This window comes from Halodesulfovibrio spirochaetisodalis (assembly GCF_001672295.1).
Lineage (GTDB): Bacteria > Desulfobacterota > Desulfovibrionia > Desulfovibrionales > Desulfovibrionaceae > Halodesulfovibrio > Halodesulfovibrio spirochaetisodalis.
The window spans coordinates 57672-115342 of record NZ_JXMS01000003.1 but is presented as its reverse complement, the minus strand read 5'-3'; the positions used below and the strand labels follow the sequence as shown (position 1 = coordinate 115342).

Annotated in this window: 55 protein-coding genes (2 of these 55 cut by a window edge); 19 read left to right on the top strand and 36 right to left on the bottom strand. The window is 46.6% G+C overall.

Features of this window, described 5'->3' with window-relative positions:
• On the top strand, positions 1-862 hold the 3' portion of the coding sequence (locus tag SP90_RS02795; RefSeq protein WP_066852336.1) for a hypothetical protein. The gene continues 368 nt to the left of window position 1, outside the view; the window shows 862 of its 1230 coding nt (coding positions 369-1230); the start codon falls outside the window, past its left edge; the stop codon is at positions 860-862.
• A gap of 8 nt (positions 863-870) precedes the next feature.
• Here SP90_RS02795 and SP90_RS02790 read toward each other — a convergent pair whose 3' ends face one another.
• The 4 genes from SP90_RS02790 to SP90_RS02775 all read right to left on the bottom strand — a co-directional run bounded on the left by SP90_RS02790 (position 871) and on the right by SP90_RS02775 (position 5365).
• Complete coding sequence (locus tag SP90_RS02790; RefSeq protein WP_066852334.1) at positions 871-1944, bottom strand: DUF6765 family protein; 1074 nt, start codon at positions 1942-1944, stop codon at positions 871-873.
• 282 nt (positions 1945-2226) lie between these two features.
• Positions 2227-3414 (bottom strand): pyridoxal phosphate-dependent aminotransferase, encoded by a 1188-nt coding sequence (locus SP90_RS02785; protein ID WP_066852333.1) that lies wholly within the window; start codon positions 3412-3414, stop codon positions 2227-2229.
• A gap of 129 nt (positions 3415-3543) precedes the next feature.
• Complete coding sequence (locus SP90_RS02780) at positions 3544-3774, bottom strand: hypothetical protein (protein WP_066852330.1); 231 nt, start codon at positions 3772-3774, stop codon at positions 3544-3546.
• Positions 3737-5365: a 3-phosphoshikimate 1-carboxyvinyltransferase gene (locus SP90_RS02775; protein ID WP_066852328.1), complete on the bottom strand. Its 1629-nt coding sequence runs from the start codon at positions 5363-5365 to the stop codon at positions 3737-3739. The genes SP90_RS02780 and SP90_RS02775 overlap by 38 nt, the downstream gene beginning before the upstream one ends.
• Before the next feature lie 759 nt (positions 5366-6124).
• On the opposite strand from SP90_RS02775, the gene aprB reads away from it, so the two are divergent.
• The 6 genes from aprB to SP90_RS02745 all read left to right on the top strand — a co-directional run bounded on the left by aprB (position 6125) and on the right by SP90_RS02745 (position 14303).
• Positions 6125-6613 (top strand): adenylyl-sulfate reductase subunit beta, encoded by a 489-nt coding sequence (gene aprB / locus SP90_RS02770; protein ID WP_066852326.1) that lies wholly within the window; start codon positions 6125-6127, stop codon positions 6611-6613.
• Positions 6614-6647: 34 nt separating this feature from the next.
• Entirely contained in the window at positions 6648-8645 is a 1998-nt protein-coding gene (gene aprA / locus SP90_RS02765) for an adenylyl-sulfate reductase subunit alpha (RefSeq protein ID WP_066852324.1), read from the top strand.
• A gap of 171 nt (positions 8646-8816) precedes the next feature.
• Complete coding sequence (locus tag SP90_RS02760) at positions 8817-10055, top strand: CoB--CoM heterodisulfide reductase iron-sulfur subunit A family protein (protein ID WP_066852322.1); 1239 nt, start codon at positions 8817-8819, stop codon at positions 10053-10055.
• A 5-nt stretch (positions 10056-10060) separates the two neighbouring features.
• Positions 10061-12298 carry a hydrogenase iron-sulfur subunit gene (locus SP90_RS02755; RefSeq protein ID WP_066852320.1) on the top strand — a complete coding sequence of 746 codons (2238 nt, stop codon included), beginning with the start codon at positions 10061-10063 and terminating at the stop codon, positions 12296-12298.
• 13 nt (positions 12299-12311) lie between these two features.
• Positions 12312-13463, top strand: a complete 1152-nt coding sequence (gene qmoC, locus SP90_RS02750) for a quinone-interacting membrane-bound oxidoreductase complex subunit QmoC (RefSeq protein ID WP_066852318.1) — start codon at positions 12312-12314, stop codon at positions 13461-13463.
• Between the two features lie 93 nt (positions 13464-13556).
• Positions 13557-14303 carry a hypothetical protein gene (locus tag SP90_RS02745; RefSeq protein ID WP_066852316.1) on the top strand — a complete coding sequence of 249 codons (747 nt, stop codon included), beginning with the start codon at positions 13557-13559 and terminating at the stop codon, positions 14301-14303.
• A gap of 212 nt (positions 14304-14515) precedes the next feature.
• Here the strand turns inward: SP90_RS02745 and SP90_RS02740 are convergent, their stop codons facing one another.
• The 5 genes from SP90_RS02740 to ahbC all read right to left on the bottom strand — a co-directional run bounded on the left by SP90_RS02740 (position 14516) and on the right by ahbC (position 20607).
• Positions 14516-16093: a sensor domain-containing diguanylate cyclase gene (locus SP90_RS02740; protein ID WP_066852314.1), complete on the bottom strand. Its 1578-nt coding sequence runs from the start codon at positions 16091-16093 to the stop codon at positions 14516-14518.
• 312 nt (positions 16094-16405) lie between these two features.
• Positions 16406-16882: a siroheme decarboxylase subunit alpha gene (gene ahbA / locus SP90_RS02735; RefSeq protein WP_066852312.1), complete on the bottom strand. Its 477-nt coding sequence runs from the start codon at positions 16880-16882 to the stop codon at positions 16406-16408.
• A gap of 33 nt (positions 16883-16915) precedes the next feature.
• On the bottom strand, positions 16916-18076 hold the full coding sequence (gene ahbD / locus SP90_RS02730; protein ID WP_066852455.1) for a heme b synthase: 1161 nt from the start codon (positions 18074-18076) through the stop codon (positions 16916-16918).
• 163 nt (positions 18077-18239) lie between these two features.
• Entirely contained in the window at positions 18240-19232 is a 993-nt protein-coding gene (hemB, locus tag SP90_RS02725; protein WP_066852310.1) for a porphobilinogen synthase, read from the bottom strand.
• A gap of 187 nt (positions 19233-19419) precedes the next feature.
• Entirely contained in the window at positions 19420-20607 is a 1188-nt protein-coding gene (ahbC, locus tag SP90_RS02720; protein ID WP_066852308.1) for a 12,18-didecarboxysiroheme deacetylase, read from the bottom strand.
• A 529-nt stretch (positions 20608-21136) separates the two neighbouring features.
• Here ahbC and SP90_RS02715 point away from each other — a divergent pair.
• The 5 genes from SP90_RS02715 to SP90_RS02695 all read left to right on the top strand — a co-directional run bounded on the left by SP90_RS02715 (position 21137) and on the right by SP90_RS02695 (position 25566).
• A complete protein-coding gene (locus SP90_RS02715) occupies positions 21137-21598 on the top strand; it encodes a YIP1 family protein (RefSeq protein ID WP_157471171.1) in 462 nt (153 codons plus the stop codon).
• A gap of 113 nt (positions 21599-21711) precedes the next feature.
• Positions 21712-22692: a YIP1 family protein gene (locus tag SP90_RS02710; RefSeq protein ID WP_066852304.1), complete on the top strand. Its 981-nt coding sequence runs from the start codon at positions 21712-21714 to the stop codon at positions 22690-22692.
• Positions 22693-22783: 91 nt separating this feature from the next.
• Entirely contained in the window at positions 22784-24346 is a 1563-nt protein-coding gene (locus SP90_RS02705) for a zinc-ribbon domain-containing protein (protein ID WP_066852302.1), read from the top strand.
• A gap of 14 nt (positions 24347-24360) precedes the next feature.
• The gene (locus SP90_RS02700) at positions 24361-24696 is read left to right on the top strand and encodes a hypothetical protein (RefSeq protein WP_066852300.1); all 336 of its coding nucleotides are present in this window, start codon (positions 24361-24363) and stop codon (positions 24694-24696) included.
• A 141-nt stretch (positions 24697-24837) separates the two neighbouring features.
• Positions 24838-25566: a hypothetical protein gene (locus SP90_RS02695; RefSeq protein ID WP_066852299.1), complete on the top strand. Its 729-nt coding sequence runs from the start codon at positions 24838-24840 to the stop codon at positions 25564-25566.
• Positions 25567-25764: 198 nt separating this feature from the next.
• Here the strand turns inward: SP90_RS02695 and fliS are convergent, their stop codons facing one another.
• From fliS to SP90_RS02625, 14 genes are all read right to left on the bottom strand, one after another.
• On the bottom strand, positions 25765-26289 hold the full coding sequence (gene fliS / locus SP90_RS02690) for a flagellar export chaperone FliS (protein ID WP_066852298.1): 525 nt from the start codon (positions 26287-26289) through the stop codon (positions 25765-25767).
• A gap of 373 nt (positions 26290-26662) precedes the next feature.
• Positions 26663-27451, bottom strand: coding sequence for a tRNA (adenosine(37)-N6)-threonylcarbamoyltransferase complex dimerization subunit type 1 TsaB (gene tsaB, locus SP90_RS02685; RefSeq protein WP_066852296.1), 789 nt, complete (start codon positions 27449-27451; stop codon positions 26663-26665).
• Entirely contained in the window at positions 27435-28508 is a 1074-nt protein-coding gene (gene rseP, locus SP90_RS02680; protein ID WP_066852294.1) for an RIP metalloprotease RseP, read from the bottom strand. Before rseP ends, tsaB begins: the two co-directional genes overlap by 17 nt.
• 34 nt (positions 28509-28542) lie before the next feature.
• The gene (gene dxr, locus SP90_RS02675; RefSeq protein WP_066852292.1) at positions 28543-29751 is read right to left on the bottom strand and encodes a 1-deoxy-D-xylulose-5-phosphate reductoisomerase; all 1209 of its coding nucleotides are present in this window, start codon (positions 29749-29751) and stop codon (positions 28543-28545) included.
• Positions 29752-29759: 8 nt separating this feature from the next.
• Positions 29760-31214, bottom strand: coding sequence for a pyridoxal phosphate-dependent decarboxylase family protein (locus tag SP90_RS02670; protein WP_066852290.1), 1455 nt, complete (start codon positions 31212-31214; stop codon positions 29760-29762).
• Between the two features lie 17 nt (positions 31215-31231).
• Complete coding sequence (locus SP90_RS02665; RefSeq protein WP_066852288.1) at positions 31232-32035, bottom strand: phosphatidate cytidylyltransferase; 804 nt, start codon at positions 32033-32035, stop codon at positions 31232-31234.
• Positions 32028-32786 carry an isoprenyl transferase gene (locus SP90_RS02660; RefSeq protein ID WP_066852453.1) on the bottom strand — a complete coding sequence of 253 codons (759 nt, stop codon included), beginning with the start codon at positions 32784-32786 and terminating at the stop codon, positions 32028-32030. Before SP90_RS02660 ends, SP90_RS02665 begins: the two co-directional genes overlap by 8 nt.
• 154 nt (positions 32787-32940) lie before the next feature.
• The gene (gene frr / locus SP90_RS02655) at positions 32941-33495 is read right to left on the bottom strand and encodes a ribosome recycling factor (RefSeq protein WP_066852286.1); all 555 of its coding nucleotides are present in this window, start codon (positions 33493-33495) and stop codon (positions 32941-32943) included.
• A gap of 2 nt (positions 33496-33497) precedes the next feature.
• A complete protein-coding gene (gene pyrH, locus SP90_RS02650) occupies positions 33498-34214 on the bottom strand; it encodes a UMP kinase (protein ID WP_066852284.1) in 717 nt (238 codons plus the stop codon).
• 51 nt (positions 34215-34265) lie between these two features.
• Positions 34266-35036: a glycosyltransferase family 2 protein gene (locus tag SP90_RS02645; RefSeq protein ID WP_066852281.1), complete on the bottom strand. Its 771-nt coding sequence runs from the start codon at positions 35034-35036 to the stop codon at positions 34266-34268.
• Positions 35037-35080: 44 nt separating this feature from the next.
• Positions 35081-36217, bottom strand: a complete 1137-nt coding sequence (gene rffA / locus SP90_RS02640) for a dTDP-4-amino-4,6-dideoxygalactose transaminase (protein ID WP_066852279.1) — start codon at positions 36215-36217, stop codon at positions 35081-35083.
• Between the two features lie 171 nt (positions 36218-36388).
• A complete protein-coding gene (gene tsf, locus SP90_RS02635; protein WP_066852276.1) occupies positions 36389-37207 on the bottom strand; it encodes a translation elongation factor Ts in 819 nt (272 codons plus the stop codon).
• Positions 37208-37230: 23 nt separating this feature from the next.
• Positions 37231-37989 (bottom strand): 30S ribosomal protein S2, encoded by a 759-nt coding sequence (gene rpsB, locus SP90_RS02630; RefSeq protein ID WP_066852274.1) that lies wholly within the window; start codon positions 37987-37989, stop codon positions 37231-37233.
• A 226-nt stretch (positions 37990-38215) separates the two neighbouring features.
• A complete protein-coding gene (locus tag SP90_RS02625; RefSeq protein WP_066852272.1) occupies positions 38216-38998 on the bottom strand; it encodes a fumarylacetoacetate hydrolase family protein in 783 nt (260 codons plus the stop codon).
• A gap of 256 nt (positions 38999-39254) precedes the next feature.
• On the opposite strand from SP90_RS02625, the gene SP90_RS02620 reads away from it, so the two are divergent.
• The 4 genes from SP90_RS02620 (at position 39255) to SP90_RS02605 (ending at position 41801) form a co-directional block, all read left to right on the top strand.
• A complete protein-coding gene (locus tag SP90_RS02620; RefSeq protein ID WP_066852268.1) occupies positions 39255-39797 on the top strand; it encodes a hypothetical protein in 543 nt (180 codons plus the stop codon).
• Between the two features lie 72 nt (positions 39798-39869).
• A complete protein-coding gene (locus tag SP90_RS02615) occupies positions 39870-40454 on the top strand; it encodes a hypothetical protein (RefSeq protein WP_066852266.1) in 585 nt (194 codons plus the stop codon).
• A gap of 6 nt (positions 40455-40460) precedes the next feature.
• A complete protein-coding gene (locus SP90_RS02610; protein WP_066852263.1) occupies positions 40461-40973 on the top strand; it encodes a hypothetical protein in 513 nt (170 codons plus the stop codon).
• A gap of 231 nt (positions 40974-41204) precedes the next feature.
• Complete coding sequence (locus tag SP90_RS02605) at positions 41205-41801, top strand: hypothetical protein (RefSeq protein ID WP_066852261.1); 597 nt, start codon at positions 41205-41207, stop codon at positions 41799-41801.
• Between the two features lie 32 nt (positions 41802-41833).
• On the opposite strand, the gene SP90_RS02600 is transcribed toward SP90_RS02605, so the two are convergent.
• The 3 genes from SP90_RS02600 to SP90_RS02590 all read right to left on the bottom strand — a co-directional run bounded on the left by SP90_RS02600 (position 41834) and on the right by SP90_RS02590 (position 46589).
• Positions 41834-43489 carry a ribonuclease J gene (locus SP90_RS02600; RefSeq protein ID WP_066852259.1) on the bottom strand — a complete coding sequence of 552 codons (1656 nt, stop codon included), beginning with the start codon at positions 43487-43489 and terminating at the stop codon, positions 41834-41836.
• A complete protein-coding gene (locus tag SP90_RS02595) occupies positions 43468-44202 on the bottom strand; it encodes a lysophospholipid acyltransferase family protein (RefSeq protein ID WP_066852257.1) in 735 nt (244 codons plus the stop codon). Before SP90_RS02595 ends, SP90_RS02600 begins: the two co-directional genes overlap by 22 nt.
• Before the next feature lie 332 nt (positions 44203-44534).
• A complete protein-coding gene (locus tag SP90_RS02590; RefSeq protein ID WP_066852255.1) occupies positions 44535-46589 on the bottom strand; it encodes an elongation factor G in 2055 nt (684 codons plus the stop codon).
• A 277-nt stretch (positions 46590-46866) separates the two neighbouring features.
• Between SP90_RS02590 and SP90_RS02585 the strand changes: the two genes are divergently transcribed.
• From SP90_RS02585 to SP90_RS02575, 3 genes are all read left to right on the top strand, one after another.
• The gene (locus SP90_RS02585; protein ID WP_066852253.1) at positions 46867-47364 is read left to right on the top strand and encodes a hypothetical protein; all 498 of its coding nucleotides are present in this window, start codon (positions 46867-46869) and stop codon (positions 47362-47364) included.
• Between the two features lie 124 nt (positions 47365-47488).
• Positions 47489-47746, top strand: a complete 258-nt coding sequence (locus SP90_RS02580) for a glutaredoxin family protein (protein ID WP_066852251.1) — start codon at positions 47489-47491, stop codon at positions 47744-47746.
• Positions 47743-48087: a ferredoxin-thioredoxin reductase catalytic domain-containing protein gene (locus tag SP90_RS02575; RefSeq protein WP_066852249.1), complete on the top strand. Its 345-nt coding sequence runs from the start codon at positions 47743-47745 to the stop codon at positions 48085-48087. Before SP90_RS02580 ends, SP90_RS02575 begins: the two co-directional genes overlap by 4 nt.
• A gap of 88 nt (positions 48088-48175) precedes the next feature.
• Here SP90_RS02575 and SP90_RS02570 read toward each other — a convergent pair whose 3' ends face one another.
• The 10 genes from SP90_RS02570 to SP90_RS02530 all read right to left on the bottom strand — a co-directional run.
• Complete coding sequence (locus tag SP90_RS02570; RefSeq protein ID WP_066852247.1) at positions 48176-48967, bottom strand: amidohydrolase family protein; 792 nt, start codon at positions 48965-48967, stop codon at positions 48176-48178.
• A gap of 25 nt (positions 48968-48992) precedes the next feature.
• The gene (locus SP90_RS02565; protein ID WP_066852245.1) at positions 48993-49412 is read right to left on the bottom strand and encodes an acyl-CoA thioesterase; all 420 of its coding nucleotides are present in this window, start codon (positions 49410-49412) and stop codon (positions 48993-48995) included.
• 25 nt (positions 49413-49437) lie between these two features.
• Complete coding sequence (locus SP90_RS02560) at positions 49438-50214, bottom strand: acyl-[acyl-carrier-protein] thioesterase (RefSeq protein ID WP_066852244.1); 777 nt, start codon at positions 50212-50214, stop codon at positions 49438-49440.
• 116 nt (positions 50215-50330) lie between these two features.
• On the bottom strand, positions 50331-51089 hold the full coding sequence (locus SP90_RS02555; RefSeq protein ID WP_066852242.1) for a M15 family metallopeptidase: 759 nt from the start codon (positions 51087-51089) through the stop codon (positions 50331-50333).
• Between the two features lie 75 nt (positions 51090-51164).
• Entirely contained in the window at positions 51165-52205 is a 1041-nt protein-coding gene (gene dctP / locus SP90_RS02550; protein WP_231895522.1) for a TRAP transporter substrate-binding protein DctP, read from the bottom strand.
• 112 nt (positions 52206-52317) lie between these two features.
• On the bottom strand, positions 52318-53538 hold the full coding sequence (locus SP90_RS02545; protein WP_066852240.1) for an ABC transporter permease: 1221 nt from the start codon (positions 53536-53538) through the stop codon (positions 52318-52320).
• Complete coding sequence (locus SP90_RS02540; RefSeq protein WP_066852451.1) at positions 53538-54794, bottom strand: ABC transporter permease; 1257 nt, start codon at positions 54792-54794, stop codon at positions 53538-53540. Before SP90_RS02540 ends, SP90_RS02545 begins: the two co-directional genes overlap by 1 nt.
• A gap of 372 nt (positions 54795-55166) precedes the next feature.
• Positions 55167-56771, bottom strand: a complete 1605-nt coding sequence (locus SP90_RS02535; RefSeq protein ID WP_066852237.1) for a sodium:solute symporter family protein — start codon at positions 56769-56771, stop codon at positions 55167-55169.
• Between the two features lie 14 nt (positions 56772-56785).
• Positions 56786-56947 (bottom strand): symporter small accessory protein, encoded by a 162-nt coding sequence (locus SP90_RS16690; protein WP_197498748.1) that lies wholly within the window; start codon positions 56945-56947, stop codon positions 56786-56788.
• A 607-nt stretch (positions 56948-57554) separates the two neighbouring features.
• Positions 57555-57671: the 3' end of a sodium:solute symporter family protein gene (locus tag SP90_RS02530; protein ID WP_066852235.1), read on the bottom strand. 1479 nt of this gene lie beyond the right edge of the window; the window shows 117 of its 1596 coding nt (coding positions 1480-1596); the start codon falls outside the window, past its right edge; the stop codon is at positions 57555-57557.

The following is a 57671-nucleotide window of genomic DNA, read 5'->3' as shown; positions in this document are numbered from 1 at the left end:
GCATTCTGCCCCGCCAGATCCATTTGGAGAGTTTGCAGAACAAGTTGTCAATGTAGCTCATTCCACTGGGTTGATGCAGCGTAGTTCTGGCGGTATTGAAGAAAGTCATTCATTATATCCAATGCTTGGATATAGAGACAATATTGAGTTTGGTGAAATTATTCATGAATGGGAGCCTGCGCCTGACTTTGATTCGTTTAAATATAACAATCACGCTTCTGAATATCGGGAAGTGGTTGAAGCTCCTTCGTCACCACATAAATCTGATCCGTTGTCAGAGTTGTTGAGCGGTGAGCGCCTTGACTCGCTTGATGAGGAGATGATTCATTTTTATGATGGTGAACCTATTAACATAGGTACGCCAGTTGTGATTGATCCTGTGGCTCCGTTGCCGCTCCCTGCCCCGCATGAGCGTGGGGACGGTAACACGCAAATCGTATTTGACCCGCAGGGAGGAGACTCTCCTCTGGTGCAAGGTGGCGGTAGTTTTGGGCCGCTTGCATTTGCTGAAAATAAAATTGGCGGCGGTGATACTCTGCCCGTGGTGAAGATAGACTTTGCTTCTATGGATGAAGCTACTCTTAAACTAGATGAATATCTGGACGGCACCCAGTTGCGTGTCGCCAGCTTTGAATTGGGTCGAGATGCCATTACGCTGGATTCAGTTCTAGAAGTGGAGCGAGTGGAGACTCTGAGGGACAATAGCCCTGTAGAGAGCCGGAGCGCTGAAGGGGATTTCGAGCTTGGTTTTGCTCTTCGTGCTGAAGATGATGCTGCCATTTCCATTGTGTTTGAAGGTATGACCATGAACGAATATATGGAATATATCGCTTCAGGTACAAGGGAAGCGGGCATCACTTGATGTTTGCATTACAGCACACTGATATCGAAAGCAGGGAGCAGCTCCCGTAACACATATGTTCTGTGGATGTCGGCTGCCTGATAAAATTTAAAGATATCCATTTCAGTAATAAGCGCGCAATCCGGACAGCTTGCCAGTTCCTCGCACCGGTCTTTCCACATCTGTCCCATATACGGCGGGATTTCTTCCTGCCGGCCCTCCAGAAATGCCCCCTGAGCCATAGCAAATTGCCAGAAGCCTGACCGCTGATGTTTATTGCCCGGACTGGCAAAGATTATAGCCAGTGAATCCTGAATGATATCAAATGGCACAGGGTGGGCGTCTGTAAGGTCAGGACGTTGTTTCGCAAATGCTGTGAACAGGGCGTACAGCGTTTCTGCTGCTTCCATGAAGTCGTCTGGATTGTATCGACGTACAGTTTTTGCTGGTTCGTCTTCTGTTTTGTACGACCACGCCAGATAGGGAATATCTGGGTATGAGGCAGCAGCCCCGTGTCCAAGTGTCCCTACCAGTTTTTCTTCAGAAAGTATGCGAATGTTAGGTCGGGTGCACTGGAAGCGCTCAAAGAAGCGTGCCTGTTCTTCTGCCAGTGCAGGTTGCTCGCTCACTGGCTCCTGAATGCAGACCGTGCCGGAGGCAATATTGTTTTTACGGGAACTGGCGCCGGAGAAGTTGTAGTGAGCAAAGGTGTCGGCAAGCACATGCGCAGTAATTCCCATGAGCATGGGAGCAAAAGTCTTGTGAGAAAGCCTGAGGTGGTTTTCTGTCATTTCTGCTGCTGTCGGACTGTTTTTCTTGCAGATAAGGCGTTCCGTGAATGTGTCACCCGAGGCTCCGGGTAAAAAGTGGAATGGAATCCAGATGGAGCGCTGTGCGCTGGAGGAAATGTTCTCTGCATGCTGAAAATGGTGCCCTGTAGGAGTAATCGTCATTTGCCCACCGTCAGCAAAGCGTATGGAAGAAGCCGTCGTGTTGTCGTCAACAAACTGGGAAGCAGTGGCAATAAGCTCGGCAGTGTCCTGATCAAGTCCTGCAACTCGAGCCAAGGTATAGGTTCCGTAATAATGCATATCAATTTGCATCGGCTGCTCCTTGCTTCATTCAATGAGGTGTTAGTTGACTTATATCGCTGGGGAAAACATAGGCTTATTGATTTGGAAGTTCAGTTATTTAATGGATTTTTTTTGAGTACTGAAAGGAATTAGAATTCAACAGGGAATAATAATATTGCCAGAAACCCCGCCTTGTTCTGTTATCAAAAAAGCCAAAGTCTGAAAAAACTTTGGCTTTTTGTATGTTGTGTACAGTGCAAATTAATTTCAATTCGTACTGTGGGATAGTTCCCGTTGTAGCAGCGTATATCGTTAGAAACCGGAAATGGCCCGTTTGAATCCATCCGCAGAACGCTGAATAACTTCTTCATCAACGCAGAATGTAAGGCGGAAGTAGCCCGGGCCGCCAAAACCGGAGCCAGGTACTGCCAGAATCTTTTCTTCCATGAGACGGCTGCAGAATGCGACATCATCTCCACCCGGTGCTTTCGGGAAGAAGTAGAATGCGCCTTTAGGCAGGTGGAAGTCGTAACCGGCATCAGAAAGTACTTTTGCCATAGCGTCACGACGACGTTCGTAGATTGCCGGGTCTACCTGTGCTTCAAGCGCTGCTTTGAGCATGTGCTGTCCCACAACAGGCGGGTTGACGAAACCGAGAATGCGGTTTGTCAGCATGAGGCCGTTAATAAGCTGCTGTCTCTCTTCCATGCGTGGGGTAACCGCGATGTATCCGACCCGTTCACCTGCCATGGAAAGGTTCTTGGAGAAGGAGGACATTACAATAGCGTAGTCGTACAGTGGAAGAATGCTTGGAACGTCCACACCGTCAAAAGCAAGGAAGCGGTATGGCTCATCAGAGATGAGGTATACAGGGCGGTTGTTCGCTTTGGTGTGTTTTTCTAATACCGCAACAAGCGCTGTGAGCTCTTCTTTTGTGTACACGGCACCGGTCGGGTTGTTCGGTGAGTTGATGATGAGAGCGCGTGTTTTCGGGGTGATGGCTGCGTCAATGGCATCAATATCAAGTGCAAAGGTATCCGGCTCGGACATCACGGTGCGGAATACAGCCTGATGGTTGGAAGCATAGAAGCCGTATTCAACAAAGAACGGAGCTACAGCCAGAACTTCATCACCCGGTTCCATAACAGCACGGAAAAAGGCATTCATGGCGCCTGCGGCACCGCAGGTGAGAATGGCATCGTCCGCTGAAATTTCAACGTCTTGTTCTTTCTTGACTAAATCAGCAATAATCTGGCGGGCCCATGGGAAGCCGCCATTTGGCATATAGCCGAATGTAAACGGAGCCGCAGCGTCTTTAGCGAGATTGCCAAGAATTTCACCTACCATCGCAGGGGCAGGTACGTCAGGGTTGCCAAGGCTGAAGTCGCACACAGCATCTGCGCCGTATTGTTTTTTCAGGGCAATGCCGGATTCAAACATTTTTCTGATCCATGAGGATTTATCGATGAATCCAGAAATCTGAGAAGAAAGAAGTTGCATGAGATACCTCGTATAAAATGCGTCGAAATTTACTAAATTGTTATTCGAATTTGATAGGCAATCTTGCAGCAACTGTCCAGATGAGGAAATATAAAAAAACGCCGTACTGTGTAAGTACGGCGTTTAATTCTAAAATGGCTCAGCTTCCATGCGAAGTCTGTTCCGTCTGTTCACTGCAAACTGTCTGTTGACCTCTGCAATGTTTTTTTGCTGACGGTTCTCGTGAATTTCGCTTGCATGAAAGACGCCTTTTGCAGGGTCTTCAGAAGCAACGAGTTCACGAAACGCGTCCTCAATGGCTTTGAGTTCGCTGTCGTATTGCTTAATCAGCGCTTCTACCTCTGGAATTGTCGTCGGCAAAGACTCTGCGTCTTTTTGGCTTGTCTCCACTCTGTTCCTCTCTTGGCTTACGAACCATAGTAGGTTCCGGAAGTGTGTTGTAGAACATCCAGAATGTAGGCATCAGATCGGTAATGCTGCCTGGGTTGGCAAGCTGGAGCGGGCGGTTGATAAACGCAAGCTGTCCAAGTGCCATGGTCCAGAAAGCATCAGGGCTTGTCCACACTGTTGCGTGCGGAATGTCCGCATTTGGATGCACTTTATTATCATCAAGCAGCATGTTGGCCTGTGCTGCAAAGCTTTCGATAACTTCAATGGAAGTACCGGCAGGAGCAGCAGGGAGTTCAACAGGTTCCTTGGTGGCAGCAGCTTTAATACAGGTAAGTGCCATGGCAAGCGGGAAGTAGCTTGCTGGCAGACCCTGCATGTCAACCTGGTCAGTGGAGTGACCGCGTTCCGGTTTGGCGGCAGTAATGCTGTCCGGTCTTACTGCAACAGTGAGGCCGACGGATTTGAGCAGTGCAATGACAGAGTCGGCTTCAGAAGTTTCAGCCGGCCATGTGCCTCGCAGGGTAACTTTACCGCCGGTGAAGGCAGGGTACGCAAGAAGGCTCGCACAGATTGTAGGGTCCATGGTGATTGCAGGATATACAGGAAAGTCCGGCTCATCAGCAAGGATTGTGCAGGTAGTACCTTCAACAGTGTACTCAATACCTGCGGATTCAAAGATCGGCGTCACAATGCCGAGCGCGTTAGCAGCAGCGTCGTTCTGGGAAAGATCGATTGCTACGTTTGTGCCCCAGGTTGTTGCGGCAACGAGTGTAGCAATAACGGCTTCTTCGGAAAGGGTGTCTGGAATAGCAACAGTTTCCGGAATAAGGCCGGAGCACTCAAGACGTACCGGAAGGCCATTTGATCGTGGAACAACGTGTGCAATACGGGCACCGAGTTGTGTGAGGAAGTTACGGAATGCTGAAATGTCAGCATCCTTAAGTGCAGAGCCTCCGGTAAGCTTCATTGTGCCGTGTTTTGCAGCAGCCTGAAGTGCAAGGAGGTATACGTTAAATTCGCTATTACCTGCAAAGATAACCTTGTCCGCAAAATCAAGCGCTTTTGCTTCCTTGCAGAAAAGGTCGTTGCCTTTCCAGCTGAGGCGTGCGCCAGCCTGATTGAATGCTTTAACAATATCTGAAACCGGATGCGCGGTAGAGATGCCTGTCAGGTTGCACTCAACACCGTTTGCTGCAGCAAGTGCAATCCAGATCTGGGTTGGAGCCAGTGCTGCAGGGCCTGCGATATCAACATTAACAGGCTGTGTGTTTGGTGCGAGGCCGAAACCTGTGTGGTCTTCCGCGTCATCACGTGAGATAAATTCAATATCCTGAATCAGAGTAAACATCTGGTGAGCAAGGCGAGGATCTCTGCTGAACTTACAGGCAGACTCTTCCCAGGCCAGACGGATACGCTTTTCATTAGAAATAGAATCAGTACCCGCACCTTCTTTTTTACGGCGGCGGGTTTTCTTAAGAAGCTTTGATCGGCGAGCCAGCAGTTTCAAGAGCTCAAGATCAAGTTCGGAAATTTCTTCAACAAGGGTCATATTTTTTTTCATTGGAATGTAGCCTTACTTTGTGGGTGTGGCGTTCCCCTAGCCTGAAACTGCTAGAGTCGCAAGTGGAAATACGGCTTTCTTGTAAAAAGTCTTGCTTGAAAAACTGTATCATAAAAATAGGAACAGGGCGTTTTATAGAACCAACCGGAAAGATAGCCCTGTTTATGGCGTGTTGCTGCTGGCTCTGTTTTGTACAGGGTATGGCGGCGCTGCCGGCAATGTGCTTTTTTTCACAATAGCAATATAACGCTACTAAAATGTATTTGTTGTGAATGAGTGAACAAGCAATGAGATGGGCTCCAAACAGTATTTTGTGCTATAACTTTGTGTTATTAAACAATAAATTTTAATTTGCGACGTTTTGTGCTACGGAGCAAGTGAAAAAAAGCATAAAGTTCCTTGTGAATTGCTTGCAACATCCTGCCAATAATTGTAAATGTCTTATGTCCATTCGGATATTTCCAGTAGGGCAAGATTTTTAGTTCTTGAAAAAGTGATAGTGAAAACAGGGTTTTGAGAAAAAACGAAAGGTCTTTGTGAAAAAAATGCACAAGATGCTTGACCTTCTCTGGAAAGCTTTGTTAGAACTTTCACAAGCGATACGGAAAGCGCCCGCATCGCTGTCTCCCTCTGATTCGGTGGAGCCTAGATGAGGCGGGAACAGTTTCCTGCTTTATCGACTCCATCGAGTGGTGGACCCCATCGTGGGAAAAAAGCTTTTTAGGTAAACCCCTTAATCGTTGTGTTGGAGGATTAGGTATGCCGACATATGTAGACCCGTCCAAGTGTGATGGCTGCAAAGGTGGCGAGAAAACCGCTTGCATGTACATCTGCCCCAACGACCTCATGATTCTCGATGCAGATGAAATGAAGGCCTTCAACCAGGAGCCAGAAGCATGCTGGGAATGCTACTCCTGTGTTAAAATTTGTCCTCAGGGCGCAATTACAGCACGTCCATATGCTGACTTTGCACCTTTAGGTGGCACTTGTATCCCAATGCGTTCCGCTGATTCTATCATGTGGACCGTTAAATTCCGTAACGGTAATGTTAAACGCTTCAAATTCCCAATCCGTACTACCCCAGAAGGCTCCATCAAGCCGTTCGAAGGTAAGCCGGAACCAACCGATCTCGATAACGAACTGCTCTTTACTGAAGCAGAGCTCGTTGCTCCGATCGAAGCTATGGGTCAGAAGTTCGAAGTTGCAGAAGCTGACATCACAATGGTCAAAAAGGCCTCTGCGGTTTAATTTTTACGGAATTTATTCCTAAGGAGATATTATCATGCCGATGATTCCCGTTAAGGAACAGCCACGAGGCGTTGCGATTGCTGAACCTGCAATCGTAGAACATGATGTAGACATCCTCATGGTTGGCGGTGGTATGGGTAACTGTGGTGCAGCATTTGAAGCCGTTCGCTGGGCTGAAAAATACGCACCTGAGCTGAAAATTCTGCTCGTTGATAAAGCTGCTCTTGAACGTTCCGGTGCTGTTGCACAGGGTCTTTCTGCGATTAACACCTACCTTGGTGATAACACTGCAGATGACTACGTTCGTATGGTTCGTACTGACCTCATGGGTCTCGTACGTGAAGACCTTATCTTTGACCTTGGTCGTCACGTTGATGACTCTGTTCACCTCTTTGAAGAGTGGGGCCTTCCTTGCTGGATCAAAGATGAGAACGATAAGAACCTCGACGGTGCTGCTGCTAAAGCTGCTGGCAAGTCCCTCCGCAATGGTGACGCTCCAGTTCGCTCCGGTCGCTGGCAGATGATGATCAACGGTGAAGCATACAAATGTATCGTTGCTGAAGCTGCTAAAAACGCACTCGGTGAAGAGCGTATTCAGGAACGTATCTTTATTGTTAAGCTTCTTCTTGATGCTAACGTAGAAAACCGCGTTGCTGGTGCTGTTGGCTTCAACCTTCGTGATAACGAAGTTCACGTTTACCGTTCCAATGCTATGGTTGTAGCATGTGGTGGTGCAGTTAACGTGTACAAGCCTCGTTCCACAGGTGAAGGTATGGGTCGTGCATGGTACCCAGTATGGAACGCAGGTTCCACTTACACCATGTGTGCTCAGGTTGGCGCAGAAATGACCATGATGGAAAACCGCTTCGTACCAGCTCGTTTTAAAGATGGTTACGGTCCGGTTGGTGCATGGTTCCTTCTCTTCAAAGCTAAAGCAACTAACTTCCGTGGCGAAGACTACTGCGTAACTAACCGCGCAATGCTCAAGCCATACGAAGATCGCGGCTACGCTAAAGGTCACATTATCCCGACCTGTCTGCGTAACCACATGATGCTCCGTGAAATGCGTGAAGGTCGTGGTCCAATTTACATGGATACCAAGACTGCACTTCAGACCACATTCGAAACTCTTACTCCTGCTGAACAGAAGCACCTTGAGTCTGAAGCATGGGAAGATTTCCTCGACATGTGTGTTGGTCAGGCTAACCTCTGGGCTGCAATGAACATTCAGCCTGAAGAAACTGGCTCTGAAATCATGCCAACAGAACCTTACCTCCTCGGCTCCCACTCCGGTTGTTGTGGTATCTGGACTTCCGGTCCAGACGAAGAGTGGGTTCCTGAAGACTACAAAGTACGTGCTGCAAACGGTAAGGTATACAACCGTATGACTTCCGTTATGGGCCTCTGGACTTGTGCTGACGGTGTTGGTGCATCTGGTCACAAGTTCTCCTCCGGTTCTCACGCAGAAGGCCGTATTTGTGGTAAGCAGATGGTTCGCTGGTGCATCGATCACAAAGACTACAAGCCTGCAATTGCCGAAGACTCCAAAGATCTTGCTAAGCTGATCTACCGTCCATTCGACAACTACATGGCTGGTAAAGACGTATCTACCGACCCTGTTGTTAACCCAGAGTACATCTCTCCTAAGAACTTCATGATGCGCCTGGTTAAAGCAACTGACGAATACGGTGGCGGTTGTAGCACATACTACACCACTTCTGAAGCAGCATTGGCGACTGGTTTCCACCTCCTCGACATGCTCGAAGAAGACTCCCTCAAACTGGCTGCTCGTGACCTTCACGAACTCCTCCGTTGTTGGGAAAACTACCATCGTCTCTGGACTGTACGTCTCCACATGCAGCACATCGCATTCCGTACTGAAACCCGTTACCCTGGTTTCTACTACCGTGCAGACTTCATGGGTCTTGACGACGAAAAATGGAAGTGCTTCGTTAACTCCAAATACGATCCGAAGACTGGTGAAACCACCATCTTCAAGAAGCCTTACTACCAGATCATTCCAACAGCTTAATCTGTAGAGCTTCTTACTGAACGTCCGGGGCGGTTGCGGGACACCGCAATCGCCCCTTTTTCTTCCCTTATCAACTCGGTCTAAGCTGAGACAGTAAGTGCTCTCAACTTATTGTCTGTGCTTAGGCCGTTTTGACTATAGGCCCGAAACAATTGTAGGGAGGATTGCTAAATGTCGAACTCCATACTCGTCGTCGGAGGCGGATTCAGCGGCCTTACTGCCGCACTTGAAGCTGCTGAACTCGGCTACGAAGTGTACATCGTTGAGAAATCACCGTTTCTCGGCGGCAGAGTGGCACAGCTGAATAAATATTTTCCAAAGCTCTGCCCTCCATCCTGTGGATTGGAGATTCAGTACCAGCGTATTAAAAAGAATCCGAATGTTAAGTTCTTAACAATGGCTACTGTGGATTCTGTTGAAGGCGAAGCTGGAAACTTTACTGTTAAAGTTTCTATTGCCCCGCGCTGTACTGCTCCAAGCAGTGCTGACCTTGGTGAACTTGCTGCTTCTCTTGAAAGTGAAGTTGCAGATGAGTTCAACCTTGGACTTGCAACCCGTAAACCACTTTACATGGACACGCCTTTTGCGTTCCCGAACCGTTTTGTTCTGGAACCGAAAAAGTTGAGCAGTGCCGACGCAATTAAAGTTGGTGCTTCTGATGCGTGTGATTTGAATGAAGCTGCAAAAGAAATTGAACTTTCTGTTGGCAGCATTGTTCTCGCTACCGGTTGGAAACCATATGATGTTACCAACCTGTCCAACCTTGGCGCAGGCCAGATTACCAACTGTATTTCCAACATGCAGATGGAACGCCTCGCATCTCCTAACGGTCCTACAGATGGCGGAATTACTCGTCCGTCTGACGGAAAAGCACCTGAGAAAATTGCTTTCGTACAGTGTGCAGGTTCCCGTGACCAGAATCATCTTGGTTTCTGTTCTTACATCTGTTGCATGGCTTCTCTTAAGCAGGCTCTGTATGTGCGTGAACAGTACCCAGACGCTGACGTTACCATTTACTACATCGATATGCGTACTCCTGGTCGTTATGACAAGTTCATGCGCAAAGCTATCGCTGATGAGAAGCTGCATCTCGTGAAAGGTAAGGTAGCTGGCGTAGAAGAAGATGCTGCAACAGGTGATGTGATTGTTGAAGTAGAAGATGCTGTAAAAGGCCATAAAGCCAAAATCCGTCATGACATGGTAGTGCTTGCAACCGGTATGCAGCCGAGCCTTGCAGGTGATACTAATCCGTTCGGGGTAGAGCTTGACGAAGAAGGCTTTGTTGTTGACGGCGAAGCTAAAGGTATCTTCTCTGCTGGTTGTGCTCAAAAGCCTCTGGATGTTATGCGCTCTGCTCAGTCTGGTACCAGCGCAGCTCTTAAAGCAATCCAGACGGTTCGCGGGAGGTAGGTAGAATGGCCGAAAAAATTGGCGTATATTTTGACCAGTCCGCACTCGGCATTATTGATGCTGATGAGCTGAGCACTGGCGTATCTAACAAGTTTGGCGATGCCTGCCCTGTAGTAAAAGTTTTTCCTGTGCTTGCGGCTTCAAGCGCACGCGAGGAAATCAAAAAAGACATTGCTGAACAAGGGCTGGACGGAATCGCGATTTGTGGTTCTTCCCCTCGTGTTGACTGGGATATCTACGAGTTTGAAAACGTTATTGTAGAGCGTATTAACCTGCGCGAACAATGTGCAATGGCGTACAAGAACCCGGATGGGACTGTTCCAGCTGCAGGCGGAACTGCTCCTGAGCTTCTCATGGCCATGGCGAAAGACTACGTGACCATGGGTATTATCAAGCTGCAGAAAACAGCTGTTCCAGAACCGCCTGAGTTTGAGTCTGTAAAGACCATTCTCGTTCTTGGTGGTGGTTGGGCAGGTCTTACTGCTGCAAAGCAGGCAGCTGACTACGGCTACGATGTAATTCTTGTGGAAAAAGATGCGCAGCTTGGTGGTAAAGCACTGAACATGCTCAAAACTGTTCCTCTTGAGTTCCCGTACGAAGAAGCTCACGACCTCGGTCTTGAAGCAAAAATTGAAGAAGTAACAGCGAACGAAAAAATTAAGGTTGTCCTTAATGCAACAGTAGAAAAACTCGCTGGTACTCCTGGTCAGTACACTGCGCAGGTTGCAGGTCAGGAATACAGTGTAGGCGCAGCTGTTCTTGCTGCCGGCTGGAAACCAATGGATAACGAGCTGCTCGCTCCATTCGGATACGGCAGCATTCCAAACGTTGTTACTTCTGCTGAATATGAAAAGCTTGCTAAAGAAGGCAAGCTGGATGCAAAGCGCGTCGCTTTTATCATCAATACCGATACAGTAACCGGTGGTGATATTTACGCAGCACCTGAAGAAGTGGAAGCTGAAGAAGCTGCTTCTGAAGAGGAAGAAGGCTACGTACATGAGGATTTAGAATCCGTACGTCACCTTGCATACTCCAGCTACGTGAACTCCATGGTTGCTTTGAAACAGGCGAACTACCTGTGTGATGCTCATGAAGATGGCCGTGCATACGTACTGTATGACTCCATGGTTGTTCCTGGCATCCATGAGCGCTACTACAAAACAGCGCAGGATCGTCTCGGTATCATGATGTCCAAAGCAGAGATCAAAGGCATTACAGAAGAAGACGGCTCTCTCGTAGTTTCTGCAGGCAACACTCTTATGGGTGATGATGTTGAAATTCCGGTAGATATGGTTGTTCTTCCTACAGGTATTGTTCCTGCAACTGCTAAAGATCCGGTAATGAACTTTGACTACCGTCAGGGTCCTGCATTCCCAGATCTTGATCTCTTCGACGGATACGCAGATTCCAACTACATTTGCTTCCCGTATGAAACCCGTCGTACCGGTGTGTACGCAGCAGGTTGTGTACGTCAGCCAATGATGATGGATGCAGCAGAAGAAGATGCAATCGGCGCAACCATGAAAGCAATTCAATGTATTGAATCTGCAAACCGTGGTGTATCCGTTCATCCTCGTTCCGGTGACTTAAGCTACCCTGTATTCAACTTTGTTCGTTGTACACAGTGTAAGCGTTGTACAGAAGAGTGTCCGTTCGGCGCTCTGGACGATGATGAAAAAGGCACTCCGCTTCCAAACTTCAGCCGCTGTCGCCGCTGTGGTACTTGTATGGGTGCTTGTCCGGAACGTGTTATCTCCTTTGATAACTACAACATTGACCAGATCGGTTCTATGATCCGTGAAATCGATGTACCGGATGATATGGAAGAAGGCGGCCCGCGCGTTCTGATTCTTGCCTGTGAAAACGATGCATACCCTGCACTTGATATGGCTGCTATCCGTGGTAAAGCATGGAGCCCGTATGTACGTATCATTCCGGTACGTTGTCTTGGCTCTGTTAACGCCATCTGGGTTGCTGATGCAATGTCCAAAGGTATCGACGGCGTTATGCTGCTCGGTTGTAAATACGGTGACGATTACCAGTGCCACTTTGTAAAAGGTTCTGAGATTTGTAACCGCCGTAAAGACAACATTGCTGAAACTCTGGAACGCCTTGGTGTAGAGCCTGACCGCGTAGAGCAGTATGAAGTTGCTATTGACGAGTACGATAAAGTACCTGGCATGATTGACAGCTTCATGGACATGGTCTTCGAGAAAGGTCCTAACCCATTCAAGGGCTACTAGGAGGAGATGGAAAATGGCTCATAGAATCGAACCTGATCTTCAGTTTGTGAAAGAGTTGCAAGCTGTAGGTGGGGACTCGCTGAAAAAGTGCTACCAGTGCGCCACATGCAGCGTAGCCTGCCCCATCTCTCCAGCAAGCAACCCTTACCCTCGTAAGGAGATGGTATGGGCGTCTTGGGGGCTTAAAGACAAGCTCCTGAATAACCCTGACATCTGGCTGTGCCACAACTGCGGAACCTGTTCCGACTTATGTCCGCGTGGTGCAAAACCGGGCGATCTTCTTGCAGCTCTGCGTAACATGGCATACCAGCGCATCAACCCGATGCCGTTTATCGGTAAGTGGCTTTCCAGCCCTAAGTACCTGATTAACCTTATTGCCATTCCTGCAATCCTTTGGGCCGTTGTTTGGTTCATCCGTGCAGGGCAGATCGGTTCCTTCTTCCCAGAAGGCGAGATCGTTTACGGTAAGCTTTTCCCTGGTGATTTCACCATTGACCCTATTTTTATGATCACTTTCTTCGGAATGGTGGCCATATTCTTCAAGGGAGCTAAAAATCTTCTGGCTACCTTTAAGCCGGAAGGCGAAGTGCTTGTACTTGGAAAGCAAAAATCCATGTTCCGGTGCTTTATTGATGTCCTTGTTGAAGAAGTTGCAACACATAAGAAGTTCAAAGACTGCGGCGATGACAAGTCCGACCGTAAAACTGGTCACCTGCTTGTATTCTACGCATTCCTTGCACTGATGGTCGTTACCGGATTGATTGCTGGTTTCCACTGGGGTGGAAAAGTAATCCCGATGCTTGACGTGCTGCATACACCGCTTAACCTGCTTAACCCTGTTAAGATTCTGGCTAACCTTGGTGCTATTGCTCTGATCGTTGGTATGGCTATCCTTACCAATACCCGTCGCGGTAAAGATCCAGAAAAAAGCAAGTCAAACTACTATGACTGGTATCTGTTGAATGTTATCTGGGCAGTCGCTCTGACCGGCGTATTCTCCGAGCTCTTCCGCTTGGCCGATATCCCCCAGATTGCGTACTCCGTGTACTACGTGCACTTGGTAACTGTTTGGATGCTCTTCGCGTACCTGCCTTGGTCTAAGCTTGGGCACATTGTGTACCGTACCATCGCGCTTACCTATGTACGTCACATGGGACGCCAATAAGAAACGACTATGTGCCTGCCAAGGCGGGCACACTTCTTAAACAAGAAAAGACAATTACGAAAACAAATCTTTCCTTGATAATAGGAGGCCCCAATGTCTGATGAAGCTCGTAGAGTTTTCAAGATGGAAACAATCCTCGGTCTCATCGCCGGTAAAGGCGGTACCGATGTTTCTGATTTGCTTTGCTACCTCACCCAGCGCGAACTCTCCGCTGATGAAGAAGGTGTAGTAGCACCTATGTCCAAAGGCTGGCTTTACAGCATGGAACCTCGTTTCATGCAGTGTTGCTACGAAGAAGGCGAACCATTTGATGCATGGACTAAAAAACAGGCATCCAAGCTGGGCAGCAATGTATCCATTGAGCCAATCCCGGCTACTGATATGGCAAGCATTTCTATCGTTCTCGATAAGTTAGCAGATGCAAAAGCAACTGTTGCTGAGCAGGCTTCTGCAATCGAAGGCCTTCAGGCTAACGTTGCTGAGTTTGAGCCGTTTAAAGCTCAGGCTGCTGATCTCGAGAAAAAAGTTGAAGATCTTTCCGGTAAGCTTGATGCTGCTCAGACTGATCTTGCAAAAGCCAAGAAAGAACTCAAAACTTTCGAAGGTAAAGTTGCAATCAACGAAACAGAAGTTGAATCTTCTGTTAAAGATATCGTTTCCCGTGCTGTTAAAGATGCTCTTGCATCTCTTCCAGCAGGCGCAGCTGTTGCAGCTGCTGCCGACGGTGCTGAAGCTGCACCGGCTGCTGAGGAAGCACCTGCTGAAGACGCTGGCAGCTCCGTACCGGATGATTTCGGTTTTGGTGCTTCCGGTAGTGACGACAGTGGATTTGGTTTCTAAGCACAGCTCAGCTTTATTCCATCCAGTTAGAAAGCCCGACTGCTTTGAGTCGGGCTTTTTTTTTATGAAAGAGCTGGAAGTGGTGGGCACAATCAGCAGGTATGTCCTGTAGAGTTTCAATAGGCAGGGAAAAGCGCGTTGCAGCTATTTTCTTTGCGCAAAGTAGAAAAAGACGTGCCAGGCAGAATATAAACCGTTCGCTTACTGTATGGTTACCTGTTTGCCAGCAATTCCAGTTGCTCGTTAATTTTACTGGTCTTATTGCTTCGCTTCATATCATACATTGAAGCATCAGCTGCTTTCAGTAACTCTGTAATAGTCGTTCCGTCTTCAGGAAACTGGCTGCTCCCTGCGCTGGCAGAAACCATATGAGTTGTTCCGTTAAGTATAATCGGCTCTTCAACAGCTTTGAGCAATCCTTCAGTCATTGTTGTACGTTTGTCTTCTGTGACATTACTGAGAACGACAATAAACTCGTCACCACCAAGGCGTGCTGCAAAATCTGTGGAACGGCATCTGTGTGCAAGGCGCTTCGCAATAATTCCCAGCACCTTGTCCCCTGTGTAATGACCATGGAGATCATTAATCGGCTTAAATTTGTTTAAATCCAGAAAAACAACGGTAAACGGAACAGGCGGTTTTGCTTTGAGAAGACCATTGAGATGTTTTTCCAGCGCATTGCGGTTATTGATTCCAGTCATCGAGTCGATGGTAGCGCAGCGCGTGAGTTCCATTTCAGATTTTTTCTGGAGGGTGATATCCGAGACAATGGTTTCCAGAGATTCAAGCTCACCGTCTTCATCAAATTTGCCGCTGGAGCTTATCTTCATCCATCCGAAGGTGCCGTCACGGCGCACAAACTCAAAGTCATATCCTACTGCAACCCTGTTTTCGAGCACGATATTCATGTACTCGCTGCGTTGTTCAGGATAACGCCATATTTGCTTGATAAATTGAACTTCCTGCAAGAATTGCTGCGGACAGTTATAGCCGCAAATGGTTGCCATGGCAGGATTTACTTCGGTGACCCGACCGTCGGCGAGTACAGTGGTAATGCCTTCAGCAGCATTCCAGAAAAGATTTTTGTATCGCTTGGTCGTATCCCGCAAATCCTGTTCAACTTTCTTGCGGTGCGTAATATCTGTAGCAATACCGACTTCCCCGTAACTATCCCCGTTCTTTTTCTTAAGAGAGCGGCGGTGTACTTCAAAATGCCGTAGTTTGCCGTCTACGCTTGTGGCAAATTCAGATTGCCAATGGGTACTGCCTTGAGGAGTAAAGTGGGGCTGTTCGGCAAGGGCGTACTGTTCTGGAAAAACAAGAAAAGAATACGCATCGGAAGTTGTATCAGGTTCATCGGGAAACGTTCTTTTGAAAGCATTGTTCGTGAAAGGACATTGGTGGCTCGTGTCACGTACAAAAACAGGGACGGGGAGCGCGTTAAGGATGTTTTGCAAAAATAGATACTGATCCTCTATTTCTTGATACAAATCCAGATGCGTCGTGATATCAATCACCATTGCTTCTACATTGTCATTCGCATCTTTTTCTGCAGTAATGAGGACTTTAATTAACTCATTATTAATGCAGCATATAGCCGGATAATTTTCTACTTTTCCATACGTTCTAAGAGCTTCTATAAAATTGTTTTTAGACTCGTTCGACAAAAAAGAATCATACGTAAGGTCATCACAAATTTTATTTTCACTGATTGTAATTCCAAGCAGGTCTGCAGCAGCGCGGTTTATATAGTAAATTATACCTGTATTCAGATTAAACCTAACTGCCACAAGCGATCCGGAACCATATAATTTAGAACGAAATTTAGGAGTGAATCTACATCTATTATTGAAGATAGATAACTTACTGCATAAGAAACGATATAAACAGTCAGGTTTTTCTAGTATAAATAAAGAATAGGCAAAAAGTATTACTACACAGGTGTAGAAAAGTAGTAATACTACAGTGATATATGGCGTATAGGCGTCGGGCATAGATTTGATGTCTACTATCCGGTGCCGGATAAGTAAATGGCGCAGCAACTGTTTTCCACAGTTACTGCGCCATTTATAATGCAAAAATAATCTGAATGTCTGCCGTTGCTATTTGTCTGTCAGATTAAAATCAACTTTGATTTTGTACAGTGCTGTTGCAGGCAGATTCAGAATCTCAATTCCGGTTTTTTCTGTGATGCCGTTGAGTGTGTCTACAACAGCGTCCCAGTTTGGACCGATAAAGGTAAACCAGATGTTGAATTCATGATCTCGCAAGTAGTTATGCGTTACACCGGGGTGTGAATTAACTTCTGCAATGAACTCGTCAAGCTTGTCTTCTGAAACTTTGGCAGCGCAGAGAGTAGAGCGCCAGCCCAGTCCTTTAGAGTTGAAGTTGGCGCCGAGGCGTCTGATTATTTTACGTTCCTTTAATGAACGCACTGTTGCCAGAGCCTCTGCTTCCGTAAGACCAACCTGTTCGCCGATAACCTCGTATGGACGCGGCGCGATCGGGAAACCGGATTGAATAATTGTCAGAACTTTACGGTCAATGCTGCTGAGGGCAGCGTCCAGTTGCTTATCCATTTCAACCTCGATGGTGTCGGTTACAGGCCAGTGTTATTTTTGACGACGCGGAGTATAGCTGCACAGCGGCTCTTCAGCCATGTGTGAACCTTTCATGGAGTATCCGCGTGCACGGCAGCCACCGCAAACATTGTGGTACTCACAAACACCGCATTTTCCGTCATATTCTTCTTTTGTGCGGAACTGGCGGAAATGTTCAGATTTGCGCCAGATTTCAGGAAACGGAGTTTGCTTAATCTGCCCACAGTCCAGTTCAAGGTAGCCGCAAGGCTGAACCTGACCTGTGTGGGAAATAAAGCAGAAGCCTGTTCCGCCAAGACAGCCACGGGTATGTGCGTCCATGCCGAAGTTTTCGGCTGTCACAGGGATGCCTTCTTCTTTAGCACGCTGACGCATAATGCGGTAGTAGTGCGGAGCACAGGTAGCTTTTAAATGCATATCAGTGGTCTTGCGGAAGTCGTAGAACCAGTTGAGTACTTCTTCATATTCTTCTGCGGTAATAACTTCTGCACCCATTTGTGCTGCACGTCCTGTAGGAACAAGCAGGAAAATATGCCACGCAACAGCGCCGATTTCTTCGCACAGATTGAATATTTGCTTGAAGTACGGAAGGTTTTGACGGGTTACAGTTGTATTGACCTGAAACTCGATACCTGCTTCTTTCAAGTATTCAATGCCCCGCATGGACATATCAAATGCCCCTTCCACACCGCGGAAGTCATCGTGAAATTCAGCGCTTGGGCCGTCAATGGAAATAGAGCAGCGCTGAACGCCTGCTTCTTTCATTTTGCGCGCGGTTTCAGGGGTAATAAGTGTTCCGTTAGGAGACATGACGCAGCGCAGGCCTTTTTCAGTGGCGTAGGCAATAAGCTCGTACACGTCAGAGCGCATCATTGGGTCACCACCGGTGAAGATGATAATCGGATTGCCCACGCTAGGGAATGTGTCGATCAGTGCTTTCGCTTCAGCAGTATCCAGCTCGCCCGGATATGGCTCTTCGTGTGCTTCTGCACGGCAGTGTTTGCAGGCAAGGTTACAGGAGCGGGTTACTTCCCATGCAATAAGTTTGCAGGAAGGGGAACCGTCTTCCAGTGTTCGAGCCATGGAGCCGGAAAGACCGTTTGCATGCGGGTGCCCCGCAGGCATTTTTCCGTGCGGGTGGCCTGCTGGCATTCCCGGGTGACCTTTAGGCATTTCTGGATGCCCTGCAGGCTTTTCGGGACGGTTCTGCGGAGGCAGTCCGGTGTCGAGAATTGCTTCTTTGTGGGCATGCAAATGCCCTAATGGTGCTTTTTCTGCAATGCGCCCGATATCTTTAGAGGCACATCCGCAGAGAGATTCTTTTTTATCTGACATATTATTGTACCAGTCCGCGTTTGATAATGTCTTCTGCAAAATAGGTAATGATCAGGTCAGCGCCTGCGCGCTTTATCGCAAGCAGGGATTCCATGGTGACTGCATCAAGATCAATCCAGTCATTTTGTGCTGCTGCCATGATCATGGAATATTCTCCACTTACCTGATAGGCCGCCAGCGGCAGGTCAAAGCCGTCACGAAGCATACGGATGATGTCAAGGTACGCTCCGGCTGGTTTCACCATAAGAAAATCTGCTTCTTCAAGAACATCTGCAGTGGCTTCGCGAAGAGCCTCGCGGCTATTGGCAGGATCCATCTGATAGCTTTTGCGGTCACCACTTTGTGGAGTAGATTCCGCAGCATCGCGGAAAGGGCCGTAGAAAGAAGAGGCATACTTAACAGCGTAAGACATGATAGGCAGGTTGGTGAAGCCTTCTGCGTCCAGTGCTTCGCGTAATGCCTGAATGCGACCGTCCATCATGTCGGAAGGAGCAACAATATCTGCACCGGCTTTTGCGTGGGAAATAGCAACCTGCTGCAGAAGGGTAAGAGTGCTGTCATTAGCAACGGTGACATCGTGTTCTGTTTTTTGAAGGATACCGCAATGTCCGTGGTCGGTGTATTCGCAGAGACATACATCCGTGATGACTACAAGCTGTGGATGGCGTGATTTTGCAAGGCGGACTGCGCGTTGCACAATGCCGTCCTCAGCGTAGCCTTCAGAGCCGGTAGCGTCTTTACATTTAGGAATGCCGAACAGAAGTATGGACTTGAGTCCGGCTGCAACAGCTTCCGCCAGTTGCTTTTCAAACTCCTGCAATGAGAGCTGGAATTGACCCGGCATGGAAGGGATTTCCTTGCGGAAGGCTGCGTCGTCAGTATCGACAACGAAGTATGGCATAATCAGGTCTTGCGCTGTAACGTGATGTTCACTCACGAGCGCACGGAGTGCCGCAGTACTGCGAAGACGTCGTCCTCTGAAGAAGTCTGCCATGAGATCCTCCTGATCTTAGGGATCGGTTCTGAACAGTTTCAGCATAGGAAGTGTGGTGAAAGTAGAAGAACCGTTGAACTACAGGGTAGTGCAGGGTGTATTGCTGAAACTCTCTGTATAAAAGGACTCCCGCTCTTCCAGAGCGGAACAGCGGGAGCCGGTAAATCATACTGTAACGGGTAGGCTGTTACTCTGGACGAATTTCATCGTCGGTAAGGTAACATGCAGGATCCTGCGCCCACTCGTCGCCGTAAACAGCCTCAGCGCGGGCACGGAAGTTACCGCCGCAGATGTTGAGGAAGCGGCATTTTGCACAACGTCCACCAACATGCTGTTTTTTATCTTTCATTTTGGAAAGAAGCTCAATGTCCATGTCGTCCCAGATTTCGGAGAACGGACGTTCGAGAACGTTGCCGAATACTTTTTCTCTCCAGAACTGGTCAGGGTGAACGCTACCATCCCAGCTGATACAGCCTATACCGCGACCGGAGCTGTTGCCTTCGTTGAACTGAAGCAGTTCAAATACTTCTTTAGCACGTTCCGGATCTTCGCGCAGCATGCGCATCCATACGTATGGACCGTCAGCATGGTTGTCTACGGTAAGAACTTCTTTTGGATGACCTGCATCGTGAAGTTTTTTGGTTTCATCCATGATGAGATCAACAACGTCACGGGTGGTCTGGTGGTCGAGGTCTTCTTTAATAATTTCAGAGCCGCGGCCGGAGTACACGAGGTGGTACAGGCAGATACGCGGGATTTCCATGTCTTTAAGAAGCTGGAAAACTTTCGGAATTTCAGGTGCGTTCTGCTTGTTGATAGTAAGGCGTAAACCTACTTTGAGGCCTTCTGCTTTACAGTTTTCAATACCTTCAAGAGCTTTCTTGAAGGAGTTTGGAACACCGCGGAATTTGTTGTGTACTTCTTCCATACCGTCGAGTGAAATACCAACGTAGGAGAGACCAACTTCTTTAAGCTCGCGGGCTTTCTGCTTGGTGATGAGAGTACCGTTAGTAGAAATTACTGCACGCATGCCTTTGTCGGTTGCATGTTTTGCAAGTTCTACCAGATCCTGACGAACGAGTGGTTCACCACCGGAGAAAAGCATAACAGGTGCGCCGTACTGTGCGAGATCGTCAATAATCTCTTTACCTTTTTCTGTGCCAATGAGGTCTTTATGCTTATCAGGGTCGATAGCATGAGCGTAACAGTGAACACATTTAAGGTTGCAGCGCTGGGTCATATTCCATACGACAACAGGCTTTTTATCTTTTGAAAACTGCAGCAGGTGGGAAGGAAGTTTGCCAGAGTCCCTGCCGTAACGCAGCGCGTCGGAAGGTTCAACCTGACCACAGTAAAGTTTTGAAATGCCTATCATTGTGACTCCTTATAATATGAAAAGGCGTAAAGCCGTCTGACCCAATGTGAGGCTCAAGGAGCCTCAATAAAAGACAAAAAAAGGGAAATTCCCTTCTAAACAACGTATTGTAGAATCTGTAGATGCAAAGTACGTACAGCGAACGTACAACGCAGCTTTTCCTTACCAAACTACCTCTCACAGGGCAAAGAATTTCCTGAGTCTCAAATAGAATCAGAGTTTTTATTATAAATTAGAACCGCTGAGGTAGGAGAAGCGGTCTTTGCATTCATTGTAAGATAGCGGTAATGGTGCTGGAGTACGTAAAATCAGCAGCGGAAACGATAACTTTCATCTTTCTAGTAGTAATTATTACTGGTACAGAAAGGTCTATACCGCATAATTATAATATGTGCCAGCAGATGTCGAAGAGACATTTGTATTTAAATAAAGTTAGTAAAGTATGGCGGTTATCTTGATTGAGCCTTACCTGAGACCCACACGGTTTTTTTCTGAAAAAAGCACAAAGTCTTTGCCGTGGCGTAACCTTTTGTTTGCTATGGGAATATTGGTCAGTATTCCATTTGCCCGAATCGCACTTGGCAATCTGGTAGGTGCAATGGCAGAGGAATATTTTGCGCCGCACACAGTGATTTTTGCTTTTTCTTTATGGCAGACTCCGCTGGCCGCTGCGCAGCAGCAAGTTTTGCTGTTGCCGCTATATGCGGCAGGAATGTTGCTCTATGCCTTGTTTATCCATGCGATGCTCTGGCTTGCAAGGGGGAAAAATGCTTCGTATGCTGCAACATTGCAGTGTGTGTGCTATGCTGCTCCTTGTTGGTATCTGACTATTTTTCCATACTCAGGGGTACCGGCAGCACTGGTGTATGTATCTATTTTTCTAGCCTATAGCTTGCGGGCAACGCATCATACGAAGTGGAGCAGGGTTTTGCCGGTAATTGCTATGGGTTTTCCGGTGCTTTTTATCATTTGCAGCCTGCTCTTTCCCTAAGGTAATAATTTGTATATTGCATTGATGCAGGTCACACTCTTTTGATTTTTTCCAGTGCTCCGAAATTGTCTGTGTTCTTTATCGGAGCCTGAGTAATTATATAAGGATAGAATATGGAAATTCGTTGTCCAGAGTGCGGGTACACTCGTATCATAAATTCTAAGCTTGTTTCATCGGACTTGACCGTTGCCACTTGTCCGAAGTGTAAGTCTACGTTCCGTTTCCGTTCAGGTGAGGAAGACGAATCAAAGACATTGCTTGAAGAAAAGCAGGAAAATGTTCAGCAATCTTCGTCTGCAGAAGAAGTGAGATCAGGTGAAGCAGAAGGCAGCGAGGCAGAAGAACAGAGACGTCCGGTTCGTCCGGAAGATTTATACCCGCCGTCAGTCTATTCAGAGCAAAGGGAAGAACAGGCCGATTCATCAACACCGCAGCCTGACTCTGCGCAGGATACTGATCCGTTGCGTATGGTGTACTCTGACGGCAAGCCTCTTGATGACGGTATGCCGTCGGATGTTCCTTGGGCTGAAGTCAAGGAGCTTGGCTTTTTTCCTGCTATTTCCGCCACAATACGAGGTGTGCTTTCAAAGCCGACACTCTTTTATGAAATTATGAATAAAAACGGAAAGTTTTCTATTCCGTTCAGTTTCTTTATTCTTGTTTCACTTGTTGCCGTACTTGTTGAGACTGTTTGGCAAAGCGTAGTCGGGAACCCATTTTTCCCGGCTGAAATCAAGCCGATGACAATTGATGAATTGTTTTCAATTTTGTTTGTCAGCCCGCTTATTCTTGTCATCTATTTGTATTCTACAGCAGCTATACTGCATACGGCGCTTAAATTGACCGGAGCGGCAAGAGGAAAGATAGGGGTCACGTTGCGGGTGCTGTGCTATGCCTCTGCTGCTGATTTGCTGTCTGTCATTCCTGTTGTCGGGCCACTGGTCGGCGGCATCTTGAAGTTAATTATCATCGTGAAAGGTCTCAAAACAGCGCATGGCACATCCTACGCGCGCGTAGTTCCTGCGGTTGGCTTTCTCGTAGTATTGCTTGTTTCGTTTGTCGTGTATACGTTGAAATCTCAGGGAATCATCTAGTCTGTTCGTGCTCTGAGAGCATGCTGAGTTACGTTCTGGTTTTGTCACGCGGCTGTTTCAGCGTGAGGTATTTGTTTTTAAGAGGGTGTTCATGCTTATTACATGTCCTGAGTGTCAGTTTGCGCGAAACATTAATACAGATTCAATTCCTGCAACGGCGCAGCTTGCAACGTGTCCGCGGTGCAAGTCAAAATTCCGTTTTCGTGTTCTGGATGATGAAGCCGCAGACACAGATAGTGTACCTGAGGTAACTGATGCGAAAAATCCAGGAAGAAGTGAGGCTGTCAGAGCTGCTACTGCAGGGGCATCACAGAGTAAGGCTGCAAAGGCGGCTGGTGCACGGAAAAACCGCGCAGTAAAGACTGAAGCAAACTCTGCAGACGAAGCGGTTGAAGAGTATATCGAGTCTGCAATGGTTGCAGCCATGCAGGATGAGATAGAAGAGCTACTTCGCGCAGAGGTTGTTGATGCAGCTCGCGCAGAAGTGCCTGCAACCCCGAAGGAAGCAACGCAACGCGTGCAGCCGTCTCAAATGAAGCCTGCTCATCCGGCACCTTCAACAGAGCCTCCAAAAGCGAATATTTCCAAAGAGGTTCGCACCTCTTCTAACGCCGGTAAACCAGCCAGTACTGCAGGTGCTAAAAAAAGTGCTGCAGAGCCGGTGGCAGATAAACGAGCTTCCTCTTCAGAAGCTCAACGTGCCTACAAGCAACAGAGCGTTCAATCTTCCTCAGTTGCTGGGGGACAAGGTACACACTCTGCGCCTGTAACTGGAACACGCGAAAGTGGACATGTTTTTGTGCAGGATAAAGCTGCTGAAGAAGCAGCTGTGAGCCGGTATGCGCATGAACAGAACTCCACAAATCGAGATACAGCCGCGGCGCACATTGTTCCCAATGCAGAGAAAGCAACTGATATCTGGGATGCCATTGCTGCCATGGGCGGTGAGCATGAGTGTACGGAGACCTTTGCCCCCGGTTGCGGTGCGCAGGTTCACATTATTCCTTGGGAAGATGGAAGGTTAGGAGCCTTCAACCGCCTTTTCAGCACCTTCAGCAGTGTGCTCCGTCATCCTGTTCGCTTCTGGCGTGGGGTGAATGCCAAGCCTTCAGCTATCTTGCCGTTCTTGTTTTATATTTTACTATGTGCTCTGTCCTGCGCGGCACTTTCCGGCTGGGGATATGTTTTGCTGACGTATTGGAGTTCCGTGGTTGCAGCAGTGCAGGCGGTGTTGCCGGAAATGACGCTGTTGCCGGAAATGACGCTGTTGCCGCAGGAGCTTACGGTTTCACAGCTTGCACAGCTAATGCCTGAACCGGAAATCCTTGCAGCCATAGGAGCTGGGATACTTGCATTACCGTTTATAGTAGGTACTGTGACTCATGCATGTGCACGGCTGGTCGGGGGCGACCCTGTTCCATTCAGTACTGGAATAAAGTGTGCATCTTATAGTTTCGGTGCATTTCTGGGATTGTTGTTACCCATTCCCGGACTACTTGTGCTTTTTGTATATTTCCCGCTATTATACATCAGTGGGGTACGCATCGGTTATAATTTGTCATTGGGCAAAACAATTGTATTTCTACTGACAGTTTGTCTTTTGCTTGCAGCTTCAGCATTTGGTGTTTTAGCTGCAGGAGTCAGTTTTATGTAGCATAAGGAGCGGGCATGTTTTCATGGCTGGCAAGCGCATTTCGCCGTCTTACTGACAGTATTCGATACAAAGAAAAAGTATCACCGGAAGCCATCCGTGTGCTAGCCGCTGAGTTGCGGGAACTGGCGCAGGTTGCTGAAATGTTTGCCACAGATGAAGTGACGCCCATTGACCGGATAAAACGTATTCAGTCTGAAACTGGACAGCTTATAGAATTGACAGGGCGAGCCGAATTTCGCAGGCTTTCTGTTCAGCGTCGGTTGGAACTGCATGATTCTCTTGTGGATTCAAAACGGCATTTATTGAATACAATGCAGGCAACGCCTGTGCCTACGGATGTTATCCAATAGTTTTTTTGTCAATAAAAGTAGATTGATATGCCTGAAGAGGCGGTTGCGAATGAGCAGCGTTCTCTCTCAGGCATTTTTTTTGCATATTCACAGTATACGTAAATAAATGCCATTTTTCTGACATCGAGAGTAAGGGTTGTTATGAAACACATAGTATCTTTTTCTTTACTGGTTATGTTGTGCGTTGCGATGCTCACCTTAGGCGGTTGTTCAACGCCGACTGTCCAGACCTCTATCGAGCCTGTTCCTTCAGGAATCAATCCTGCCATGTTGTGGAACAGTGAAATTATTTGGGATGAATGGGTACGCAGCGGCGAACTGCGTGTTTCAGTACATCCGGCAACAACACCGAATGCTGCACCGACAGCAGTATTTTTCCCATTTCTTCCAACTGTGACCGTACGCGACCCGCTTGAAACAGGCACAGCAATTGCCAAAGGGTTCTGGCAGGAGTGGTTGCGTGAAGCACCGTTCACCGTGCTTGAATTCAGAGAAATGACAACATCATACACTCCAGAATACGCGGTTAAGATTGCACGTGAGCGTGGAGCATTATTCGCAGTTACCGGTACGCTTACCGATTTTTATGATGGTGGCAGTGTGACTGGTGCAAGACTGGGTGTGACACTGAATATTTATGACACAAGAAACGGTGGACTGATCTGGTCTATGAAGCAGTTTGCCTACATGGATAAAGATAGAACTCGCGATTTCCTGCTCTTCAAAGCAGAAAGCAGATTGCCGTCTGACCCGATGTGGGTAGTGACAACTGCAATTGCGCGGTGCATGAAAAAACCTGTTCAGCAATGGGCAGGGCAGTGGGCAGCCATGGAGCAGCTAAATAACTCTCAAGAAAATGCTGCATTTTAGTTGAGTGAATACAAAGCGTAGTGTGTACCATCACACTGCGCTTTTTTAGTACACGAGAGTGTACTGCTTGTAGCTAAAAAGAGTAGAATGTCGTATTTTTTTGATAAAATGTACGTAAATTTTCCTCTAAAAAAAAGACCACTTTGATGTAAGTGGTCTTTTTTTTAGGCTTTGTATAAAGCAAAAAATGATAACAGGCTACGAGCCAGCCATTTTTTGGTACATAGCTGCACCAGTACGACGTGCTGGCTGTGATGCCGGCTGAGCTTGTTGCTGGTTGAATACAGCGGAATTCGCATGTGCAGTTGTCTGAGTACTCGGCACAGATTTGTTATTTTTCATAGCCTCAATAGCTTCGGGAGTATTCACGATGTGGGCATAACCTTCGCGAACCCCATCGATAATTTTGATAACTTCATCAATAAGAGCTGGGTCCATGAGAAGGTTCGCTTTCAATAATCTAGTATTACAGAAGTAGTAAAGGTCATGGAGGTTTTGAGCTATTTCACCACCAGCTTGCATGTTAAGGCTACCATCAAGCTCATTAATGATATCCATAGCACGGGTAATAAGCATCCCTTTTTTTGCAACATCATTTTCTTCAATACTGGTTTTGGCCTGATTTAAGAACTTGATGCAGCCCTCGTAGAGCATGATCAATAGCTGACCTTGCGACATGGTGGAAACCTGAGTGGAGAAATAGGCGTTTGCGGCCGTTTTCATTGGGTGCTCCTCATAAACTTCTGACAAATTATTTACAGTAATTGCGGGAAGGTAAGTTTTATGTGTTTTGCGACAGGTATATTAATGCCATGAGTCGGCAAAAATTTCCTGCTCACACTATTCCCCCAATAGATAAAGCAAAGCAAGTGCCAAGGCTGAGCATTTATTCGCCTCTAAACCTTGTTAAAGGACATATCGGCATTGCGCAGAATGCCTTTAGAAGAAGATTGTTAAGAGTCTATAAAGAAGTATGATTTTAATGGCATTTAATCGAGCTGCAACAGGAAGTTTCTGATGGGGGAGAGTTTGATATGTAAAAACAGGCGAAGTAAAGAATACTCCGCCTGTGATATGTATGCTATAACAGATAATGTTAGGACGTAATGCTATTACCAGGCAGGCTTGATGTCAGGTCTGAGAGCCGCTGGCGTGCCTCTTCTGGATCAATTCCTTTCATAGACACAATATAGTCGAGGTTTTCTTCCGCGTCACATGGACGAAGATATAGCGGCTCAACAGGAGCATCTGTGTATTCAAGCAGTGACGCAATACCGAGTAACGTCTCAGGCTTCGGGTGTGAGAAGCGTTCATCTAACAAAATTGCTTGTGGAATTTCAGTTTCAAAATATTCAAAGTTTTTTTGAACTCCGGTTCCGAGCAGGATTGTCTCAGTTTTGCGTTCTGCAATCATTGCCGCGAGAGATTCAATGCTTCCAGCAGATGGCTCTGTCACAGGAATTGGTAAGCCGTCGGTCGAGCACTCTTTAAATGCTTGAAAATGAACTTGTCCACGCCGTGCATGGGTGATGACCCACACTTCTTTACTTGTGGTTGCACAAACATCCATAGCAAGTGCTGGAAGATAATCCATGCCTGCCATGGGATATCCATGTGAACGGGCAAGCCCAAGAGCCGTTGCAAGAACAAGTCTAAGCCCAGTAAAAGAGCCGGGGCCTCGCACGCAAGCGATTTTTCCGATATTCTCCAAAGAAAGTGACATTGTTTTTAGCCCTTCCATAAGAGCTGGCAGTAAAACTTGCATGCCTTGGCGTGGGGAGAAGATTTCTTTTGTAAAAAGAAGCTGTTCTTTTTGCCCGCAAACTATTTGTAAGCGGGCTTCAGCGCTATTGAAAACGAGTGTTATTTTAGAGTCTGCGGACATCGTTGAATGTAGCCCATACCATGAGTGTTAACAGTAAGAAAATGCCGACGCGTATTGAGTAGTCCATTACTTTAGCAGGAACAGGTTTGCCCACAACCATTTCATAGATCAGCATGACCAGATGACCGCCGTCTAACACAGGAATCGGAAGCAGGTTCAGCACGCCAAGGTTGATACTGATAAGGGCAGCGAGAGCAAGAACAGCAACAATACCCTGTTCTGCCTGCTGGCTGACAAGCTGAGCGATCATAATAGGGCCACCCACTGTTTCAGCTGGGATTACCCGTTCTATAAGCTTAATAAAGCCTTCAACAGTCAGGACAGTCATATCCCAAGTCTGTTCAAGGGCTGCAGGAGCAGAGCCTACAAGTCCAAGCTCGATCTTTTCTGTTTTACCAGCAGCCTGAATACCAATGAGGTATGTTTTTTCGTCTTCACCAAAAATGTTTTTACGGGAAAGTAATGACGGCGTTACGTTGAATGCCATATTTTTACCGTCACGTTGCACAACAATGTTGAGCTCTTTTCCCTGACTTTTAGCAATGTTTTTGGAAATATCTTCCCAATAGTGAATTTGCACACCACTAATTGATGTTATTGAGTCACCTTTTTGGATCCCCGCAACTGCTGCAGGGCTGTCTGGGCGAATATTTCCAACTTCTGGAAGAAGCTGAAATTGGCCATTAGCAAAAAAAAGCGCCCAATAAATCAAAAAAGCAAGCAACAGGTTCGCGACTGGACCGGCTGCAACAATACATATGCGCTGCCATGGTTTACGTCTTACAAAACTGTCTGCTTCTGTAAATTCTTGGTTTTCAGGGGAGTTTATGTCGTCATCCGGGCTTTCGCCGACCATGGAGACGTATCCGCCAAGAGGAATGGCAGAGAGTTTGTATTCTGTTCTTCCGCGCTTGAACTTATAAAGAGCAGGGCCGAACCCTAAAGAAAATGTGCGGATGCCAACACCGAATGCACGAGCAACACTGAAGTGCCCGAGCTCATGGAAGAAAATAAGTCCGCCTAGAACGAGGATAATTGCTATTGCACTGCTTAGCATATTGCTTGGATACTCCGTGAGTTAATCGTGCCGGTTACAGCGCGCTTGCCCATTCAAGAGAGCGCTTGCGCGTTGCACTATCCAGCGCAATGATGTCTTCAATGGAAGCCGGGGTGACCATGTCGTGTGCTTCCATAGCTTTTTGAATAAGCTCTGGAATTTGCAGGAACTGTATGTTGTCTTTCAAGAAAAGCTCCACAGCAATCTCATTTGCTGCGTTAAGAACAACACCAAGTCCTTTTCCACCCCGTAATGCTTCACGCGCCAATTCTAGACACGGAAAAGAAAGTATATCAGGTTTTTCAAAGGTCAAGTCACCGCAGGAAATTAAATCAAGCGGCGCAACGCCTGTCTTCATTATTTTCGGCCAGCCGATGCAATAGCCAATGGCTATACGCATGTCTGGTGGTCCCATATGGGCAATTTGTGAGCCGTCGTTGTATTCGACAAGTGAATGAATAATAGATTGAGGGTGCACTACAACTTCAATGGTGTCCAGAGGAACACCGTAAAGGTGGTAGGCTTCAATAACCTCAAGCCCTTTGTTCATGAGTGTGGCAGAATCTATGCTGATTTTAGGCCCCATAGACCAGTTGGGATGGGCAAGAGCTTCCTTGCTGGTGACTGTGGATAAGAATCCTCGGCCTTTTCCGCGAAACGGGCCACCTGAAGCCGTTAAGATAATGCGTCGGACTTCGGACTCATCATGTCCTGAAAGTGCTTGAAATATGGCATTGTGTTCTGAATCTACTGGCAGAAGAACAGCGCCTGTGCGTTGGCAGACTTCGCGGATAAGATCGCCAGCTAAGACTAACGATTCTTTGTTTGCCAAAGCAATAACTTTGCCTGCTTCAGCAGCGGCAAATGTTGCCCGGAGGCCTGCTGCGCCAACTTGTGCAGACAGAACCGTTGAGGCTTCGTCGAGTTGCGCCATCTGTGCATACCCATCGCCGCCAACAAGAATTTCTGGTGAATAATCAGCAGGAAGAGCTGCACGGAGTTCATTGGCTGCATCTTCTGTGAGAACCGCAAGATACGCTGGACGCCATTGTACAGCTTGCTGGGCAAGCAGAGCAACATTACGGGCACCTGCCAACCCAATGACGGAAAATTTTTCCGGTTGCTCATCAAGTACTTTGAGAGCGCTTGTGCCGATAGAGCCGGTAGAACCCAAAATGACAATTGAGCGTGGGAAGGTTTCAGCGTATGCCCTGTCAGGCATGGATGAGATGTATTTGATCACAAAGTGTCCTAGGAGCGCTGTGCGGCGAGCTTTGCGCCAGTCTCGGTCATAAAGTTGAATAGCAGCGTGATATCGTCATCTGTGGTGCGATGGTTAGCAACGCACAAACGAATGACCCCCTTGCCGCAAATACGGGCAGGAGTCATAAAACCGAGACCGCTTTTTTCGAGTTTGCTCAGTATTGCAACCTGAAGGTTGTCCAGTTCTGTCTCAGACCAAGAGCAACAGTTATCGGGAATGTAGCGGGCACAGGCCATGGACAGCTCAACATCACACACTGTCTCCCAGTTTGGAGAATCAGTTGTGAGCTTGTAGAACAGTTTAGCTTGTTTATGGTTACGTTCCACAATTTCAGCCAGACGTTTAACACCATAGGTTTTAAAGGCAAACCAGAGTTTGAGAGCACGCCCTTGTCGGGACAGCTGGAAATTGGTGTTTTTCAAATCCCAGTCTGTTTCCTGCCCAAGATATACAGCCTTGGCAATAAAGGTGTCTTTCTGCTGCTGCTTGTTTTTAAAAAGTGTAATGCCGCATTCAAGAGGAATAAAGAACCATTTGTGTGGATCAACAGCAATGGAGTCTGCTCGATCGATTCCTTCAAGAAGCGGACGAAGCTTTTCAGAAATCATGGCAGCGCCGCCATAAGATGCGTCTACATGCAGCCACAGGTTCATCTCTTCACAGATGTCTGCAAGCTCGTTGAGCGGGTCAATGGAGCCGGTTGATACCGCGCCAGCTTGTGCAACAACACTGTACGGCTGCATACCGGCCATTTTGTCGGCTTCAACCATGCGGCGCAATTCTTCTGGAATCATGCGACAGTTTTCGTCTGTCGGGACACTGCGAACATTGTTGTGCCCGATGCCCAGCAACATGGCGGAGCGGTATACAGACATGTGGCCCTGATCGGAAACATAGACTGTAAGGGGCTTATCAAGACACTGCATCCCTTTATCTGCAACTTCCGGCGCGTGGGTGTGGCGGCCGACAGTCATACCCATGAGGTTGGCAACCGTGCCACCGGAAACCAGCGTTCCGCCCCATGTGTCGGAGTAGCCGAACATTTCAGCAAACCAGCTGAGAACAACTTTTTCCAAAATGGTGGCCGGAGGGCTGCCTTTGTATAACAGTGGTGCCTGATTAAAGCCTACACTGAGCAGCTCTCCGATGGTTCCTGCCGGTGAAGGGCTTGTTGTGATCCATGCAAGAAAGCGGGGATGGCCGATACGTGTACAGGCAGGTTTAAACGATTTTTCAACCTGATCCAAAACGTCATCCGGAGAAGAGCCTTCCATCGGCATTTCTTCGAACAACGAATCTTTGATATCTTCCATTGGAATACGTGTAACTACTGGCTCATCAGAAATACTTTTGATGTAGTCACCAATAATTCCAGTAACTCGCTCCAGATGGTCATCAAGATGTTCAAGATCTAGTGAATGGTGCTTATGTGAGTCACCCATAAGTCATTCCCGTCCGGTTAAAAAAATGGGTAAATGCTTTGTGCAAACCAGTAGGTTGGCAACACCAGAAGAATAGAATCAATACGGTCAAGCACGCCGCCATGCCCCGGAAGTATTGTTCCGGAATCTTTTACGCCTACTGTTCTTTTTAGTGCAGATTCAAAAAAGTCCCCAAGCTGAGACGCACAGTTTAGGAGTACGCCAAGCAGAAGGTAAGCATACCATGGAGCTGTTCCGAATGTCAGTCCAAGCCCGATACAAATAAGACAGCAGCCAAGCATCCCACCAAGAGAGCCTTCAACTGTTTTTTTAGGACTGACTCGAGGCCATATTTTGTTTTTGCCAAAGAATCGACCGGCATAAAATCCACCGATGTCTGAGGCAAAAGCAGCAAAAAGAACAAGAATAAGTTCTACGCGCTCAAAACTGAGTGCTGCCTGCAGGAGCAAAGGCAGGTACAATACGCCGCCTGTAATGATTTGCGCCTGCGTAAAGTCGGCATCGTCACGCATGCTGATGCCGTATTTACCAAGAAAGGCAAAGTTACTGATCCAAAAGGTGAGCGCAATAAAACCGACTACAGCACCTGGCAGATTAAGATAGGAAGCAATCAGAATTGCAATCCCCATAAGACAACCGAGCAGTTTGAGGGTCATCTTTTCGTTGCGGGGCCAGAACATAGTGTAGAATTCGTATTGTCCCACTGCGCTGGCTGCGAGTATGCCTGCAAGCAGGGCCCAGTCACCGATAACAAGAATGGCTATGAGTACAGGGAGGGCAATGAGCGCTGTCATCCAACGCTGTCTGTGAGAATTAGTCATTGTTTAGCTGGTCTCCGGTCTTTCCGAAACGGCGTTCCCGTGCGGCATATGCCTTGAGCACGTCGTGGAATTCCTCAATTGAGAAATCCGGCCATAAGGTTTCGGTGAAATACATTTCGCTGTAAGCATGCTGGAACAGCATGAAATTTGAGAGGCGGACTTCCCCACTTGTGCGGATCATCAGGTCTGGGTCAGGAATGCCGGAAGAGTAAAGTCTTGCGGCAAAATTTTCTTCTGTTACATCATCAACCGCGAGTTCGTCAGCTACCAGTTGTTTGGCAGCACGGATAATCTCGTCTCTACCTGAATAGTTTAAGGCAAGATTAAGTGTCATAGAGGTATTCTTTTCGGTTTTTTTAAGAGCATGCTGCAATGCCGTTCGTGCAGCAAGCGGTAATTCACTGATTTCACCGAAAATGTTGAGCTTGATGTCCTGTTCCATAAGAGCCGGAAGTTCTTTTTTTAAAAAACTGACAAGGAGCTCAAAAAGGAAGGTAACTTCCTTTTTAGGACGTGCCCAGTTTTCACGTGAGAATGTGTACAGAGTCACATGTTTAATCCCGAGCTTACGAGATTCCCGTACAACTCGCTGTACTGTTTCAGATCCGGCACGGTGTCCTGCCGTGCGTTCTTCACCCCGCTGCTTTGCCCAGCGTCCGTTGCCATCCATAATGAATGAAACATGGACAGGGAGAGTCTCAGGGGTATTCCAGTCCAGTACTTGTGAATTTGCCAAAACATACCTCAGCATGCGGTTGAGTAATAAAACAAACGTTGAGTTATAAAAGGAAAGCCTGTCACCCGTCAAGAAATCGAATCTACGCAGTTGATAAGAGCATAACAAAAAAAGGCCGGATGGAGCATCCGACCTTTTATGACTGATATTCAGCCGAAGCAGCGGGAAATTAAATTTCCATAATCTCTGCTTCTTTTTCATTTCCTTTTACGTCTGCCTTGGCAACGAATGAGTCAGTAAGTTTCTGAACATCATCCTGACCACGGTGACAATCGTCTTCAGAAATGTCTTTTGCTTTTTCAAGCTTTTTCATCTGTTCGTTAGCATCACGACGAACGTTACGGATAGCAATCTTAGCGTCTTCAACGCTCTTTTTCGCAAGTTTAACAAGTTCACGACGACGCTCTTCAGTCAGCATCGGAATAGAGATGCGGATGAGTTTTCCGTCGTTCATTGGGGTGAGGCCGAGGTCTGAGTTAAGGATAGCTTTTTCAACGAGAGGAAAAGCACCTTTGTCCCAAGGCTGAATTGTAATGGTGCGGCTTTCCGGAACAGCAACAGATGCAAGCTGTCCAATCGGAGTTGGTGCGCCATAGTAGTCCACAACAATGTGGTCTACAAGGCTAGCGTGCGCGCGACCGGTGCGTAAGCGGCTGAATTCGCGATCCAGAGCCGTTAACGCTTTTTCCATTCTTTCTTCGGCATCAAGAAGAATATCATCCATGATTAGCCTCCGTGTACGATTGTACCAACATCTTCACCAAGGATAACTTTACGAACGTCACCCTTGAACAGGTTACAAACCAAAATTGGCACATTGTTTTCCATGCACAGCGAAATGGCAGTAGAATCCATTACTCGCAGGTTTTTCTGAAGTACCTCGATAAAACTGAGGGACTTAAACATAACCGCATCATCATTTGTTACAGGATCTTTATCATAAACACCGTCTACTTTGGTAGCTTTAATGATAGCCTGACATTTTAACTCCATACCCCGCAGCGCAGCAGCAGTATCGGTAGTAAAAAACGGGTTGCCGGTACCGGCAGCACAAATAACGATCCGGCCTTTTTCCAAATGGCGTTCTGCACGGCGTCTGATGTACGGTTCGCAAACTTCCTGCATGGTAATAGCAGAGAGAACACGAGTAGGGTGGCCGTGTTTTTCGAGATGGTCCTGAACAGCAACCGCGTTCATAACGGTAGCCATCATGCCCATGTAGTCAGCAGAGGAACGATCCATGCCTTTTGCGGAAGAAGAAATACCGCGGAAGATGTTACCGCCGCCGATTACGAGGGCAATTTGAAGTCCCATATCAGCAAGCTCTGCAATTTCAGCGCAGACTCCTGCAACTGTGTCAGGGTCAATGCCGAATTTACCATCACCGGCAAGAGCTTCGCCGCTCAGTTTAATAAGCACGCGTTTAAAGCGTAATTCGCTCATAAGTATCCTCTTTTCAGTTATAAAAGAATAACAACACTGTAGGGCAGTGTTTTAATTGTCTGCATCAAAAGGAGCACCCCAGTTTCCTTCTGTAACGCGAACGTACTTGAGGAAAGCATAAAATGCTCCGTGCACTGCATTAATAAACCCGGCCTTACCGTCAAGAAAACCGAGTTTGATGAAATAAAGTTTAATAAAGCGCATTGTTCCGTGGGAGATGCCTTTGCCCAGTCCCCCTTTCTTTCCCTTGGCGCGAAGGTCGTCTGCCCCTTGCTGCGCGTAAGAGTCAATCTTTTGCAGATGCTGGGAAAAGCTCATGTACGGATAATGCAAAATTTCGGCATCCAAGTTAGTCGTCTTTCCTTTCGGGTGAAAGGAGTAGTGTGCGCCGCTTACCTTAACATCAAGTTTCTCCGGTTTGAAAACGCGAAGCAACCAGTCAGGATACCAGCCGGAATGTTTCATAAAGCGGTTGTAGTACCAGCTTTTACGCTTGGTGTAGTAACCGGCAATATCTTGCGGTGCGCTATCTATGGCTGCAATAATTTTTTCTTTTAAAGAGGTGGTGCACACCTCATCCTGATCAAGACTTACCACCCAGTCGGTTGTAATTTGGTCAAATGCAAATTCAAACTGTGCAGCAGGCCCGTTCCAGGCGTTTTGAATAACGGTTGCACCAAGACGTTCGGCAATCGAAACAGTGTTGTCTGTTGAGAAAGAGTCGATAACAAGAACAGTGTCACAGAAACTGAGCGAGTTGATGCACTGCTCAAGCGTGTGTTCACCGTTGTATGTTAATATCAAGCCTGTGGTTGTTGCCATAATCTTCTCTGTATCTGCAGGCGTGTCTTTTTTGCAGCGGACGGCTACAGTTTTTCTAAAAAGTCAGATGCTACTTCAAGTACCTGATTGGCGCTGTCGTCTGTTAAATCATAGAACATAGGCAGGCGAACCAACGTTTCAGAAACCTTGTCTGTAACATCCAGCGAACCATGAGTACGACCGTATTTATTTCCTGCTGGTGCAGAGTGGAGCGGTACGTAGTGGAATGGGGCAGTGATGCCGTGCTGCTTCAGGTGGTTGATGAACTCTGTACGCAACTCGAGGTTCGGCAGAAGAATCTGGTACATATGCGCATTATGTGTGCAATGTTCTGGAATGGTCGGGCATTGGATGCCGCATTGCTTTTCGAATGGGCGCAAGACGTTGTCGTATTTGTTCCAGATTTCCATTCGGCGCGCATTGATAGGCGATGCATTTTCGAGAAGGGAGTAGAGGCAAGCAGCCAGAATATCACTTGGCAGATAGCTTGAGCCCACATCGACCCATGTGTACTTATCAACTTGTCCACGGAAAAATTTGCTGCGATTGGTGCCCTTTTCACGAATAATCTCTGCATGTTCGCAGTAGGATGTGTCATTGATGAGTAATGCACCGCCTTCGCCGGACATGATGTTTTTTGTCTCGTGAAAACTGAGTGCGCCGAGGTCACCGATAGAGCCGAGTGCTTTCCCCTTGTATGTGGAACCAAATCCCTGCGCTGCATCTTCTAAAATTTTAAGATCATGCTTCGCTGCTATTTCGCAGATAGTATCCATTTCACAGCCTACACCAGCGTAGTGAACAGGAACAATAGCTTTTGTGCGCGGAGTGATGGCTTCTTCAATGAGTGTTTCGTCGAGGTTGTACGTGTCCGGTCTGATGTCGACAAAGACAGGTGTTGCCCCGCGTAGAACAAACGCGTTGGCTGTGGAAACAAAGGTGAAGGAAGGCATAATAACCTCGTCCCCTTGTTTCACAGAAAAAAGAAGAGCACCCATTTCGAGTGCTGCGGTACAGGAGTGGGTAAGAAGAGACTGAGCTACGGAAAACTGCTCTTCAATCCATGTGTTACACAGTTTTGTATAGGCGCCGTCACCAGCGGTTTGGTTACGTTCAAATGCATCGCAGATGTACTTGAACGTATTGCTATTATGACATGGCTTATTGAAAGGAATGTTCACGGTGTAACCTTTTTATGTTTCTTGCTCGCGTCAATATACACACAATAGCAGCCTAGTGGTAGGGGAAAAAGCCGGTTTTCTTCTTTGAAAACGTAAAATATGGATGGCTACGCGTAAAAAAGGGGGAGAGAAAACTCTCCCCCCTTATAAGCTGGTAGATAACCGTAGCTACTATTCAGCGTCTTCTTCTTTTGCGTTGTCTTCGCCAAGCTCGAAACGAGCGAAAGAGGCAATTGTCGCGCCTTTGAGAAGGTCTTTGATAGTCATTTTGTCATCGCGGATGTAAGGCTGGTTAACAAGGGTGATTTCCTTGAAGAATTTAGCCATACGGCCGTCAACGATTTTGTCTACGATGTTCTCAGGCTTGCCCTCTTCGAGGGTTTTCTGACGCTGTACTTCTCGCTCACGCTCAACGAGGTCAGCAGGAACGCCGGACTCGTCGATAGCTACCGGGTTGGTTGCAGCAATCTGCATTGCAACGCCTTTAGCCATGTCAGCATCGTCAGAACCGATGATCTCTACGAGAACACCGATTTTGCCGTTAGAGTGAATGTAAGAGCCGATAACGCCTTCGCCGGAAAGTTCCATGCGATGTGCACGGCCAGCAGACATGTTTTCACCGAGGGTAGCGATAGCTTCTTTAACGTCAGCTTCAACACGGGTAGCGAAATCTTCAGCACCGTTAGCAAGAACGTCTGCAGCGAAGTTAGCAGCGATTTCCTGGAACTTTTCGTTACGAGCAACGAAGTCAGTTTCGCATTTAAATTCAGCAATCGCAGCACGGTTGCCTTCAACTACGCAGCCAACGAGGCCTTCAGAAGTAGCACGACCTGCTTTTTTAGCAGCTTTGGACAGACCTTTCTGGCGGAGCCAGTCAAGTGCTGCAGCTTCATCTGCGTTGTTTTCTACGAGTGCTTTTTTGCAGTCCATCATGCCAGCGCCGGTTTTTTCGCGCAGGCTTTTAACCATCGCAGCGGTAATAGTAGCCATGATCTATTCTCCCTCTGAATGAATTATTCAGCTGCAGCCGCAGCTTCTTCAGCTTCAGCAGCTTTAACCATCTCAGCTTCAGCATCTTTGCCGTCTTTAGCCATAGCGCCGCCTTCAGCACATGCGTCAGCAATGTGAGATACGAAAAGCTTGATAGCGCGAATAGCGTCGTCGTTACCTGGGATGATGTAGTCAATTACGTCAGGGTCGCAGTTGGAGTCAGTTACAGCAACGATTGGAATACCAAGTTTGCGGCACTCTTTAACTGCGATGTCTTCACGCTTAGGGTCAACAATGAACGCGAGCTGTGGCAGGCGTTCCATATTCTTGATACCACCAAGAGTTGCTTCGAGTTTGTCCATTTCGCGACGGAGGCTCAGAATTTCTTTCTTCTGGTAGCGGTTTACGGTGCCGTCTTCGAACATAACTTCGAGTTTTTTGAGGCGGTCGATAGACTTACGGATAGTCTGGAAGTTGGTAAGAGTACCACCCATCCAGCGGTTGGTTACGTAGTACTGATCAGCACGGGAAGCTTCAGTTTTCACAGCTTCGTGAGCCTGACGCTTGGTACCGATGAAGATAACTTTGCCACCGTTGGCAACAGTTTCTACTACCTTGTCGTGAGCACGACGGTACAGTTTTACAGTCTGCTGGAGGTCCATGATATGGATGCCGTTACGAGCACCAAAGATGAATGGACGCATTTTTGGGTTCCAGCGACGAGTCTGGTGACCAAAGTGAACACCGGTCTCCAGCATTTGTTTCATAGTTACGTAAGCCATTGTAATCTCCTTCAATGGGTTTTTCTTCCACACCGAGCCAAGTCCCTCCACCTGAAGAATCTTACGCGTTCTAAAGGCACCCAGGGAAGATGCGTCGGAGTGTGCTTTGTATTAAAAGGCAGGGATACATACTGCGAATAAATGAGTTTGGCAAGCTTTCTTGCGGTTCATTCGCATTTTTTATGTATGATTCGTGTTCTGCCAATTTTGTATTGTAGCGCAGAAACTATTGGACAGGAAGTCCTGTAGAGTCTTTGTGTTTTGTAAAATTTTTAACTGGGTTTATGAGTGTCCCTATGCCGTCGATCTCAACCTGAAGTTCATCGCCTTCCTGAATGGGGCCGATCCCATGCGGTGTGCCGGTTAAAATAACATCCCCCGGGAGCAGGGTCATGACATGGGAGATGTCCGCCACAAGTTCCAGCGGGCTGAAGAGCATATCAGAGGTATGCCCCTGCTGCACGAGTTGTTCGTTTTTATACAATTTCACCGAAAGATTGGATGGATCAGGGATATTTGTTTCAAGCCATGGGCCGATAGGCAAAAACGTATCAAATCCTTTGCATCTTCCAAACATTCCGTCGCTTTTCTGTAAATCACGTGCTGTCACGTCATTGGCACATGTATACCCGAAAATATAGTCAGGGACAGCCTGTGGGGAAAGAAAACGTGCTTCACGCCCAATTATGATCGCAAGTTCAGCTTCATAGTCAACGCGATCAGATTGAGGTGGAAGATAGATAGGTTGCCCAGTGTTGATGATGCTCGATGGGGGTTTAAGGAAAAACATGGGTTCTTCAGGAAGCGGCATGCCCAGTTCTGCAGCGTGTCCTTTGTAGTTCAGCCCGACACAGACAACCTTGGATGGAGTGACCAGTGGCAACAGCAGAGCATCTTCCAGCGCAAAACGTTCAGTAATTCCAATCTGTGGAGTGAGACATCGTAACAGACCGTCTTCCAATGCAGCGTAGAATGTTTTGTATTGGTACTGAACGCGAACTATTTTCATCATACACTCCTGTTGTAATCTATGTGCCTTACCGAACTTTGTTGTCATATAGTATGAATGCGACGCCCAAATGTCGATGTACACTGTGTTTGTGACTATTGCTTAATAAAATTGGAATGTTGTCACAAAAAAAGTGTTAAATTATCTTCTTTTTATGTACGATTGCGCAGTTTATCCAATTATTATCGCTTCAGTTTTTCTCTGTACCATAAAACTGATGCTGATGGCATGCTTTGCCAGCTCTTAGGAGACCACTATGTCAGAGACGGCTTTGATTGACAGGTACTTACCTGAATACACATTCAGCGAATACCATGAAATAGTAGTGAACAGCCCCATTGAGGAAGTTTATGAGGTTACAAAGAATGTTGATCTTTCCAAGTCTACACTCATTGTCGCGTTGTTTAAACTACGGGGGTTGCCGACTCGGCGAATGAATCTGCAAGGGCTTATTGACGATATAGGCCTTTCGCGCCTTGCTGAAAACTATCCTATGGAGCACCTCATTGGCTTTTTGGCAACCAATCATGTTGTACCAATTGCTGATGCAAAGGAGTTTTTAGCGCATTCATTATCCACAAAAGTAAAAGTTGCGCTGAATTTCAGTCTGTCCGAGATAAGTCCGGGACTAACTAAAGTTACAACTGAAACCAGAATCTTGTGTTTGTCAAAAGTCACCCGCAGGATATTTAAAACCTACTGGCTTGTTCTTAAGCCGTTCAGTTCAATGATTCGTAAGCGGATGCTCAAAATAGTGAAACGGCAGGCTGAGCTTATCGGTTGGAATTGCTATCTGTAGTGTGAGTTGAATGTAGATACACAGATTGCACTGGTACTGTGCTGCAAAGAAAGCTTGATATGAGGAGATGGTATGCCGAATATGGGTGCATCCGGAGCTGCTGTTATGATCCTGATCTGGTGTGCGGAGGTGACAGTATATTCTATCTGGAAGGTGCTTCCCTGCTGGATAATAGCTAAACGAAGAAACATAGCAGCGCGCTGGTGGAACTGGGTGATTCCCGTATGGAACTTTTATACGGCATACAAACTTGGGCATGGTTCCAACAGGCTTTTGTTGCTTATTATAGTTTTGTTTACGGCGGGTACTGCCATGCTAATAGCAAATGAAAATTCACCAGCTTTTTTGTGGGGCGGACGAAGTCTCATTATTGTTGGTACAGGAATATCCCTCTTTGTTTTGTACCGTTGGTTGATGAATATCGGTATTCTTGCGGGTGTGCACAGGCACCTGTTACCCCTCGTCTTGCTTGTGCTTCAAGTTATGATTGCGGCAACTCTTGTTGCGTTTACTCTTACTCAAGAAGCTTTTTCAAAATACAACGGAGTTATCGATAACGCTTTGTATTTACTTTCATGGATTTTTTTCATGATTGTTGCCATCCGTACTCCACGTGTAGAACTGCGTGATACCGAGAAGACATTTACTGAGGAGTAACATCGCATGAGTTTGCTGAATGCAATTTTGCCTGAGTACGATGCAGTCGAGTATCATGAAATTGTCATTAATAAATCTCAAAATGCTGTTTTTGAAGCAATAAAAAATGTTGATTTTGGCTCTTCAAAAATTATTGTCACACTGTTTCGGTTGCGGGGAATACCGACTAGCAAGCTTAGCCTGCAGGGACTGGTTGAAAGTGGTATGTTCAGTCAACTGGCAGAAGACGCTCTTGACGAAACAGTGTTGGGAATGATGGTGACAAATAAGCTGGTTCCGGTGGAAAGTCTGGAGCAGTTTATTGGAAACCCTGAACGTGCTAAACTTCGCATTGGATGGAACTTTAAGTGTGAATCCATTGATGCAATGACTACTCGCCTGAGTACTGAAACTCGTGTCGCATTACTTGGTAATATTTCGAAGATAATGTTTCATTCATACTGGCTGCTTACTAAGCCGTTCAGTGGTTGGATTCGAAAGATAATGTTGCAGCAGATAAAAGAACAGGCAGAAAAATAAAAGAGAAGGCCTCTGTACTGAACATGGTACAGGGGCTTTTGGTTATGTTGCTTTGTATCTTAAGAAGAAATTCTAATGTTTTTGTAGAGAATTCCGAAGGAAAAGAGCTAGGCACTGTTTTGTGTTCAAGGGGCTATCACCCTTTTCTAATTAGCACTTTTGATTATGTGCAAATGGAGATTTTTTGTAACATTGAATAGGCTGTACGGTCTTGTAAGTAAGGAAGTTAAAATGATTGTATTAATTGTGTGTTGGATGTTTACCATGCTTTACGTAGCTCCTTGTTGGATATTGGCAGTACGTAAAGGTATCTCTCCGTCTTGGTATCATTGGATAATTCCTTTTTGGAATTTTTTTGTAGCATTTAAGGTCGGTAAGGGGTCACTCCGTCTTTTAGCACTGTCTCTCTTGCTAGCCTTTGTACTTGGTATTGTATTATTTACGGCATCAGGTGTCACAATGGGATTATTGATGCTTGTAGGAAACGGGGTTGATGCTTTGTTTTCACTGTCTGGTGCAGTCTTGTTTTGTGTGCTGCTGGCTCTTGCATCGTACTGCGTATACATATTTGCTATTTGGCAGTGGTCAAAGAATATTAGTGAACTCGCTGGCGTAGATCCAATGATATTGGGCGTGATGCTTGTTGTGCTGCCAACTCTTGTTCCGTTGTTGTGCAATGTGACAATGTTTGCTGGTACGATTTCTCCACTGACCTCGACAGTCGTGAGTCAGCTAAGTTTGCTCGCCTCTTGGATAACGTTTATGACTATTGCGATTCGCACGCCAAAAGTCACATTACAGGCAGAAACTCAGGTGATTGAAGAATAAAAAAAAGCGCCCTAAAGTTTAGGGCGCTTCTTTTATACCATTGTAATAACAGGAACCACGACAGGATCTCGTTCCAGAACTTTCCGGAAAAATCTTCTTAGTCCAGAGCGGATTCTGTCCTGCAGAAGCTCAATATCTTCGGGGCCGATATTCTCGAAGAGCTCAAGGACAATGCACTTCGCATCCTCAAGAACATGGTCAAAATGTGGTTCAAAGACAAACCCTTTGGAGACAATTGTCGGGCCGTGCAATATTTCCCATATTTGCTCGTCCAGTACCATGAATACGACAACCATTCCTTCACCACCGAGGATTTGGCGTTCCTTGAGAATGCTGAGTCCAACGTCACCTACGCCTTTTCCATCCACAAGAACTTCTTCCAGTTCAAGCTCTGGTTCGCGTGTGATTTTGCCCTCGCATAATGTTACCGGCTGTCCGTCTTCAAGGATAAAGGTATTTTCCTCTTCCACTCCACACTGTTGGGCAAGGCGGCAATGTTTTACAAGATGCCGATATTCTCCATGCACCGGTATGAAATGTTTCGGTGAAACGGTGTCCAGCATCTCTCGTAATTCATCGCGATAGGCATGCCCTGATGCGTGGATGTTTCGGAAGCTTTCATAGAAAACTTCTGCCCCCATGCGGTACATGTCGTTGATCATGCGTGTGATGGCAAGGGTATTACCGGGAATAACGCGGGAAGACATAACAACGGTGTCACCTTCCTGAATGGCAAGGTGCTTATGTTCGCCGCGTGCAATGCGGGATAGAGCGGAAAGTGGTTCGCCCTGTGAACCGGTAAGAAGCAGAACTGTTTCCTCATCTGGCAGTTCCGGCATTTCCCTTGTGTCCATATAGAGTGGGGTACGGATGCGTAAGAAACCAAGTTCGTTAGCAATTTCAATATTTTTGACGAGGCTGCGGCCGGAAACTGCGATCTTTCGACCATAACGTGCCGAGATGTCGAGAACCTGCTGGATGCGCTGGATATGGCTGGAGAAAAGGGGGACGATGATACGCCCTTTAGCGTTGGCAAAGAGATCTTCAAAGGCGCTCTTAATGTCGCGCTCGCTTAATGAATAGCCTTCCCGTTCAATGTTGGTTGAGTCGGACAAGAGCAATTCCACACCGTCTTTTGAAAAATTATAAAAACCGTCAAGGTCAGTGCGATGGTTGTCCAAAGGAGTTCTGTCGAGCTTGAAGTCACCAGTATGGACGATGTTGCCAGCCGGTGTTTCTACGCCTAAACCGTACCCCTCGATAATGGAGTGACAGACCGGGAAAAAGTTGAATGCCATATCACCAAGCTCAATACGTTCTCTTGGAGCAACGGGAATAAGCTTAGTGCGGTGGAGAAGGTCTGCTTCGCGTAATTTGCTTTCTACTAGCGCAAGCGTAAATTTGGAGCCATAAATAGGAACACTTAGCCAGCGGATTAGCCACGGAAGAGCACCAATATGGTCTTCGTGCCCGTGAGTAAGGACAATTCCTTTTACTTTCTCTTTCTGCTTAAGGATATGCTCAAATTGCGGAATGATGACATCAACACCGAGATGGTAGTCATGTGGGAACATGAGACCGCAATCGACAATGACTGTTGTGGTTTCAGTGGACCACATTGTACAGTTCATGCCGATTTCACCCATGCCTCCCAGCGGTGTGAGCGTTATGCTTGGTTTTTGTGGCATGCACGCATCTCCATGTATTCTTTATTCATGATCTCTTTGAGCATGTCGCTGAATTCATTTCGTTGCTTAACCGTATAGTCGGCTGTTGCGATAGGTGAAAGCGCTTTAATGTAGACTTTTTTACGTCGTGTGAGCGTAATGCGTCCTTTCGGCAATATGTCGCCGCTGCCTTCAATAATGACAGGAACAATCGGTACTCCAGCTTTCAGTGCCAGCATGATTGCTCCGGTTTTGAATTCTCCGAGTTCATCAAGCCGTTCCTGACGAGTGCCTTCAGGAAAAATAATGACGGAACGGCCATTTCGGATAGTTGCCGCAGCATCTTCCAAAGATTTCATAGCAGCGCGTCTGTTACTGCGATCTACAGAAATATTACCGAATAACCTGAAACAGCGTCCAATTAACGGCAGGCTTTGCAGGCTTTTTTTGGCCATAAAAGCTGGAAGTGCTTTTTGCAGGGCAACGGTAGCAAGTGGAATATCAAACTGGCTCTGGTGGTTAGCGGCAAAAATAACTGGCCTATCAGTCGGAATAGTGTCGGTATCAGTAATCAACTCAATTTGTGCGCAAAAGCGGGCGGCTCTGCACCAGAACAGTCCAAAGTAACGAACCATTTTTCCGGTGTTATCTATAGCAGCAGCTATAGGCATTACAATGCAGACATATAATGTCGTAAGCAGGAATGAAAAATAAAACCATATTGTACGTATCATGAGTTGTCCAATAAATTGAGCGAATTAGTGTAAAAAATAAATGTCAGACTTATGTGCTGTAAGCCTGTATGCAGCATAGAGATGCGCTGCTTGTAGCATGGAGGCTATAAAAGTCGATAGCACTTTATTGTGCCAGAAAAAATTAGGTGGGGATAGTGCGTGGTGTTTTGGGGATAATCTGTCGCAGTCTTTTATATGCAGCGGCGAAAAAATAAAAAAGTCAGACGCAAGGATAGGATATCTATCAAGCGTCTGACTTTTTGTGTTTTGGGTATTGCCTGACTAAACGTACATTAGCGGGCAAAAACAGTACTTGTTGCTATTCTGCAATGTTAACTGGCTTCTTTTTCTGCAACAACTTTATCTATGACAGGTGGTGGTGCTTCTTCGTAGTGGTCGAATTCCATGGTGAAAACACCTTGGCCTCCTGTAATTGAGCGCAGATCAGGAGCGTATCGCAGGACTTCTCCCATAGGTACATGTGCTTTAATTTCAGTTATCCCTGTTTTGGAGTCTGACCCCAGCACTTTACCACGGCGGGAAGAGAGGTCACCGATGACATCTCCCATGAATTCATCCGGGATATGCACAGTCATCAATACAATAGGTTCGAGTAAGGTTGGCTTAACCTGATCCATTGCGCCCTTGAGTGCTAACGAACCGGCAATTTTGAATGCCATCTCCGAAGAGTCAACGGAGTGATAAGAGCCATCGTACAGCTTAACTTTAAAGTCCACCAGTGGGTAGCCAGCAAGACAACCACGCTGTGCAGCTTCCTGAATCCCTTTATCAACTGCAGGAATATATTGGCGTGGGATTACGCCACCGACAATGGCATTTTCAAACTCGTATCCAAAGCCTTGTGGCATGCCTTCGATTTCAATCCAGCAATCACCGAACTGTCCACGGCCGCCGGATTGCTTCTTGTGTCTGCCTTGAACCTGCGCTCTGCCTTTAATGGTTTCGCGGTAAGGAATTTTAGGTGTTTTCAATACCATGTCGCATTTGTAACGACGCATGGCACGTTCAACACTGGTTTCAATATGCAGCTGCCCCATACCGGAAAGCAGAATGTCGCTGGATTCTGCATCGCGGGAAAGGGTAAGGGTAATGTCTTCATCAAGGAGTTTTTGGACAGCAGCATACACCTTATCTTCATCACCTTTTTCTTTAGGCGCGATAGCATATGAGATAAGGTTTGGCGGAAGCTCCGGCATGCGTACTTCAAAAGGCTCTTTAGGGTCTGCCAGTGTGTCACCTGTTTTGGTTACTTTGAGTTTAGGAACAGCAATAAGAGAACCCGGGCCTATTTCGCCTTTTGCAGGTGAAGACTCTTTGCCGTTCATAAACAACGGAGCGCCAATACGTTCTGTTTCATCCTGGTTACTATTTTTTAATGATGCGTCACCAGAGAAAGAGCCGGAAAGCACACGCATAACGGAAAGTTGACCTGCGAATGGGTCTGATAATGTTTTAATAGTAAGCAATGCAAGCGGCTCATCAGGGGATGAAGTGCGCTCATTGCCTTCTTTATCTTGCCATGCAGCATGTTGCAGCGGTGAAGGCAGCAGGTCTTGGATAGTGTTGAGAAGCTCAGCGCCGCCTCTGTTTTCAAGGGACGATCCGAGCATGACCGGAATCAGTTCACGAGAGAGCACACCATCACGCAAACCGGTTGTGATTTCTTCTTGAGAGAGCTCCCCTGTCTCAAGGTAGTTTTCCATTAATTCTTCATTACTTTCAGCAATGTTCTCAATGGTGGTTTCGCGCAATACAGAAACTTCGTCTGCAATATTAGCAGGTACATCACCTTCAGTTGTTGAGCCGTCCTCATTGAAGAAGAATGCTTTGTTGTTCAGGACGTCAACGTAGCCTTTAAAATCATCACCTTGTCCTATAGGCAGTTGGAGCAGAACAGGGCGGATTCCTAGAATTGAAGACAGGCCGTTGAAAGCTGTATCAAAGTCTGCGCGGTCGCGATCCATCTTATTGATAAAGATGATGGCAGGAAGGGATGCGTTCTGGACAGAATTCCAGAGACGACTGGTTAGAGGGCGGACGCCGTCCACAGCGTCAATAACAAAAACGGCGCCATCAACCCCGAACAACAGGTAGTTAATGTCGCCTACAAAGTTATTGTCACCGGGAATGTCCATGAGGAAGTGACGGTTTTTGTTCCAGTCCATTGTGGAAAAACCGGGTTGGATAGAACCTCTGCGTTTTACTTCCTCTGGTTCGTAGTCAAGCGAAGTGGTGCCTTCCTCAATTTTTCCAAGGCGATTGATAACCCCGGACTGAAACATGAGCATTTCAGCCAGCGAGGTTTTCCCACTTCCTCCTGTGCCCACAAGGGCATAAGTTCTCTGAGAATCAAGTGTCTTGGCCATATACCTCTCCCTTAGTGTGGTTTTAGGGGATTATGCCTGCTGAAGCTGCAGGCTGCGGTGTTCCATAACTTGTCTAGAGGGGGTGTAATCCCATGTATAAGGGGGAACCCCTATGATTCCACCTTGTATAAGCGGACGGGAGTTGTCAACCTCTCATCGGAAATTTTCAAATTCTCAAACAGATAGTCACCTTTCTGTTGAATTTTATCGTAACTTGTAGAAGTATAATCAGTCGTGAATTTTTAGCTTTCTCTTTGGCGTAGATTCGGGAGTACATATGTATATTAATATTCTTGTCGGAATCATCGTTATCGTATTGGTCGTGTGGATTGTGAGAGATTTTTTAGCCAGCTTGAAATCTCCTGCGCGTATTATGAAAGATGAGCTTGAGCAACGGCGTGAAAGGCAGGAGCAAGTTGCTGCCAATATCGAACGGTTACGTGAGACTGGTAGTAAGAAGATGCGTCCTGTGCTTCGTGCCTTAAAGGAAATGAATGAAGCTCTGCCTGAAGAAAAGCGGTTCACCCTAGAAAATAACCATGACACTGTGGCGATTATTTTTGAAAAATCATATGTAGAGATAACGTATAGATTGACGCAGTTTTCTTTGCAGGGAGATGCGCAGGATTTTTCAGATGATATTCAGTCGCACCAGAGTTTTGTCATAGAACGCAAGGATGCGGAAGGGCATGTAATAGCAAGCCGCGAAGCGGTTACTGAAGAGGAAACAATACGCTTGGTAGCCCGTGAAATTGCCGCTGTTGTAGAACCTTGAGTAAGTTGCTTTTACTTGCGTTGTATCTGTTGTTTTCATGGAATGTGAATGGTAGGCTGTAGACATTCATTACATCCGGTCTTCATTTTTTTGATGTACACTACTTTTCCCAGATGGGGGCGAAATGGCTAACGATTGTACCCTGTATGCACTTTCTACCTGCATTCATTGCAGACGAATGAAAGTTTTTCTTGAAGATAACGAAGTAGATTTTGACAATATCTTTGTGGATAAGCTGCGAGGCGATGAACGAAAAGATATTATCGATAAGATCAGAAATTATAACCCGAAATTGTCCTTTCCGACGCTGGTCGTTAATGGCGGGCAGTGCATTATCGTGGGCTTTCATAAAGATCAGATTGAGGAGGCACTGGACTTATGAGTGCTAAACTGACAGCAGAATCTCTTTATGAAATGCTGAAGAAAATTCAGGAGCCGCGAGGGTTCTTTTTTAATAAAGACATGGAAATCACCATGCCGCTTCTTGAAAGCTTGTTGATTAACAAGGAAGAATACGGCTACATGGCTTGCCCGTGCCGCTTGCCTAATGGTGAGTTCGAAAAAGACAGGGATATTGTCTGTCCGTGTGAATATCGTGATCCGGATATGGAAGAGTTTGGTGTGTGTTATTGCGGGTTGTATGTAACAGCTGAATATAATCAGGAAGACCATGATGAAGTGGCGATTCCTGAGCGTCGCCCACCGGAAAAAATTTTAGGCTAGCAACTGATCAGTTAATAGCGATTGAAGAAAAATAAGGGCTGTCCTGTGAAAACAGGACAGCCCTTTTGTGTTGTTACTGGGATTGCAATCACTTTAGACCAAGTAATTCAGCGCCGTTGCTTAAAAACATTTCAAGCTTGGAAGCGGAGAGTTTGAGTCGTTTTTTTAGTTTGGTGATCTCTTTGTCAGGACTGTAAAGCGGATAGTCTGATCCGAAGAGAATTTTTTCATGCGGGTGCTTTTTCATGATCGCGCTTAAGGTGTTGTCATCGATAAAGTCAAGTGAGCTCGAGGTGTCGATGTAAACATTTTTACCGATGAGCGCGTCCAGCGCATGAGACCAATGATGATAGCCGCCAAAGTGTGCTGCCACAAAACGAGCTTTGGGAAATTGCTTGATAAGCTTAGCCAGTTTGTACGGACAGGACGGGTTGTCCTCCGGTGGAAGCTTGTCGCCGATATGCAGGAGCATGACAAAGTCATCCTGCGCAGCTTCAATTATGGGGAGTAAGCGTTCTTCATCCAGCTTGAACCCTTGAAAATCAGGATGTAATTTTAATCCTTTAATGCCCCGTGCTTTTAAGCGCGCGAGCTGGTTTTCCCAGTCATCAAAGTCTGGATGGATTGTGCCGAATGGGATTGCGTCAGGGTGTGCAGCCTTCAGAGAAAGGGCAAAATTATTTGCAGGAATAACTTGCGCGGCTGATGTTGCTGCACAGAGTACCACCATCTTGTCCAGACCGGCTTTTTTTATGCGGCGGACAAGGTCATCCATCACACCGGTGCACTGGCACGTGATTCCATAATGGGAATTAAGATGCTCAACAGCTTTTGCGGCGATTTTGGGATGAAATGCGTGAGTATGGAAATCGAGATACATTATAGTGCAGCGTAGTTAGTCTAGATTATTTCTTATCTGTAAAGAGTTCTTTAAACCAGTCAGGTACTTTAACTGGTCGGCCTTTGTCATTAACACAGGCGTGCTCAGTGAATCCGGTCGCAATAAGTGTATCTTTTTCTTCATTATAAATTTCATACACAAACGTCATGGATGCACGTCCCCATTTGCTGATGCCGACACGGATATAGAGAAGGTCGTCATAGCGGGCAGGGCGTCTGTATCTGCATTGGACTTCACGTACAGGAAGATTGAGACCCTGCTCTTCAACGACACGGTAGCTCATTCCTCGTTCACGGATAAATTCACTGCGGCTTCTTTCAAAGAGGTGTATATGTTCAGCATGATACATGACTGACATCGCATCTGTTTCGCCATAGGAAACACGATGGGCGAGCCATGTTTCTGGGGTGGGAAATTCTGTCATTGGGATTTCCTTTTTTTGTATATAGCTAAGGATGATGTTGCGTGTACGGTACGTCAACATGCTGGCGTTTACGCCACTCAGTACGTGCACGGCAGAGTTCTTTTCCTGTGTTGTCCGCAGCAACAGCATGAAGGTAATCACCGTCATCTGTCATACCGGATTTACTGGTAAGTTGCTGGTGCGGGCCACACTCTGTCCGGTAGCTGATATCGATAAGAGCTGGTTCGTACTCCAACATAAATTCTTCAGGCATGGATTCTTGAATCCATCCAATGTATCGCACATTATTAACGTGGCCATTAACATCAACGTCTACTTTTCGGCTCAGCACCGGACACTCGTGTTGGACGTTTCGCAAGCGTGGAACAACCCGCGTCGGAAACTCTTTACAAGGCGGGTTATCATGTGGGTAGTTGTCGGTGATGAATTCCGGCACGGGAACCAGTTTCCGTTTTTCAATATCAATGACAAGCCAGGCGGTTGTACCTTCGGCAATGAGGTGGTTCTCACTGTCAAAGACTTCAAAACAGCGTAGCGCAAGATTTGGAGTATGGGCTGATGGCCATGTGTGGACAGAGATGGTTTCTCCGACCAGAGGATAGCGGTCGACTGTGATTGTGAGCCTGCTCAGCACCCATGCTACTCCGTGTTGGAGTAGATACTCAGCAGGAAATCCGTGAAGTCGTGCGTTGTTTGCTGCAGCTTCTTCAAAAAAAGCAGCAAAGGTAGCTGCGCATGTCTTGCCGAATCGGTCAGTATGAAAGGTCTTAATAGTGTAAGACTCTATCCCCTTTTGAGTCATAGGATATTCCCCTTGGTAATAAACACTGTTTGCTATCACTGAGATGTGACGAGAGCAAGGAGAATACATATCTTTTTGAAATAACTTCTTTTAAATAAATATGTTATTTGAAATTCTTATATTTTGATTATGGATGCGTATGGATCAAGTGAGAAATTAACTGGTGAATAGAGAGCTTGTTCAGCGCCGGTTTCCAGTGCCCAGCGTTGCGTGCCATATTCATAGTGCCACCATTCGCAGTGAAAATTAATGAATCCTGCCTGAGTCATTACAAAATAAAGCAATCTTCTGTTGTACAGTGCTTCCTCATCCTGTTTGGTGAGGGACTCGTTGCGTGCAATTTTTTCTTCAAAAAAAGTTGTGCCCGAAATGTCTCCCGGAAAGTCAAATGCTGAACCAAACGAGAGTCTTTTCCCCGCACGGTCAGCAATGAAGACATCCACAGCGCCTCCAGTTGCATGCGGTGCAGGCTTGGTGTGATCCGTCATCGGCATTGCCACATACTGCTGAGCCATTTGGGATATTGTTTCCGGTGCTTGTTCAGGATGCAGAGTACTGATTGCGTTGACGCATTCTCTGAAAAGGTAGGATTGAACCTGTGTAGAGCGCCATCCGTCTACAACGACAATGCGCAAATGATGCGGCAGTAAAGAGGATGCATGCAAAAGGCGCTCAAGTATGCCTTCACGGGCGTAGCATTCTGGTAATGCTCCGGGAATCTGTCGCTCAAAATATATAGACCGGCACAGCAAATGTTCCGGCGCCAGTGAAAGTGGAACGATTTCTTCATATGATTCTTTGCAAGGAACAGCGTATACGCTGTCCCATGATAGTTCTGAAGGTGGTGAAATTGGCGGTGCTATTTTGTTAGTCATGGTTGTTTTCCAATAAGTCGCGTTAGTCTGATGGGCGGATATCTTTTGGCGACAGAAGGTTATGCATATAGTATTTTACTGTGCATTATGGTTTGCGTTTTGAGCATCATGGATGGTTTGATCAATTAGCTTGGCAGGTACTTGTTGGCGCAACCAAGTAAGATATGAGGGGGTGCTTATCCGTTTGAAATCTTCCATCTCTTCAGGTGACGGTCGGTATACTGTCATTCCTCCTTCTTTTTCAAGAAAGTATATTCGTTTTGCAACTTGTGATTCAACAAACATTCTGGTGACGTTATTTGCTTGGTGTGCTGCTTTTTTTACTATTTTTTGCTCTTTTTTTGACAGCTGTTGTAAGGCGGAATCATTGATGAGAAGAAATTGATTGGAATATTGAACATTCGCAAGCGTCAGAAATTGCTGCACTTCGTATAGCTTCTCAAGAATTATATAGGTTGGCGGATTCATTTGCCCGTCTACCATTCCAGATTCAAGAGCTGTATATACAGATGTCCAGGGGACTGGGATTCCTGTGGCACCAAATGCTTTATACATGGCAATTTGGCTTGCATCCATTGCGCGGAATTGTTGTCCTTTAAAGTCCTTAGGAGATTTTATTGGTTCTGTACTGGTGAATGCAATAAAACCTCCTTCTTCTATTACTTCTAGTAGTTGAACTCCGGTAAGTTTGAGAAAATTGTTACGTAACTCCTGCATAGTCGTACTTGAGTCAAAAAAAATGTGTGCAGCCTTGTAGCTATCGAAAAGAAAGGGGATGTTAGTCACGAAGAGTTCAGGAAAAATCGTTTCCATTCCCCCAAAAGAAGCAACGTTTATCATTGGCTCATTTATTACTTGTTGCATGCGTTGCTGCTCGTTTCCCAATTGGCTATCGGGATATAGTTCAATTGTAACATTCCCATGAGTCTTCTGCTCGATGGTATACTTAAAGTGTATTGCAAATACATGGACAGGGTTATCTTTTATTGTTGGAGCACCATTGTAGCTCATTTTAATGCAGGTATTTCCCAGTGCTGTTGAATATGGTAGTAATAAAAAAATAAGCGCAGATATAACTATGTACTTTTTTTGCAGCATTCCCATGAATCGTGCCATCTTACCCTCCCTATACGTCTACAAAACAGCGCTGTAGTGCCTGAAATAGAAAATATGAGCACGAATCTTTTCATCAAAAAGAAAATAATGTCAATATATTGTAAAAATAATGCTATTCATTTCTCAACACATCTAGCACATCTACGTTTGAGGCAACCCATGCAGGGTAAGCACCTGCAATGATACCAAGAATACATGAGCCGATACTTGCGCTGAGAATAAGGATGGGGTCATACACAAACGGGTAATCTGCGATATAGTAAATCACAGTAATGATTATAACAGAAAGTATTGCGCCCAGCGTTCCACCTATACCTGACAGAAGGCCGGATTCCAGAAGAAACTGGGATAGAATTGCGCTGCGGCGGGCGCCTATAGCACGCCGCACTCCTATTTCCAGTCTACGTGTGCGCACGAGCAGGATCATGATAGAAAGAACGCCCATGGCGCCTACTGAGAAGGAAATAGAAGAGCTCATCAAGCCGAGAATCCATACCAGCTCCAGTGCTTGAGTTTTTAATTTGGATACATCCTTTGCTGCTAGAACAAGAAAGTCGTCTTCTTCGTCAGGTTGGATGTGGTGCTGCCGTCTCATAATGGCAATGGCTGACTGTTTCGCTGCTTCTTCGTCGTTGTCTGAGTACAGGTTTATGAATACACCGGATACCCAATCCTGATTAGACATTCTGCGCATATATGTGGTGAGAGGTATGAACACCTGCTCGTCTTGGTCGGTTCCCGCCAGATCTCTTCCTCTTTCCGGCATGACTCCTATCACACGCAGGTTGGTCAGCCCGTATCGGACTATTTTATTGAGAGCTTGCGTAGGTTGCTTGAAAAGCTGTTTTGCAATCGTAAAGCCAAGGATGCACACTTTTGAACGCAACTGTACATCTTGCTTTGTAAAGAAATGTCCGATTTTCACGTTTGCTGCACGGACTGAAGGAAAATTGGCGTTGGCTGCAATGATCTGTGTACTTACAATGTTGCGTCGGTAGCTGATTTTCTGCGTGCTGGTCACAAATGGCGTAGCCTCTTTCACGTATGGAATGTTAGCCAGCAGAGCTGTGACATCTTCCAGCTTAAATGTTGTTGTCAGGCCACCGTACCGGATTGTACCACCGCGTCTGAATGTGGGTTGGCCTGCAAGTACTACAAGTAGGTTGGGGCCTAACTTTTCTGTTTCAAGTCTGGCTTGTTCCTGAAGTGCTTCAGAAACATGGATGACTCCGGTAAGCGCAAGAGTGCCAAGGAAAACACCGAGCATTGCCAGTGCAGATCGAAGTTTGTGTGCTGCCAGAGAGCGCAAGGCTATTCGGAGATAATTGAGCATTATCCGTCTCCCCGCAGTGCACGGATAGGGTCAAGCTCGGCAGCTTGTCTTGCCGGGTTGAGACCAAAGAGAAGACCCACCGCCATAGCGGCGCCAAGTGCTGAAAGAAATATTTTAAGAGAAAGACGTATTTCTATCAGTCCAAAAATGAAAAGCAGCTTTGCCAGCCCCAATCCAAGAGCAATCCCCAGCAGTGCCCCGAGAACAGTCAGTAGGACAGCTTCCAATAGAAATTGTCGAATGATTGCACTCTTGCTTGCTCCTACAGCTCGTTTTAGCCCAATCTCCTGTGTTCGCTCAGAAACTGAAAGATAAAACAGGTTAGCCAGAACAAATCCTCCCACAATCATGGCTGTTGCAGCGGTAACACCAAGGAAAATGGTTAGACTTCCTTTCAGGATAGAGAGGAAGCGTTGTACCTCTTCTGCGGTTAGAATGCTGAAGTCATCCGGCTCACCCGGTTTGAGTTTATGTAAATAGCGCAGATAGCTTGTCAGATTGTCCACATTGGCCTGCATATTTTCTGCATTGCGGTATTTAATGCGCAGGCCACGAAAATATTGTCTGTTGGCTCCGAATCGTTGTGCAAGTGTGGTGAGCGGAACAATGATACGATCATCAAGGCTGGTACCTCCGCCTCCAGAATAGCCTCTATGTGATAGCTCCCCGATAACAGTAAAAGGGATGGTTCCTACAAAAATAGTCTTGCTGACGGGATTTTCATTTTTACTGAACAAAGCATTGGCAACGGTTTCGCCAATGAGGCATACCCGCGAGGCACGTGTGATGTCCCGTGCAGTAAAATCTCTTCCTGAGATGAGTGGCCAGTTCCATGCTTCACTGTAATTGGCTGATGTGCCGATAATTCTGGAAACGTTCCAGTTTTTGTTTTTGTAACGCAGGGTCTTACCGGCAATGGAGCGGAGTGGGACAACAAGGTAGGTTCCCGGTAATGATTGTTGAATATGGCGGAGATCACTCCATGAAAGTGTAAGCGTGCGCTGTCCTACAGGGCGGTTGAAGATATCGCCCCCGAGCACAAGTACTGCATCAGGGCCGAATGACTCGGTAAGTTCCTCTGCTTTTTGGTTGGCACCATCATATGCCGCTATAATAACAGTGAGTGACGCAATACCAAGGGATACAGCGATAACAACAAAGAGTGAGCGCAGCTTATATGCCCAGAGAGCTTGAAAGGCGAGTAAACCTGTTCTTCCTAACAGAGTTACAGTTGACCTGAGAGTATCGAGTTTCATGCGTACCATTGTACCGCAGATGAAGGCATGAACAAGATAGACTCCGTATATATTCACTTGGAACATACAGAAGATATTGTATATCTTTAATTGGCAGGAAAATGTCCGGCTTCACGCACACATTGTGAAACCGGACATTGGGGGTGGCAAAGGTTCTAAGTTGCTGACACAGCAGAACAGGTACTTGCAGTAAAGCAAGTCAGGGAGAGTGCTGCTGAAACAGATGTAGGATATCTGCAGAGGCGATAGGATTGAGTGAGGCCGACTCGTCAGCACCATTAAGCCATTTGCCTTATTAGCTGATGGAATGCAGGGCATCGCTTAGTTAAAGGCAATGCTCCGCAGGCTTGTTTTTTATGGGATGTTCTAATTTTATGAACAATTCTGCCAGCAAAGCTGTATATGATCTTTTGCCAGGCTGCGGGATACAAGGCTTACCCCGACAGCCAGTGCAATAGATATCGGCAGAGCAACTACGTTAGGGTCAACCCACTGGAGAAGAAACATGGTACTACCCGGTGCTGCATCAGCAACGAGAGTTACCTTGCTAAAGAGTGCCTTGCATAAGCCTATAGCAGCAGCTTCTTTTTTGTGGATGAAAAGCATCCAGAGCATGGAAACAGTGAAGCCACCGACAATGGATATTTTTGCTCCGGTTTTTGTCATGCCTTTCCAGTAAAGGCCGAATACGTATGCCGGTAAGAATGTCGCACCGCTCAGTCCAAAGAAGAAGGCGGTTGCACGTGCGACAATAGAAGGAGGAAGCAGCCATGCCCACACAAGTGTTGCAATAATAGTAACAACAATGCCAAGCTGATTAATTGAAGGGACGCTCATGTTGTTTTTTGCCCGCACAATATTTCTGGAAACATCGTGCGCAAGAGAGGTTCCACCAATGTGGAACTGGCTGGAGAGAGTGGACATGGCTGCGGCAAACATCGCAAGCAGGAACATGGCAGAGAACCATGGCGGCATAATTTTTTCGATAAAGACAGGAACAATTTTATCGAGGTTGCCGCCAGCCATCTGGATGCTGATTTTGCCAAATTCTTTAAAGAAAATTGCGTTTGAGAGAGAACCTACAACGTACACAATTCCAATTGTCAGCAGGATAAATACTGAACCGTACAAAACAGCGCGGTTAAGCTCTCTATCACTGGAAACTGTCATAAAACGAACAGCAAGTTGTGGCTGTGCAAGAACGCCGATTCCTACCCCGTATACAATTGTTGTGTAGATGACGAGCCAGAGAGGAGAGCCTGTTTGTGTTCCCTGAGTCCAGCCGAGGATACCGCCTTTTTGCAGTTTTTCCGGAACAAGGTCTGCCATGGAGGTAAGGGTTTCATGTGCAGGGACAACACCGCCGAGCAGGTAGTAGGTGTATCCGAGCAAAAAGACCATCATGGCGACCATAATAGTGCCTTGAAATGCATCTGTGTACATAACGGCTTTCATGCCGCCGGTGATGACGTAAAGGGATAAAATGGCAGTAATACCTATAAGCATCCACTCGTATGGCAGCCCCAGAGAAACCTCGGTCATACGACAGATACCGGTGAGTACTGCTGCGGCATATACAGGAATGAAAAAGAAGATGATCCCGCCGGAAAAGCCCTGAATAAATCTTGAATTGTATCGTTTGCCGAGCAGTTCAGGAAAAGTGTGGCAGTTAAGAACAAGCCCCATGCGACGAGTGCGTTTGCCTAAAAACACCATCGCCAGAAAAATTCCTACAAAGATATTTAAAAATGCAAGCCAGAGAAGTGACATGCCGAACATGGCAGCCACACCACCGAAGCCGATAATGGCAGAAGTTGAAATGAAGGTTGCACCATACGACATAGCCATAACAAAAGGGTTAACGGAACGTCCGGCGAGCATGTAGTCTCCGGCGTTTTTTGTTTCTTTCCAACCCTTCCAGCCTAAGTAAAAAACAATTGCGAAGTAGAGCAGTGAGGTAATCAGCTTGACGGCCATGTCGTGTTCTCCCGTTAGTTGTCAGTGCCTTCCTGCACTAACGATTCTATGTTTACAGTGTCCGGTGTTCCTGAGTTGTTCCAGTTTTTGATTCCGTATCCAATGCAGCCGATGGTTGAAATAATGCAAAGCCAGTATGGCAGTGCAGTCTCAATGCTTCCGAGTCCTAACAGCATAGGTGCTCTCCTTTTTGCTAAAAAAAACCGCAGGCTTTCACCTGCGGTTTGTCGGTACTATGTGCATGCTGTGCATGTGTGTCTAGACACACTCAACCGAACCGCAGGTCTTGATGACGCGGTAACCGTAATATGCATAAAAATAGCTGTTCATATGGTGGTTGATTGTGTTCATGAGGTTTCTTTTAGCGACTGTAATACAAAAATGTCAAGTTCGATAAAGCAGAAAAGATGATTTTTTTCGATATAGTCGAAACAAGGCATGGGGTAACAGGAGGCCGATGATAGTGTCCCGGGGGGCAGGTGGCATTACCCTCTGCTCCCTACAAGGGGGTGCGCTCCTTGATCCCGAGTATGTACAGCTGTCAGCTGGTTATGACGTTGGACGTTGCGTAAAAATGAACTTACAACACTAAAAGGCTGTCCTTCATTTGAAGGACAGCCTTACTTTTTTGAAGATGACGAAGCCTATTACCTGTGAAAAATAAAGTTTTAGGCGCCAATCATATAATAACAGTTTTAGGAAGAAGGTCTGGGGGAGCGCCCTTTTTCAAAAGGGATTCCCCCCAGCCGTCGAAGACAATAGAGGTCGCAGACTTGCCAGTTGCTATGTGTTTTGCCAGCAAAGCTGAATGTGATCCTCAGCCAGACTGCGTGAGAGTAAGCTGACGACTACAGCAATGGTTAAGGATACCGGAAGTGCTACTACGTTCGGGTCTACCCA

Excerpts from the sequence above, each read along its gene's own strand:
- SP90_RS02790 (WP_066852334.1), bottom strand. The coding sequence starts at position 1,944 with ATGCAAATTGATATGCATTATTACGGAACCTATACCTTGGCTCGAGTT.
- SP90_RS02785 (WP_066852333.1), bottom strand. The coding sequence starts at position 3,414 with ATGCAACTTCTTTCTTCTCAGATTTCTGGATTCATCGATAAATCCTCA.
- SP90_RS02775 (WP_066852328.1), bottom strand. The coding sequence starts at position 5,365 with ATGAAAAAAAATATGACCCTTGTTGAAGAAATTTCCGAACTTGATCTT.
- aprB (WP_066852326.1), top strand. The coding sequence starts at position 6,125 with ATGCCGACATATGTAGACCCGTCCAAGTGTGATGGCTGCAAAGGTGGC.
- aprA (WP_066852324.1), top strand. The coding sequence starts at position 6,648 with ATGCCGATGATTCCCGTTAAGGAACAGCCACGAGGCGTTGCGATTGCT.
- SP90_RS02760 (WP_066852322.1), top strand. The coding sequence starts at position 8,817 with ATGTCGAACTCCATACTCGTCGTCGGAGGCGGATTCAGCGGCCTTACT.
- SP90_RS02755 (WP_066852320.1), top strand. The coding sequence starts at position 10,061 with ATGGCCGAAAAAATTGGCGTATATTTTGACCAGTCCGCACTCGGCATT.
- qmoC (WP_066852318.1), top strand. The coding sequence starts at position 12,312 with ATGGCTCATAGAATCGAACCTGATCTTCAGTTTGTGAAAGAGTTGCAA.
- SP90_RS02745 (WP_066852316.1), top strand. The coding sequence starts at position 13,557 with ATGTCTGATGAAGCTCGTAGAGTTTTCAAGATGGAAACAATCCTCGGT.
- ahbA (WP_066852312.1), bottom strand. The coding sequence starts at position 16,882 with ATGGATAAGCAACTGGACGCTGCCCTCAGCAGCATTGACCGTAAAGTT.
- ahbD (WP_066852455.1), bottom strand. The coding sequence starts at position 18,076 with ATGCCTAAAGGTCACCCGGGAATGCCAGCAGGCCACCCGCACGGAAAA.
- hemB (WP_066852310.1), bottom strand. The coding sequence starts at position 19,232 with ATGGCAGACTTCTTCAGAGGACGACGTCTTCGCAGTACTGCGGCACTC.
- ahbC (WP_066852308.1), bottom strand. The coding sequence starts at position 20,607 with ATGATAGGCATTTCAAAACTTTACTGTGGTCAGGTTGAACCTTCCGAC.
- SP90_RS02710 (WP_066852304.1), top strand. The coding sequence starts at position 21,712 with ATGGAAATTCGTTGTCCAGAGTGCGGGTACACTCGTATCATAAATTCT.
- SP90_RS02705 (WP_066852302.1), top strand. The coding sequence starts at position 22,784 with ATGCTTATTACATGTCCTGAGTGTCAGTTTGCGCGAAACATTAATACA.
- SP90_RS02700 (WP_066852300.1), top strand. The coding sequence starts at position 24,361 with ATGTTTTCATGGCTGGCAAGCGCATTTCGCCGTCTTACTGACAGTATT.
- SP90_RS02695 (WP_066852299.1), top strand. The coding sequence starts at position 24,838 with ATGAAACACATAGTATCTTTTTCTTTACTGGTTATGTTGTGCGTTGCG.
- fliS (WP_066852298.1), bottom strand. The coding sequence starts at position 26,289 with ATGAAAACGGCCGCAAACGCCTATTTCTCCACTCAGGTTTCCACCATG.
- tsaB (WP_066852296.1), bottom strand. The coding sequence starts at position 27,451 with ATGTCCGCAGACTCTAAAATAACACTCGTTTTCAATAGCGCTGAAGCC.
- rseP (WP_066852294.1), bottom strand. The coding sequence starts at position 28,508 with ATGCTAAGCAGTGCAATAGCAATTATCCTCGTTCTAGGCGGACTTATT.
- SP90_RS02670 (WP_066852290.1), bottom strand. The coding sequence starts at position 31,214 with ATGGGTGACTCACATAAGCACCATTCACTAGATCTTGAACATCTTGAT.
- SP90_RS02665 (WP_066852288.1), bottom strand. The coding sequence starts at position 32,035 with ATGACTAATTCTCACAGACAGCGTTGGATGACAGCGCTCATTGCCCTC.
- SP90_RS02660 (WP_066852453.1), bottom strand. The coding sequence starts at position 32,786 with ATGCTGAGGTATGTTTTGGCAAATTCACAAGTACTGGACTGGAATACC.
- frr (WP_066852286.1), bottom strand. The coding sequence starts at position 33,495 with ATGGATGATATTCTTCTTGATGCCGAAGAAAGAATGGAAAAAGCGTTA.
- pyrH (WP_066852284.1), bottom strand. The coding sequence starts at position 34,214 with ATGAGCGAATTACGCTTTAAACGCGTGCTTATTAAACTGAGCGGCGAA.
- SP90_RS02645 (WP_066852281.1), bottom strand. The coding sequence starts at position 35,036 with ATGGCAACAACCACAGGCTTGATATTAACATACAACGGTGAACACACG.
- tsf (WP_066852276.1), bottom strand. The coding sequence starts at position 37,207 with ATGGCTACTATTACCGCTGCGATGGTTAAAAGCCTGCGCGAAAAAACC.
- rpsB (WP_066852274.1), bottom strand. The coding sequence starts at position 37,989 with ATGGCTTACGTAACTATGAAACAAATGCTGGAGACCGGTGTTCACTTT.
- SP90_RS02625 (WP_066852272.1), bottom strand. The coding sequence starts at position 38,998 with ATGAAAATAGTTCGCGTTCAGTACCAATACAAAACATTCTACGCTGCA.
- SP90_RS02620 (WP_066852268.1), top strand. The coding sequence starts at position 39,255 with ATGTCAGAGACGGCTTTGATTGACAGGTACTTACCTGAATACACATTC.
- SP90_RS02615 (WP_066852266.1), top strand. The coding sequence starts at position 39,870 with ATGCCGAATATGGGTGCATCCGGAGCTGCTGTTATGATCCTGATCTGG.
- SP90_RS02610 (WP_066852263.1), top strand. The coding sequence starts at position 40,461 with ATGAGTTTGCTGAATGCAATTTTGCCTGAGTACGATGCAGTCGAGTAT.
- SP90_RS02605 (WP_066852261.1), top strand. The coding sequence starts at position 41,205 with ATGATTGTATTAATTGTGTGTTGGATGTTTACCATGCTTTACGTAGCT.
- SP90_RS02600 (WP_066852259.1), bottom strand. The coding sequence starts at position 43,489 with ATGCCACAAAAACCAAGCATAACGCTCACACCGCTGGGAGGCATGGGT.
- SP90_RS02595 (WP_066852257.1), bottom strand. The coding sequence starts at position 44,202 with ATGATACGTACAATATGGTTTTATTTTTCATTCCTGCTTACGACATTA.
- SP90_RS02590 (WP_066852255.1), bottom strand. The coding sequence starts at position 46,589 with ATGGCCAAGACACTTGATTCTCAGAGAACTTATGCCCTTGTGGGCACA.
- SP90_RS02585 (WP_066852253.1), top strand. The coding sequence starts at position 46,867 with ATGTATATTAATATTCTTGTCGGAATCATCGTTATCGTATTGGTCGTG.
- SP90_RS02580 (WP_066852251.1), top strand. The coding sequence starts at position 47,489 with ATGGCTAACGATTGTACCCTGTATGCACTTTCTACCTGCATTCATTGC.
- SP90_RS02575 (WP_066852249.1), top strand. The coding sequence starts at position 47,743 with ATGAGTGCTAAACTGACAGCAGAATCTCTTTATGAAATGCTGAAGAAA.
- SP90_RS02570 (WP_066852247.1), bottom strand. The coding sequence starts at position 48,967 with ATGTATCTCGATTTCCATACTCACGCATTTCATCCCAAAATCGCCGCA.
- SP90_RS02565 (WP_066852245.1), bottom strand. The coding sequence starts at position 49,412 with ATGACAGAATTTCCCACCCCAGAAACATGGCTCGCCCATCGTGTTTCC.
- SP90_RS02560 (WP_066852244.1), bottom strand. The coding sequence starts at position 50,214 with ATGACTCAAAAGGGGATAGAGTCTTACACTATTAAGACCTTTCATACT.
- SP90_RS02555 (WP_066852242.1), bottom strand. The coding sequence starts at position 51,089 with ATGACTAACAAAATAGCACCGCCAATTTCACCACCTTCAGAACTATCA.
- dctP (WP_231895522.1), bottom strand. The coding sequence starts at position 52,205 with ATGGCACGATTCATGGGAATGCTGCAAAAAAAGTACATAGTTATATCT.
- SP90_RS02545 (WP_066852240.1), bottom strand. The coding sequence starts at position 53,538 with ATGCTCAATTATCTCCGAATAGCCTTGCGCTCTCTGGCAGCACACAAA.
- SP90_RS02540 (WP_066852451.1), bottom strand. The coding sequence starts at position 54,794 with ATGAAACTCGATACTCTCAGGTCAACTGTAACTCTGTTAGGAAGAACA.
- SP90_RS02535 (WP_066852237.1), bottom strand. The coding sequence starts at position 56,771 with ATGGCCGTCAAGCTGATTACCTCACTGCTCTACTTCGCAATTGTTTTT.
- SP90_RS16690 (WP_197498748.1), bottom strand. The coding sequence starts at position 56,947 with ATGCTGTTAGGACTCGGAAGCATTGAGACTGCACTGCCATACTGGCTT.